Annotated in this window: 37 protein-coding genes, 3 rRNA genes, 11 pseudogenes and 3 riboswitches (2 of these 54 only partly in view); of the genes and pseudogenes, 10 read left to right on the top strand and 41 right to left on the bottom strand. The window is 38.9% G+C overall.

From position 1 onward, the window contains the following. The 16 genes and pseudogenes from K6959_RS19495 to K6959_RS01070 form a co-directional block, all read right to left on the bottom strand. A protein-coding gene (locus K6959_RS19495) for a DUF1694 domain-containing protein (RefSeq protein ID WP_316252511.1) crosses the window boundary here: on the bottom strand, positions 1 to 155 show its 5' portion. 124 nt of this gene lie to the left of the window's left edge; 155 of the gene's 279 nt are visible here — the first part of the coding sequence; it begins with the start codon at positions 153 to 155; its stop codon lies beyond the left edge, outside the window. 1 nt (position 156) lies between these two features. Further along, positions 157 to 321 carry a DUF1694 domain-containing protein gene (locus K6959_RS19490; RefSeq protein WP_316252510.1) on the bottom strand — a complete coding sequence of 55 codons (165 nt, stop codon included), beginning with the start codon at positions 319 to 321 and terminating at the stop codon, positions 157 to 159. Between the two features lie 348 nt (positions 322 to 669). Beyond that, a complete protein-coding gene (aceA, locus tag K6959_RS01135; protein ID WP_223087401.1) occupies positions 670 to 1,953 on the bottom strand; it encodes an isocitrate lyase in 1,284 nt (427 codons plus the stop codon). A 77-nt stretch (positions 1,954 to 2,030) separates the two neighbouring features. Beyond that, positions 2,031 to 3,623 carry a malate synthase A gene (aceB, locus tag K6959_RS01130; protein ID WP_223087400.1) on the bottom strand — a complete coding sequence of 531 codons (1,593 nt, stop codon included), beginning with the start codon at positions 3,621 to 3,623 and terminating at the stop codon, positions 2,031 to 2,033. Between the two features lie 203 nt (positions 3,624 to 3,826). Then, positions 3,827 to 5,320: a sodium/proline symporter PutP gene (gene putP, locus K6959_RS01125; protein WP_223087398.1), complete on the bottom strand. Its 1,494-nt coding sequence runs from the start codon at positions 5,318 to 5,320 to the stop codon at positions 3,827 to 3,829. Positions 5,321 to 5,733: 413 nt separating this feature from the next. Next, a pseudogene (pruA, locus tag K6959_RS01120) lies at positions 5,734 to 7,289 on the bottom strand (L-glutamate gamma-semialdehyde dehydrogenase). A 193-nt stretch (positions 7,290 to 7,482) separates the two neighbouring features. Next, a complete protein-coding gene (locus K6959_RS01115; RefSeq protein ID WP_163242972.1) occupies positions 7,483 to 8,652 on the bottom strand; it encodes a CamS family sex pheromone protein in 1,170 nt (389 codons plus the stop codon). Positions 8,653 to 8,666: 14 nt separating this feature from the next. Then, positions 8,667 to 10,670, bottom strand: a complete 2,004-nt coding sequence (gene ligA / locus K6959_RS01110) for an NAD-dependent DNA ligase LigA (RefSeq protein ID WP_223087396.1) — start codon at positions 10,668 to 10,670, stop codon at positions 8,667 to 8,669. Between the two features lie 25 nt (positions 10,671 to 10,695). After that, positions 10,696 to 11,100: pseudogene (locus K6959_RS01105) on the bottom strand (ATP-dependent DNA helicase PcrA); the annotation flags it as partial. 751 nt (positions 11,101 to 11,851) lie between these two features. Continuing rightward, positions 11,852 to 12,922: pseudogene (locus K6959_RS01100) on the bottom strand (3'-5' exonuclease); the annotation flags it as partial. 813 nt (positions 12,923 to 13,735) lie between these two features. After that, positions 13,736 to 13,825, bottom strand: a pseudogene (locus K6959_RS18610) (UvrD-helicase domain-containing protein); the annotation flags it as partial. 705 nt (positions 13,826 to 14,530) lie between these two features. Continuing rightward, positions 14,531 to 15,214: pseudogene (locus tag K6959_RS01090) on the bottom strand (UvrD-helicase domain-containing protein); the annotation flags it as partial. A 73-nt stretch (positions 15,215 to 15,287) separates the two neighbouring features. After that, positions 15,288 to 15,977: a heptaprenylglyceryl phosphate synthase gene (locus K6959_RS01085; protein ID WP_163242968.1), complete on the bottom strand. Its 690-nt coding sequence runs from the start codon at positions 15,975 to 15,977 to the stop codon at positions 15,288 to 15,290. Between the two features lie 128 nt (positions 15,978 to 16,105). Then, positions 16,106 to 16,420, bottom strand: coding sequence for a YerC/YecD family TrpR-related protein (locus K6959_RS01080; RefSeq protein WP_163242967.1), 315 nt, complete (start codon positions 16,418 to 16,420; stop codon positions 16,106 to 16,108). A gap of 28 nt (positions 16,421 to 16,448) precedes the next feature. Beyond that, complete coding sequence (locus tag K6959_RS01075) at positions 16,449 to 17,474, bottom strand: DUF3048 domain-containing protein (protein ID WP_223087393.1); 1,026 nt, start codon at positions 17,472 to 17,474, stop codon at positions 16,449 to 16,451. A gap of 53 nt (positions 17,475 to 17,527) precedes the next feature. Continuing rightward, on the bottom strand, positions 17,528 to 19,270 hold the full coding sequence (locus tag K6959_RS01070; protein ID WP_223087391.1) for an adenine deaminase C-terminal domain-containing protein: 1,743 nt from the start codon (positions 19,268 to 19,270) through the stop codon (positions 17,528 to 17,530). Between the two features lie 167 nt (positions 19,271 to 19,437). Between K6959_RS01070 and K6959_RS01065 the strand changes: the two genes are divergently transcribed. Continuing rightward, a complete protein-coding gene (locus K6959_RS01065; protein WP_163242964.1) occupies positions 19,438 to 19,713 on the top strand; it encodes a YgaP family membrane protein in 276 nt (91 codons plus the stop codon). 102 nt (positions 19,714 to 19,815) lie between these two features. Then, complete coding sequence (locus K6959_RS19745) at positions 19,816 to 19,929, top strand: EYxxD motif small membrane protein (protein WP_374058372.1); 114 nt, start codon at positions 19,816 to 19,818, stop codon at positions 19,927 to 19,929. Here the strand turns inward: K6959_RS19745 and purD are convergent. From purD to K6959_RS19965, 17 genes and pseudogenes are all read right to left on the bottom strand, one after another. Next, positions 19,898 to 21,175, bottom strand: a complete 1,278-nt coding sequence (purD, locus tag K6959_RS01060; protein ID WP_163242963.1) for a phosphoribosylamine--glycine ligase — start codon at positions 21,173 to 21,175, stop codon at positions 19,898 to 19,900. The genes K6959_RS19745 and purD overlap by 32 nt on opposite strands. A 31-nt stretch (positions 21,176 to 21,206) precedes the next feature. Then, positions 21,207 to 22,745: a bifunctional phosphoribosylaminoimidazolecarboxamide formyltransferase/IMP cyclohydrolase gene (gene purH, locus K6959_RS01055; protein ID WP_262421947.1), complete on the bottom strand. Its 1,539-nt coding sequence runs from the start codon at positions 22,743 to 22,745 to the stop codon at positions 21,207 to 21,209. A 63-nt stretch (positions 22,746 to 22,808) separates the two neighbouring features. Further along, positions 22,809 to 23,315, bottom strand: a pseudogene (purN, locus tag K6959_RS18605) (phosphoribosylglycinamide formyltransferase); the annotation flags it as partial. Between the two features lie 30 nt (positions 23,316 to 23,345). Further along, on the bottom strand, positions 23,346 to 24,380 hold the full coding sequence (gene purM, locus K6959_RS01050; RefSeq protein ID WP_223087387.1) for a phosphoribosylformylglycinamidine cyclo-ligase: 1,035 nt from the start codon (positions 24,378 to 24,380) through the stop codon (positions 23,346 to 23,348). 133 nt (positions 24,381 to 24,513) lie between these two features. After that, positions 24,514 to 25,908 (bottom strand): amidophosphoribosyltransferase, encoded by a 1,395-nt coding sequence (purF, locus tag K6959_RS01045; protein WP_163242960.1) that lies wholly within the window; start codon positions 25,906 to 25,908, stop codon positions 24,514 to 24,516. Then, positions 25,893 to 28,115: a phosphoribosylformylglycinamidine synthase subunit PurL gene (gene purL, locus K6959_RS01040; protein ID WP_163242959.1), complete on the bottom strand. Its 2,223-nt coding sequence runs from the start codon at positions 28,113 to 28,115 to the stop codon at positions 25,893 to 25,895. The genes purF and purL overlap by 16 nt, the downstream gene beginning before the upstream one ends. Continuing rightward, entirely contained in the window at positions 28,099 to 28,782 is a 684-nt protein-coding gene (gene purQ, locus K6959_RS01035) for a phosphoribosylformylglycinamidine synthase subunit PurQ (protein WP_163242958.1), read from the bottom strand. The genes purL and purQ overlap by 17 nt, the downstream gene beginning before the upstream one ends. Next, positions 28,779 to 29,033, bottom strand: a complete 255-nt coding sequence (purS, locus tag K6959_RS01030) for a phosphoribosylformylglycinamidine synthase subunit PurS (RefSeq protein ID WP_223087385.1) — start codon at positions 29,031 to 29,033, stop codon at positions 28,779 to 28,781. Before purS ends, purQ begins: the two co-directional genes overlap by 4 nt. A 54-nt stretch (positions 29,034 to 29,087) precedes the next feature. Next, positions 29,088 to 30,383 carry an adenylosuccinate lyase gene (purB, locus tag K6959_RS01025; RefSeq protein WP_163242956.1) on the bottom strand — a complete coding sequence of 432 codons (1,296 nt, stop codon included), beginning with the start codon at positions 30,381 to 30,383 and terminating at the stop codon, positions 29,088 to 29,090. Beyond that, positions 30,380 to 31,531: a 5-(carboxyamino)imidazole ribonucleotide synthase gene (gene purK, locus K6959_RS01020; RefSeq protein ID WP_179959046.1), complete on the bottom strand. Its 1,152-nt coding sequence runs from the start codon at positions 31,529 to 31,531 to the stop codon at positions 30,380 to 30,382. The genes purB and purK overlap by 4 nt, the downstream gene beginning before the upstream one ends. Further along, complete coding sequence (purE, locus tag K6959_RS01015; RefSeq protein WP_163242955.1) at positions 31,518 to 32,006, bottom strand: 5-(carboxyamino)imidazole ribonucleotide mutase; 489 nt, start codon at positions 32,004 to 32,006, stop codon at positions 31,518 to 31,520. Before purE ends, purK begins: the two co-directional genes overlap by 14 nt. A 143-nt stretch (positions 32,007 to 32,149) precedes the next feature. Then, positions 32,150 to 32,251, bottom strand: a riboswitch (purine riboswitch). A gap of 591 nt (positions 32,252 to 32,842) precedes the next feature. Beyond that, a 5S ribosomal RNA gene (rrf, locus tag K6959_RS01010) occupies positions 32,843 to 32,958 on the bottom strand. Between the two features lie 59 nt (positions 32,959 to 33,017). Beyond that, a 23S ribosomal RNA gene (locus K6959_RS01005) occupies positions 33,018 to 35,942 on the bottom strand. A gap of 547 nt (positions 35,943 to 36,489) precedes the next feature. Next, a 16S ribosomal RNA gene (locus K6959_RS01000) occupies positions 36,490 to 38,042 on the bottom strand. The 16S, 23S and 5S rRNA genes sit together here, the layout of an rRNA operon. Positions 38,043 to 38,371: 329 nt before the next feature. Continuing rightward, the gene (locus K6959_RS00995) at positions 38,372 to 39,706 is read right to left on the bottom strand and encodes an NCS2 family permease (protein ID WP_223087384.1); all 1,335 of its coding nucleotides are present in this window, start codon (positions 39,704 to 39,706) and stop codon (positions 38,372 to 38,374) included. Positions 39,707 to 39,881: 175 nt separating this feature from the next. Further along, positions 39,882 to 39,983: riboswitch (purine riboswitch) on the bottom strand. Between the two features lie 1,165 nt (positions 39,984 to 41,148). Next, positions 41,149 to 41,487 (bottom strand): annotated as a pseudogene (locus K6959_RS19970) (tyrosine-type recombinase/integrase); the annotation flags it as partial. A gap of 60 nt (positions 41,488 to 41,547) precedes the next feature. After that, positions 41,548 to 41,640, bottom strand: a pseudogene (locus K6959_RS19965) (hypothetical protein); the annotation flags it as partial. A gap of 1,003 nt (positions 41,641 to 42,643) precedes the next feature. Between K6959_RS19965 and K6959_RS00985 the strand changes: the two are divergent. The 3 genes from K6959_RS00985 to K6959_RS18590 all read left to right on the top strand — a co-directional run bounded on the left by K6959_RS00985 (position 42,644) and on the right by K6959_RS18590 (position 44,413). Then, positions 42,644 to 43,051: an RrF2 family transcriptional regulator gene (locus tag K6959_RS00985; RefSeq protein ID WP_163243238.1), complete on the top strand. Its 408-nt coding sequence runs from the start codon at positions 42,644 to 42,646 to the stop codon at positions 43,049 to 43,051. Between the two features lie 75 nt (positions 43,052 to 43,126). Beyond that, positions 43,127 to 44,032, top strand: a complete 906-nt coding sequence (locus K6959_RS00980; protein ID WP_223087380.1) for an NAD(P)/FAD-dependent oxidoreductase — start codon at positions 43,127 to 43,129, stop codon at positions 44,030 to 44,032. A 210-nt stretch (positions 44,033 to 44,242) separates the two neighbouring features. Continuing rightward, a complete protein-coding gene (locus K6959_RS18590; RefSeq protein WP_262421846.1) occupies positions 44,243 to 44,413 on the top strand; it encodes a hypothetical protein in 171 nt (56 codons plus the stop codon). Between the two features lie 339 nt (positions 44,414 to 44,752). Here the strand turns inward: K6959_RS18590 and K6959_RS00970 are convergent, their stop codons facing one another. Beyond that, positions 44,753 to 46,078 carry a sensor histidine kinase gene (locus K6959_RS00970; RefSeq protein ID WP_163243240.1) on the bottom strand — a complete coding sequence of 442 codons (1,326 nt, stop codon included), beginning with the start codon at positions 46,076 to 46,078 and terminating at the stop codon, positions 44,753 to 44,755. 1 nt (position 46,079) lies between these two features. Further along, positions 46,080 to 46,766 carry a response regulator transcription factor gene (locus K6959_RS00965; protein WP_223087378.1) on the bottom strand — a complete coding sequence of 229 codons (687 nt, stop codon included), beginning with the start codon at positions 46,764 to 46,766 and terminating at the stop codon, positions 46,080 to 46,082. Positions 46,767 to 47,026: 260 nt separating this feature from the next. Here K6959_RS00965 and K6959_RS00960 point away from each other — a divergent pair, with 260 nt between their 5' ends. From K6959_RS00960 to K6959_RS00940, 5 genes and pseudogenes are all read left to right on the top strand, one after another. Beyond that, entirely contained in the window at positions 47,027 to 47,248 is a 222-nt protein-coding gene (locus tag K6959_RS00960; protein WP_163243242.1) for an SHOCT domain-containing protein, read from the top strand. Between the two features lie 79 nt (positions 47,249 to 47,327). Then, positions 47,328 to 48,332, top strand: a pseudogene (locus tag K6959_RS00955) (DJ-1/PfpI family protein). 16 nt (positions 48,333 to 48,348) lie between these two features. Next, positions 48,349 to 48,783, top strand: a complete 435-nt coding sequence (locus K6959_RS00950; protein WP_163243244.1) for a DUF2269 family protein — start codon at positions 48,349 to 48,351, stop codon at positions 48,781 to 48,783. Between the two features lie 23 nt (positions 48,784 to 48,806). Next, positions 48,807 to 49,421, top strand: coding sequence for a DUF2306 domain-containing protein (locus tag K6959_RS00945; protein ID WP_223087377.1), 615 nt, complete (start codon positions 48,807 to 48,809; stop codon positions 49,419 to 49,421). 312 nt (positions 49,422 to 49,733) lie between these two features. Then, positions 49,734 to 50,702: pseudogene (locus K6959_RS00940) on the top strand (tyrosine-type recombinase/integrase); the annotation flags it as partial. 206 nt (positions 50,703 to 50,908) lie between these two features. Here K6959_RS00940 and K6959_RS18585 read toward each other — a convergent pair. From K6959_RS18585 to K6959_RS00915, 6 genes and pseudogenes are all read right to left on the bottom strand, one after another. Further along, positions 50,909 to 51,499 carry a DUF4352 domain-containing protein gene (locus K6959_RS18585; RefSeq protein WP_246234896.1) on the bottom strand — a complete coding sequence of 197 codons (591 nt, stop codon included), beginning with the start codon at positions 51,497 to 51,499 and terminating at the stop codon, positions 50,909 to 50,911. Between the two features lie 201 nt (positions 51,500 to 51,700). Beyond that, positions 51,701 to 51,835, bottom strand: a pseudogene (locus K6959_RS19735) (tyrosine-type recombinase/integrase); the annotation flags it as partial. A gap of 112 nt (positions 51,836 to 51,947) precedes the next feature. Next, positions 51,948 to 52,487, bottom strand: coding sequence for a tyrosine-type recombinase/integrase (locus tag K6959_RS00930; protein WP_163243247.1), 540 nt, complete (start codon positions 52,485 to 52,487; stop codon positions 51,948 to 51,950). A gap of 149 nt (positions 52,488 to 52,636) precedes the next feature. After that, positions 52,637 to 54,253, bottom strand: coding sequence for a glutamine-hydrolyzing GMP synthase (gene guaA / locus K6959_RS00925; RefSeq protein ID WP_394373017.1), 1,617 nt, complete (start codon positions 54,251 to 54,253; stop codon positions 52,637 to 52,639). A gap of 81 nt (positions 54,254 to 54,334) precedes the next feature. Next, positions 54,335 to 54,436: riboswitch (purine riboswitch) on the bottom strand. Positions 54,437 to 54,471: 35 nt separating this feature from the next. Beyond that, entirely contained in the window at positions 54,472 to 56,685 is a 2,214-nt protein-coding gene (locus K6959_RS00920) for a transglutaminaseTgpA domain-containing protein (RefSeq protein ID WP_223087374.1), read from the bottom strand. Next, a protein-coding gene (locus K6959_RS00915; RefSeq protein WP_246234894.1) for a DUF58 domain-containing protein crosses the window boundary here: on the bottom strand, positions 56,682 to 57,671 show its 3' portion. Its footprint extends 144 nt past the window's final position; only the last 990 of its 1,134 coding nucleotides appear in the window; its start codon lies beyond the right edge, outside the window — the gene reads right to left on this strand; it ends in the stop codon at positions 56,682 to 56,684. Before K6959_RS00915 ends, K6959_RS00920 begins: the two co-directional genes overlap by 4 nt.

The raw sequence follows: 57,671 nt of genomic DNA, 5'->3' as shown, positions 1-57,671 counted from the left end.
AGAACTAGTCCAATCTCAGAATTGTATTCTTTATTTGTCACCATCGTATACCTAATACCATACCGATTTGCCACATGAATGTACTTTGATAAATCAGCATAGTTCATATGTCCATTTAAATAAAGGTGTGCTTTTGGATGCTGCTTCATTAACATTTCAACCTCGGGATAAACCTTTTTTTTCTCTCACTTGGCTTTGTTTTAAAGCAACGATGACTCTTTCTCGAAGTGTCCCTAAAAACTTCCGCCTTTCATCGGGCTTTATTTCCTTTTGACCATAAATGCCTTTTTGCAAATAATCATCCACAGTTGGTTTTACCAACGTAAACACCTCCCATGCCTACTATTATATTTACTATGTTAAATTGATGGAAAAAGTGCTTATTCATTTAAAATAGGGTCGGCTATCGCTGCAACTAATAAACAATAATATTATTTTTGTAGAATACTGCTTCAATATCCTATTATAACAACTTTTGACTCGACAAAACTTTACAAATAATATTTTAGTAGTAAAATAAAATAAAGTTACACCAAATGGGCATTTTATAAAGACAAATTTTTTGGTGGGAGCAAGCAAAAAAACCCTTCTCTTCATAGAAGAGAAGGACATAGGAGAAATATAGGTGAATTTTGGTGAAAAAATCATGTGGCTAAAAAGACAACGACATTAAGATATTGGAGTAAATTGTTCCTCTTCTGTTGAACCTTTTAAAGCAGTTGTAGAAGAAGTTCCTCCAGTAATTACCATAGATACTTCATCAAAGTAGCCTGTTCCCACCTCCCTTTGGTGTCTAGTAGCTGAGTAACCATGTTTTTCACTTGCAAATTCTGCTTTTTGTAATTCAGAATATGCAGCCATACCTCTATCTTTGTAACCACGAGCAAGCTCAAACATACTATGATTTAATGCATGGAAGCCCGCAAGTGTAACAAACTGGAATTTATAACCCATTTTGCCAAGCTCAACTTGGAATTTTTCGATCGTTTCGTCATCAAGCTTTTGTTTCCAGTTAAAGGATGGCGAACAGTTGTACGCTAATAACTTTCCTGGGTACTTTTCATGGATTGCTTCTGCAAAGCGTCTTGCTTCTTCTAAGTTCGGCTCAGCTGTTTCACACCATACGAGATCAGCATACGGCGCATACGCTAATCCACGGGCAATTGCTTGATCTAAGCCTGCCTTTGTCCGGAAAAATCCTTCCGCAGTACGTTCACCTGTAATAAATGGTGCATCATTTGAATCAATGTCACTTGTAATTAAGTCAGCAGCATTCGCATCAGTTCGAGCTACTAAAATTGCTGGAACGCCCATAACATCTGCTGCTAATCGCGCTGCAATTAAGTTACGAACAGCCGTTTGAGTTGGCAGCAATACTTTACCGCCTAAGTGTCCACATTTTTTTTCAGATGAAAGCTGATCTTCAAAGTGAACGCCTGAAGCACCTGCTTCAATCATTCCTTTCATTAACTCAAACACATTTAATTGACCGCCAAAGCCAGCTTCAGCATCTGCTACTATTGGTGCAAACCAATCAATCGAGTTATCACCTTCAACGTACATTACTTGGTCAGCACGTTGCAGCGCTTGATTAATCCGCTTTACAACGTGTGGAACACTGTTAGCAGGATATAAGCTTTGGTCTGGATACATATGACCAGAAAGGTTTGCATCCGCAGCAACTTGCCAGCCGCTTAAATAAATCGCTTTCAAACCAGCCTTTACTTGTTGAACAGCTTGGTTACCTGTTAATGCACCTAGCGCATTAATGTAATCTTCCTCATGTAAAAGTTTCCATAGTTTCTCTGAACCACGGCGTGCAAGTGTATATTCAATATCGATAGAGCCCCGCAGTTTAATGACTTCTTCTGCAGTATAAGGACGTTTTACACCCTTCCAGCGCTCATCATTTTCCCAACTTTCTGTTAATTTCTGAATTCTTTCATCTGCCATTTGTTATATCCTCCTTTAGTAGTAGCTTCTAAATTATCAATCTATGATAAACCGCTAATAAGACGGTGTAGATTGCATTACAAAATTTCATAGCCAGGTAACGTTAGAAATTCTGCAAATTCTGCATTTAAAATCAGCTTGTCAAATAATTGAATGGCTTCTTCAAAACGCCCCTTTGCAAAAGCTTCTTCGCCAAACTCCTGCTTCATTTTCTCAATTTCTTCTTCCTTAAATTGCTCATACATTTCTACATTGATTTTTCGTCCATCGTTAAGTACTCCCTTTGGATGACGAATCCATTGCCAAAGCTGAGCCCGGGAAATTTCCGCTGTTGCTGCATCTTCCATTAAATTATTAATCGGTGCAGCACCTCGGCCATTTAACCATGAAGCAACATACTGAATGCCGACATTAATGTTCATTCGAACACCTTCTTCAGTAATATCCCCCTCCGGCACTTCTAAAAGGTCTTCAGCTGTTACATTTACGTCAAGAAGCTTCTTTGTTTTAATTTGGTTAGCTTCTGGCATTTCTTTATTAAATACTTCCATCGCTACAGGCACTAAAGCCGGATGAGCAACCCAAGTACCATCATGACCATCCCGTGCTTCACGCTCTTTATCCGCACGCACTTTTGCAAATGCTTCTTCATTTGCTTTCGGATTGTTTTTCACCGGAATTTGCGCCGCCATTCCTCCGATCGCTGGTGCATTGCGACGGTGACATGTTTTGATCGTTAATAGAGAATATGATCTCATGAATGGAACAGTCATTGTTACCACTGAGCGGTCTGGCAAAATAACGTTTTCATGATTACGGAATTTTTTCAAATAACTAAAAATATAATCCCAACGTCCACAGTTTAGCCCTGCAGAGTGTGCTTTCAGTTCATATAAAATTTCATCCATTTCAAAAGCAGCCAAAATTGTTTCAATTAAAACAGTTGCTTTGATCGTACCGAGCGGAATACCGAGCTTCTCTTGTGCAAAGACGAAGACTTCATTCCACAATCTTGCTTCAAGATGACTTTCAATCTTTGGTAAATAGAAATACGGTCCACTGCCTCTTGCAATTAAATTTTTCGCATTATGGAAAAAGTACACACCAAAGTCAAATAAACTAGCTGAAATCGGCTTCCCATTTAAAAGGACATGCTTTTCTTCTAAATGCCAACCGCGCGGACGTACAAGCAAGACAGCAGTCTTTTCATTTAGTTCGTATTTTTTCCCATTTGGATTTTCAAAAGAAATTGTTCGATTGACAGCATCTTTTAAATTAATTTGCCCTTCGACAATATTTCCCCACGTACAAGAAGTTGCATCCTCACAGTCGGCCATGAACACTTTTGCACCAGAGTTTAATGCGTTTATAATCATTTTTCGATCAGTTGGTCCGGTAATTTCGACACGGCGATCACGGAGCTCATATGGGAGCGGCCAAATCGTCCAGTCGCTTTTGCGAATATGCTCTGTTTCAGGCAAAAAATCAGGCAATTTTCCTTGATTTATTTCCTCTTGTCTTTCTTGCCTTTTTTGCAGCAATTCGATTCTTCTTTGTCCAAACTTTTTCTCCAACTCTTCTACAAATGCGAGAACTTCAGATGTTAAAATTTCTGAGTATCCCTGTTTCATATCCCCGATAATATTAAGACGTGTTGTTTGTGTGGACATAAGCCTGGAATCACCTTCCTTGTTATATTACAGAACATTTTCTGTTCATTTGTATTATATAACAGAACGAATCAAATTGGAACCTACTTTTTAAGATTTTTCAGAAATTTTGTTTATCACTCTCTTTTCTGAACAATTTAAATAGAGGGAAAAAAATAAAAAAAAAACCCCTTGTAATTACACAAAAGGGATCAAACTTATGATTATCTTTCCTTTTTTAATATCCGTAAACTTTCATTAAATTCTTGTTCAATTTCTTTATTAGGTCGGTAAGTGATCAAACTAACAACAATCGCTAAGATTAAGTTTACAACAAATCCTGGTACGATTTCGTAAAGTTCAAATGGAATAATGCCTTTATCCGTAAGATTTGCCCATAAAATAACTGTTACAGCACCGCCAATCATTCCTGTAATAGCACCCCAATTTGTCATTCGCTTCCAATATAAACTTAATAAAACAACCGGACCGAATGAACCACCAAATCCTGCCCAAGCATATGCCACTAACTCCAAGATCGTATTATTTTGTTCAAATGCTAATAGAGCAGCTACGACTGCGACAACTAAAACAGCCATTCGACCAAAGAATACATATTCTTTGTCTGTTGCGTTTCGGCGAAACAGCACTTTATATAAATCTTCCGTTAAAGCGCTTGAAGTAACGATTAACTGTGAAGAGATTGTACTCATAATTGCAGCAAGAACAGCCGCTAATACTAAACCGGCAAAAAGCGGATGAAAAACAATTTGTCCAAGGACTATAAACACCGCCTCAGGGTTGCCTAATTCATATTGTGGATTGTTATGAAAAAAAACAATCCCGGTTAAGGCAATGGAAACGGTTCCAAGTAAGGATAAAATCATCCATGTCATCCCAATCCGGCGGGCACTCTTTGTTTCTTTTACAGACGTAATCGCCATAAAGCGCACAATAATATGCGGCTGACCAAAATAACCTAGCCCCCAAGCAACCGCCGAGATGATCCCTAATACTGTTGTTCCTTTAAAGAAATCTAGTAACGTTGGATCAATCATTCGAATCGTTTCAAACGTTTCTGCAGGTCCTCCAGTTTGGAAAATAGCTAAAGCTGGAACCATTAAGAGTGCAATTAACATCATTAAGCCTTGAACGAAATCTGTATAACTTACAGCTAAAAAACCGCCAAATAACGTATAAGCAACAACTACTCCTGAAACAATGAACAGTCCTGTATGATAATTTAACCCAAAAGAATTCTCAAAAAATACAGCACCTGAAACCATTCCGGAAGAAACGTAAAAAGTAAAAAAGATTAAAATAACAAAACCTGAAACAATCCGAAGCAGTTTCGTGCTATCTTTAAAACGATTTTCAAGATATCCTGGTATCGTAATTGAATCGTTTGCAACTTGTGTATAAACACGGAGACGAGGTGCAACCAATACCCAGTTTGCATAAGCACCTAAGGTTAAGCCAATTGCAATCCAAGCATCAGCTAAACCGCTTACATATATTCCTCCTGGCAAGCCCATTAACAGCCAACCGCTCATATCAGCAGCGCCTGCACTTAAAGCAGTAACCGCAGGACCAAGTGCCCGCCCTCCTAGCATGTAGTCTGTAAGGTTACTCGTTTTTTTGTAAGAATACCAGCCAATAAAGAGCATAGCCGCCATGTAAATGACAATCGCAATTAACTGATAAGCTTCATTAGACATTTTTATTTCCCCCTTTATTATATTGTAAAACTAAATTGAAATAATATTATTTATTTAAGCAATATTCTATCATCTTTATTTGATTAAGACGATATTATTTTTTGTTAAATACCTTAAAATCATAAAACTTTATCAAAATAATTATGTAACAACAGACTCCCCTCTTATTATGGACAATATGAAAAATTTCTTGCATAGATTAAAAAGCTTCAAATATTATACAGTTAGCTTTTGAGACAAACAAGTTATGTATGAATATTTTTAAAATGAAGAACTTTTTTACTATATTAACAAAAATAAATTTTCATTTCATTACTTTTTTTATTTTAGAAAGAAATTTCTTAAATCTATAACAAAGAGAGGCTATCAAGAAAGTCGATTTTACTGACTTTTAGATAGCCTCTCTACATATATTAATACATTTCAGATGTAGTTTTAGCTTGCATATGAAGAAGCAAGTAATCTGGCCCGCCTGCCTTTGAATCTGTTCCAGACATGTTAAAGCCGCCAAATGGCTGATAGCCTACAATCGCTCCTGTACAGCCTCGGTTGAAATATAGATTTCCTACATGGAAGTCTTCACGTGCTTTTTCAAGATGAGCGCGATTGTTTGTAATAACGGCGCCTGTTAAACCATATTCAGTGTTATTTGCAATTTCAATTGCTTCGTTGAAGTCCTTAGCTTTTGCAAAGGCAACTACTGGACCAAAAATTTCTTCCTGCATAATTTTAGCTTTCGGATCGAGATCAGCGAATACGGTCGGTTTAATGAAGAACCCTTTCGATGCATCGCCTTCTCCACCGATCATTAATTTCCCTTCCTGCTTGCCAATTTCAATATAGCCCATAATTTTATCGAAAGCGCTTTGATCAATAACTGGCCCCATAAACATTTCTTGTTTTTCCGGGTTGCCGATCGATAGCTCGCTCGTTAACTCGTTACTCTACAACACGATTTAACACTTGGTCATACACGTCTTCAACGACGACTGCACGAGAACAAGCTGAGCATTTTTGGCCCGAAAAACCAAATGCGCTTGCGACAATAGATTGTGCGGCTAATTCAAGATTTGCTTCTTTATCAACAACAATCGTATCTTTTCCGCCCATTTCTGCAATTACGCGCTTTAGCCAAATTTGTCCTTCATTTAACTTAGATGCCCGCTCATAAATACGTAAACCAACATCACGCGAGCCTGTAAAGCTGACAAAACGTGTTTTCGGGTGATCAACTAAATAATCGCCTACTTCCGAGCCGCTTCCTGGAATAAAGTTAAGTACCCCTTTTCGGAAGTCCAGCTTCTTCTAGTACTTCTACGAATTTTGCTGCAACAACTGGAGTTGCAGAAGCCGGTTTTAATAAAACAGTATTTCCAGATACAAGTGCAGCCACAGTAGTTCCTGCCATAATCGCAAGTGGAAAATTCCATGGCGAGATAATAACACCGACTCCAAGTGGAATGTAATGGAAACGATTGTATTCGTCCGGACGGCTCTGTACTTTGACACCCTCTTTTAATGTGAGTATTTGCCTTCCGTAATATTCTAAAAAGTCAATGGCTTCTGCGGTATCTGCATCTGCTTCACGCCATGGCTTGCCTGCTTCTTTAACGAGCAACGCAGAAAACTCATGCTTACGCCTGCGAATAAGTGCAGCTGCATTAAATAATATATCAGCCCGCATTTCCGGCTTTGATTTACGCCATGTTTCAAACGCTTTTACCGCTGCTTGCATTGCTTTTTCTGCAAGCTCCTTATTTGCTTTTGATACACGCCCAATTACTTCTTCCTTATTAGCGGGGTTCGTTGAGACGATCTTTTCATCAGTAGAAATCCGTTCCCCGTCAATGAGTAAATCGTAATCTTGTCCTAAATAGCTCTTTACTGTTTCTAGGCTTTTTAAAAATGCATTGCGATTTTCTTCTCTAGTAAAATCTGTGAACGGTTCATGCTTGTATGGTTGTACCAATTATATCGCCTCCAATTTATTTAAAACGCTTTCAACCACTGCTTATTTTATCATGATTTGCTTAAGCTATTCAAACAAGGCAAATTCCTTAAAATAACACGACCTCTTTATAGGAGGCGATGTTAGTTTACTGTCTATTTATTCCGCTCATTCGTGCAAAACTGCGGTCATACACGAATGAGCCTTCTAATCATCAATTGTAAATATGAACGAACGGTTCATCTTGTTCGGCTTTACGAACAATTAGCGCCTCTGGTCCATTAACAGAAGTGATACTGACTTCAACTGAAATATATGAAGGAAAATGTTCCATTACTAACCCTGTTACATATTGTGTAAATCCAACCGCTTCTGCTTTTCCATAAAATTGAATTGGAATTGAAATACTTAGCTCTTGCAGCTGATCTCCAAGATAAAATGCTTTCCCAATCACACCGTTAAAATTTGGGAAGTAACTTTCAACATCTTGTTTAAAGTTTAAGAAAAATGTTAAATCATCTTGATGATCCTTTTCAGCTTGCGCCGATGGAAATAGATAATATTTTTCATTGACACTTTCCCATTTATCTATCGTTGATTTATTATTTGCAACATTTGTGTATGCAAAAAAGTTCCCTGGTACGACAGACGACTTATTTTCTTGCTTAAATAAAGCAATCGTAATTGGCACATTTTCTAAGCCTTCCATTTTCCGTAGACGTTGAACAACTTCCTCCGCAATTTTCTTTCCTTCTTGCTCGATATCTTTAAATGGAATTTCTTGTTCGTGTGTGGCACCAAAGGCTTCCTTCTGGTAATAATATACTGAATTTAGCGCAAGTCCGATAACAACGCCATCAAGTTTAACCTTACCATCTTCATCCTTCGTTAAATAATTGTGCTCTAAAATATGTGATAAATAAATCGGATTTTTTTTGTAGCGTTCAGCAATATCACCCACTTCATCATCAAGCGGATTTAATCCGATATTGTCTTCTTCCTTCATACCATTTCGTTCAAGCTGTTCAGGTGTATATTTTCGATTTAGCCATAATCGGACTGTTTTTCGATCTAAATATTGACCTTCTTGGAATAAGTATTTTTCCGGATCAAACGTATTTTGTGCAACTCTCATCAATCCTATTTCAAACTCTTGAATATCATATCTTGTATTCAAATTATTAATGACTAACCCTCTTGCTTCACTTGGCTTAAAAGGTAATATCGTCCGATAATACTTTTCACCAAGTTTAAATCTTGGAACAATCGCTTTCTCTTTCGTATCATCCTTTTCCTGGATTACTTCTTCCTGCTTTTTAAAATTAGGTGCACATCCAGTAAATAGGAGAAGAACAGATATGGCGACCATTAACAACTTCTTCATGGCGTCCCCACCTCTTATTTATTTAATTTTTCAAGCAGTCTCTCCTCGTTCCATACTTCAATCCCTAAGCTTTGTGCTTTCTTTAATTTTGACCCTGCATCCGTACCAGCAACGACTAAATCAGTCTTTTTACTCACACTCCCCGATACTTTTCCGCCTAATGCTTCAAGCCTTTCTTTCGCTTCATTTCGAGTTAGCTGCTGAAGCTTACCAGTTAACACAATCGTTTTTCCTATAAAGAACGAATCGGACTCTTCCGCCGAAATAGGCAGCGGTCCATTATACTCCATATTGACATTTGCGGCTTTTAATTCTTTCATGAGCTCAATTACTTCTTCTTTTTCAAAAAATGTTACAATCGAGTCGGCCATTTTTTCACCAATTTCATTTATCGCTAGCAAATCTTCAACTGTCGCCTTCATTAAAGAGTCAATTGTTAAGAAATGCTGTGCTAACGTTTTTGCTGCTTTTTCACCGACGTGGGGTATCCCTAACCCAAAAAGTAATCTTTCTAAAGAGTTTCCTTTAGAAGCTTCGATTGCATTTAAAAGATTTTGAACCGATTTTTCTCCCATTCGTTCTAGATGAAGCAATTGTTCGGCTGTTAATTTGTAAAGATCTGCGACATCTTTAACTAATCTTTCATGAAAAAGCTGACTAATGACCTTTTCTCCGAGACCTTCTATATTCATCGCATTCCGAGAAACGAAATGAATCAGACCTTCTTGAATTTGAGCAGGACATTTTGGATTAATACAACGTAAAGCGACTTCCCCGTCTAACCTTACTACGTCACTTTCACATGCTGGACATTGTTTCGGCATATGAAAATCTTTTTCATCACCTGTGCGCCGATCAATTAAGACGTTGACAACCTCAGGAATAATGTCTCCTGCTTTCTTAACAACAACATAGTCACCAATTTTAATATCTTTTTTACGAATTAAATCTTCGTTATGTAACGATGCACGCTGTACGGTTGTTCCAGCAATTCTGACAGGGGCAAGAGTCGCCGTTGGTGTAATCACTCCTGTACGGCCAACATTTAATTCAATATCTTCTAGTACTGTTACAACTTCCTCCGCCGGAAATTTGTATGCAATCGCCCAACGTGGACTTTTTGCCGTTGCCCCTAGTTCTTCTTGTTGAGCAAGAGAATCTACTATAATTACGATTCCATCAATCTCATACGGGAGATTTCCACGCTTTTCTGTCCATTCCTCAATATATTGCAGCACATCATCGATATCTTTAAACTTTTTCCGCTCTTTGTTCGTTTTAAATCCAAGTGTATCGAGAAAATCAAGTCCTTCACTATGAGTTAATACACCGATATTTGCATCATCAGCAATTGCATAAACAAAAATATCTAAGTTTCTTGATGCCGCAATACGTGGATCAAGCTGGCGGAGAGAGCCCGCCGCAGCATTTCTTGGGTTAGCAAACGGCTCCTCGCCTTTTTGTTCACGAGTTTTATTTAACAATTCAAATGACCGTTTTGGCATATACGCCTCGCCTCTCACTTCAATTGAAACAGCTTTGTTTAATCGAAGTGGGATTGAGCCAATCGTTTTTAAATTCGCAGTAATATTTTCCCCGACCATCCCATCGCCGCGAGTTGAACCTTGGATAAATACCCCATTTTCATAACGAAGGGATACAGCTAAGCCATCGATTTTTAATTCACAAACATAAGAAAAATCCTCTTCTACTGCTTGGTGGACACGGCGATCAAAGTCACGCAGATCATTTTCAGTAAAAGCATTCGTCAAACTCAACATTTGCGTTCGATGTTCGACTTTTTCAAACATCTCTAACACTGCTCCGCCAACTCGTTCTGTTGGGGAGTCAGGAGTTTTTTGCTGGGGATATTGTTCCTCTAGTTTGATTAATTCGGCTAAAAGTTGATCATATTCTGCATCTGGTACAGTAGGCTGATCGAGCACATGATATTCATAGTTGTATTGGTTTAAAAGGCTGTGTAATTCCTTTACACGTTTTGCAGCTTGCAGGTCCATAAGTTCAATCCTTTCTAATAAACTTTTACACTTTTTTAATCGGGGCAAATTTAGCTAACAAACGTTTCACGCCAGTCGGACTTGGAAAAGCAATATCAAGTTCCATTCCTTCTCCCTCACCTTTGACACTGACAACCGTACCGATCCCCCATTTACCATGTTCTGCTTTATCGCCGACTTTCCAGTGAATTGCATTTCCGCCAGTAGCCGTTGCCACCGGTCGAACGACAGCACGCCTTTCTGTCGCTTCAAGCTTTCTTTTCATAAAAGAAGGTGTTCTTTGTTCGCTTTGAGTGACGTTCTCCACCAATTCCTCTGGTATTTCATTCATAAATCTTGATGGTGAATTCATATTCGTACGGCCGAACAAAGTCCGCATTTGCGCATTCGTCATGTAAAGCTCTTCTTCTGCTCGGGTAATTCCTAATAGTGATAGGTAAAGCTTTGAAATCATCTCTGCTTTTTCCCCCACTCCACACCGTGCATGCGACTTTCACCGCACACGGCGTTCCATCTAATGAACCGGTTTTAAGTCGCCCCTTTTACATATGTAGAGCGATTACCTATTTATTAGACTCGGGGCCTTCTCTCCTCTTCCTTATTATCAGAGATTCATTGATACTACACCCCTGCTGCCATCCCTATTCATAACTCTTTTGCGGACTTCATTTCCGCTCCCCGAGTTATTACTTTGTCGTTAGGGACTTCTGACGTTCCGAAACTGCTAGGTAGATAACTATACTTAGGTCTTGCCTTTATCCCGACTACCACTCTAAAAAGAGTTAAAGCAACCCATCAGCTTTATTCATCATAGACCATACGATATCTATTTTGAAGGTAAAATAATCTGCTCTCATTTCTAAGATCATTTCCAGGACGTACATTCAGCAATTCGTCATTGACATATCAAATCCTAACCATATATAGCTCCCTATCCGCATCACTTTCGCAGTTTTTATTAAACCTTTCCTCAGCATGACCTGTTAGGGCTACTCGACGCGACTTCACCCCGCTTCATACGCGCTCGTTACCAAACACGCATGGGGGAGTATTAATAGCCATCTCGTCATGGGATTTATTTGGGTATCCCACCGTGGTCTCACAGTTTCAGTTATAACTAAACAATGTTAGTCCAGACAATCCCTCGAATAAAATTCGATTTCTGTCTAACGTCACGCACCGTATGCTAACCGACGCTCTTCTTCCATTTCAGCTTCTTCTATTAATGAGCGGCTATGAGGAAATACCCCTTCCTCCATTCCAACTAAAAAGACAACTGGAAATTCTAATCCTTTTGCTGAGTGAAGTGTCATTAAAACAACGGCTTCGTTTGCTTCCTCTTCTTCATCTAATTGGTCTATATCAGCAATTAATGCTAGGTCTGTTAAAAATGCAATTAAACTTTTATCTTCATTTTGAGCTTCAAAATTTTTTGTTACTGATAAAAATTCATCCAAGTTTTCCAGCCGACTTTGCGCTTCAATCGTCTTTTCTCTTTCGAGTGCTTCGCGATAGCCTGATTTCTCTAGTACTTCTTCGACAAGCTCAGTAACTGATAAATATTGCTGCATTTCAATATAACCTTTAATTAAATCACGAAATTGCGCTGCTCCATTACAAACTCTTGGACTAATTCCAATAAAATCGATTTCAGCTAACGCATTAAACATTGAAATATCATGAGTTGCCGCATAATTTGCAATTTTATCAACCGAAGTTGCACCGATCCCTCGTTTTGGAACGTTTATAATACGCTGCAAACTAATATCATCATTTGGATTTGCTATTAAGCGTAAATAAGCAAGAATATCTTTTATTTCTCGACGATCATAGAACTTTGTTCCGCCGACAATTGTGTAATCAATATTAGATTTAAGCAAAGCTTCTTCAACAACACGAGACTGTGCATTTGTCCGATAAAGAATCGCAATTTCCGAAGCTTTTCTTTGTCCGCTTTCAACTAGTTCTTTAATTTTTCCAACAACATATTGAGCTTCTCCCTGTTCATTTGTTGCGCGAAAATAGAAAATTTTATGTCCTTCATCATTTTCTGTCCATAATTTTTTCGGTTTACGATTCATATTATTTCTAATTACTTCATTTGCTGCTTGTAAAATTCGCTTAGTCGAACGATAATTTTGTTCGAGCAAGATAACTGTTGCATTCGGATAATCTTTTTCAAAAGAAAGGATGTTAGCAATATCGGCACCGCGCCAACGATAGTAAGGTAAGAACCTAGTGCCTTTTTCGCATCGCTGCGATAGGTTTCTAGAGAACTCCCTTCCGAACCGTACGTACTTCTCTCAAAGTATACGGCTCTCCACTTACATTGTTCTATCTTTCTTATTGAGATAGAGGTATAATACACTTTCGGAATTTAAATAGAGCATCCCGCTCTTTTCTTCGATGTTTATCCAATGTAAGCTACTTCCCTTCGCCGTGTACTAAGCTTTCCTTAGCTCAGACTACTACGGAAGTTCCGTTACCTTATTAGATATTCAGCATCATCTTCCTTGCCTTTCAACTCGGAGTTTTTCACCTTACGGCATTATGCATAGCTGACCCTAAATTGCAGACAAAACCCTTTCCGTTTGGAACAATTTGGATCCCTTTTGTCTACAATCTAAGCTCACTTTCCGTCAGCATTCTAACTTAGGTAATCCCCATTTAGTATATTGTAGTTTGGCACGATAAGTTGCCGGAAGGAACGTTCGACCTTTCCTTATTGTTAATAAGTGCGTTAATCCTATCATTTAGAGAACAGAAGAAACAGTATCGATTTAGTACTGTTCTTTATGAGGATTAAGATTAGGTTTCAGATAGCTTTCCTAATAGGCGACCATCTTCCCGCTCGGTCTGTTCTTCAAGCAGTATAGCCTTCTTCCTTATACTTATCTTTTATATCTTGCCATTTAGTTGCAACCATTGCTATCTTGGCTGACTTATGACTTTAACAGACATGCTGCACTCCCTCTTTAGTTTCCTGCCGAGATTAGTCTGTTGATATATTAGTCGTTCTCTACTAATTCACCGCCAATTGGTGAAAAACTACAATACCCTTATGGGCGCACAATCGACTGGTCTGAATCGCCAACAACACATAAATTTTTAAAACGAGAAGCTAACTTTTTAACAAGTATATATTGTGCTTTATTCGGTAGCGATAGGTAAGAGTTTGAAGTGATCGCTCTCTTTTCCCCCGCTTAGTACCGTACGTGAGACTTTCACCTCATACGGCACCCCATCAACTGCCATCGAGTTGACTAGTGGCTATCCCTCCACTGTGTATTATTACAGCTTCAACGGTACTGTGCCACCACCTTCACCGATATAAAGATAAGTTATCAATAACTGTTTCCTTATCACCGCTTCATTAGCTGCAAAGCCCTCCGCGTTATCGGCTTACCACGTTCCAAAAATCCTATCTGTTCATCCATACCGATAGGTGATTCCTCTAGCCCTGTTAGCTTGATGACGCCTGTAACGCCATAAGGTATTTCATAAAGACAATTTTTACTCTACCTCACTAACTTTACAAATAGGAACTATCCTTTTCGAATAGCCGTACCTAAAGAGCCGTACATTCGGAATTTCGTCTTCCCTCTCACCATAGGTATCTTATAGAGCCCCGGTCTATCAGCTATACCCCCTGCCTCCAGAGAGCTTTCCTCGACTTGACGTTAGGATAGCCTTCAACCGACTTCACCGAGCTTATAACATTCAACAGCTTTGCACTGGTGAATGCTATTCGGAGGATTAGGCGAGCCTTTCAGGGCGTTACCCCTTCATTCGACTCATCGGATTTTCAGTTCTCCTAGCAATTCGCTAGTGGCTAACCTTTTCAGTTAGCAACGTGTCGCACTGTCCTGGTACTCATCAACATGAATGTACTGAAACTTTCGCTGATAATATTCAAGCACTTCTGGAACTCTGTTAAAAAGTTGGATTGTTAACATAATTAAATCATCAAAATCAAGCGCTTGGTTTTTTTGCAGGCGTTTTTGATATTCACTGTACACTTCACTTACAATTTTCTGATAATAATCACCTGCTGTTTTTGCATATTCTTCTGGATCAATTAGTTCGTTTTTAGCGCCGCTAATTGAACTTAACAAACCTCTAGGATCATACTTTTTTGGATCAATATTTTTATCCTTTAAAATTCCTTTGATAACCGATTGCTGATCACTAGAATCTAAAATAGTAAAATTACTGTTATAACCTATTCGATCAATATCCCTTCGCAAAATCCGGACACACATTGAGTGAAATGTTGAAATCCAAATTGATTCCGCAGCATCACCCATCAACGCTTTAATACGGTCCTTCATTTCTCTTGCGGCCTTATTTGTAAAGGTAATCGCTAAAATATTATATGGGCTTACTCTTTTTTCTACCATTAAATATGCAATGCGATGAGTTAATACTCTAGTCTTGCCGCTTCCAGCCCCCGCCATAATAAGTAAAGGACCGTCAGTTGCTTTAACCGCTATTTTCTGCTCATGGTTTAAGCCTTTTAATAACCTTTCTGTTAAAAACTCCACTTTATTCACACACCACCATTTTTAGAACATTTGTTCCAATTTTAAACTATTATCCAATTCAGAGCAAATGTATCTATTTTCTTTTTACGGCTTGCACCGTTTGTAATGCTGCTTCTAAATTGCTGTACACAACATTTCCGACGACAATTGTATCAGCCGCTTCAGCCATTTGTTGTGCTTGTTCTTTCGTTTCAATCCCTCCTCCATAAAACAAAACCGTATTCTCTAACGTGCTTTTCACTTTGGCAACTAATTCTACATCACCAAACGTTCCGCTGTATTCAAGATAGAAAATAGGAAGCTTGAACATTTTTTCTGCCATCATTGCATATGCCAATACATCTTCACTATGTAGGTCGGTATTCGCTTCAGTTAACTTTGCTGCTTTACAAGCTTGATTTAAAATGCAATAACCTTCAACAAATATTTCATCCCAATTCATTATGCCACCATATTGTTTTACTGCTTCGTGGTGAAGATCGAGGACCCACTTTGTATCTTGACTATTTAAGACAGTAGGAATAAAATACAAATCAAATCCAGGTGTCACTGATTCAATCGTTGATACTTCAAGGATACAAGGTACGGTATAGCGCCTAATTCTTGATAATAAATCAAGGACATTCTCTAATGTAACGCCATCAGATCCGCCGACTATTACCGCGTCTGTCCCAGACTCGCAAATTTTCGCTAAATCGAGATCCGAAATAGATTTATTAGGATCGAGTTTAAAGATATGGCGCCATTCTCGAACATCGTACATATGTCCATCCCCCATTCTATATTCCATTACAACATTATAGCATTTGTTAAATCGTTAGAAAAAGAAAAGCATGTACGATTCAAATCAAAAAAGGCCGATGGAAGCATTCCCGTCGGCCAGCGTGTAAATTATTCATTTATCGAAGTTTGTTCTTTTTCCTGCAATCGATTTAATACCATTTCATATGCATCGTTCCCATAGTTTAAGCAGCGTTTTACACGAGAAATAGTTGCTGTACTTGCGCCTGTCTCTGTTTCAATCTTATGATAGGTTTTTCCTTTTTGAAGCATTCTAGCCACTTCCAAACGTTGTGCTAATGACTGAATTTCATTAGCAGTACATAAGTCATCAAAAAAGAGATAGCACTCCTCTAAATCTTTTAACGATAAAATGGCATTAAACAGTTGGTCAAGTTCTCTTCCTCTTAATTTATCAATTTGCATAATTATTCAAATCTCCTTTTTCTTTCTTCTAATCGAAAGAGACTAGTTGCTCTAATCCTTGATCATCCGGGATAACATTAATCCATGTTTTTCCTGGTACAAGTGCTGCCTCTTTCCCATTAGTAAACGGCAAGATTTTACCATCTATGTTTTTCCATTCAACTTCGTTCCACTTTCCTTTTTGAAGCAAGTAGCCTTTACCGCCTGATTTAAAATTAATCGCACGGCGGCCTGCATCATCAATCACTTTATGTTCAGCTTCAATAATGAAAATGTTATCGAGAAGAATCGGCTCTTCCGAATCTAAGTCGATTGTTTGTTCACCGTTTGAAAATCGTGTGAACTTTCCTAAATCTTCATCATACTCATAGCGAGCAGAAAATAAATCAGAAAAATAGTTCACAGTAACAGATACCGCATCCTCTCCACTTATAGCGTCCACCTCATCCTCTGTTAAAAATGACAGCTTCTCTGGAGCCTGATCCATTTTATATTTATTTTCTTTTGCACCTTTGACAATATTTTTGTACGTAATGTACGAATTATGGGGCGACTGACGAAAATCAGCACGTTTAAATAAGGTGCCGTCATAAACCATTCCATCTATATGATCAACATAACCGCTATCGAGCATTTTTTTTGCATCTGGACTGTAACCGTGTGAAACAAATAAGCTGTCATAGCCTTTCGCCAAGTCAATATAATAATCCCTTGCACTGCGAACTGGACCTATTTGCGAAGGCTGTTCACTTTGAAAAATCGCAAGAAAACGGGTTACTTTTCCTTCTGCTAGCACTTCATAAACAATATCTGCTTCATGCAATCCCGACTGGGGGCGTGCTTCTGGATGGTTATTAATCATCACTGCCACAGCTCGATTATTCGTAACATCCTTTGTACTGATTCCTGTTAAAGGATAGCTGGATGAGTTAGTTGGATCATTTTCTTTAACTGGTGTTTCATTTTTGTTTTGATCTGTTTCTTGTTGGCTTTTACTGCAGCCAGAAACGATCATGAATATAGCGATTCCAATCACAAACCATTTTTTTATCATGAAAACACTCCTATAAATACCAAAATCGTAATTTTATTTGATCCTTTTATATTTTAACGCATTATTGATGGAAAGAGTATTATTTTATTCATCACATCAAATAACCCTTGTTGCGTAGCACGAATATATGGTAAATGAGTAGATGAAAAAAAAAGCAGCGTATAAATAGGATCCGCAAACATATATCCTCTCGCTTTTAAAATGCTCATTAGCTGTTTCTCTTGTTTAATTAGTGTCTCAACTCGTGAATCAGACATCATTCCTTTTAACGCTAAAGGAATTTCATGAATGATTTTATCACTTTCAGCAATAACGATTCCACCGCCAATTTCCTTCATTCTATTGAAGGCATTTACCATTGCACTTTTATTTTTGCCAATTAAAATAAAGTCGCCTGTATTAGAAAATGAGCTTGCTAAACCATCAAGCTTTGTCGCAAAACCTTTTAACAATGTGTTTATGCGCCACTTTCCTTCACGATTAATCAGCATAAAGAAGCATTCATCGTGTGAGTAGTCTAAACTCTCTACCGCAACATCAGTCGAAACAGAATACGGCTTAATAATAACTGAATTTTCCATTTTCAGTCCAAACGGCATGGAAAATTGCATATCTTCAGAAGTTAAGCTCCAATTAATTTCAAGCGGATTAAAGCCATATCTCCCCCAATCTATTTTTGGAAATTCACCAACTTCCTTTCCGTCTTTTGTTAACCATTTCCCGCTTGCCATTACCGAAACAGGTGTAGGATTTTCTTTGCTTTCGAGAAAATTAATATTAGCAATTCTGCCTGTTGCAATATTTCCAAGTAAATGATCAATCTGATGATAACGGGCTGTGTTAATTGTCCCCATATTATAAGCGTCAATAAGCGGGACACCTTTTTCAATTGCAATGCGAATCATTTTGTCAATGACACCGTCCTCATAAAAAGATGAGGAAGATCCATCAGTTGTCATAATAAATTTATCATAAGCAGCAATGCCTAATGAATGGATATCATCAAGCAACTGAGGCAAGTCTGGACGAATCGAAGAATGGCGGAGCGATACAGTATAACCTTGCATTAAGCGATTATACACTTCTACTCCGGTCATCGCTTCATGGTCACAATCCGTTCCAAGAAGCATCATTTTAGTTAATGTCTTTTCAGATGCCCCTGGAAAATGCCCTTCAATTTTTTTCCTCATTCTTTTTGCCTCTTGAATCCAATGGAGCATCATATCATCGCCTTGCAACAGCCTTGGCCAGCCAGTCAACTCTCCACCTTGTAAAACTGCATCATGCTCTAACCACTTTTTAACGTTGCTATTTGAAAAAATAATTTCTTCTTTATGAAGCTCTGTCTGTGAATCAAACCTGCTCCACCAATACATTGCTGGGGGGATTTCCTTCATTTTTCTTAAAAAAGAAAACGCTTTCTTTTTATCTAATAATAAAGCGAGCATTAAATTATCGTTAATAAGAGTCGTCGTTCCGAACTTAGATGCATATCGGGCAAATGAATGGGGATTATATAATTGAAACGGATGACTATGAGGTTCGATATAGCCTGGAACTAATACTGTATCTTTGCAATCGATCACCTCACATTGCCCAATTTTGTCGGGAACCTTTTCACCGACATAAATGATCCGGTCTTCGTAAATCCAAATATGAGCCGTCATCCATTGGTGAAAAGTTTGGTTTAAGTATGTAGCATTTTTTAATAAAATCGTTGGCGCCAGCTTGCCATCAATAACAGCAACATGGTTTCGCAGCTCTTTATTTTTCCAACGATATCGCTGTTCTAACAATGCAACCCCTCCTTTATCGATAAGCTGTATCTCTACACATTACGTTATAAACAAAAAGTAATGAATATAAAAATTATATCTGCTTAATACTAACATATTTCATTATTTTACGCATTAAAGTTCATCAAAAATTAATGAGGAATATTTACAAAGGAGTGATATATACGATGAAAGTGAGACGAAACATTGGAATTATTAACGCTTTAATCCGCATCACATTTGGGTTTACTATTTTATCTTGGTGTACTGCAAAGCTTGTAAAAAAACCTTGGCGTGATTCTTATATTGTAATGGCTATCATCGGGGGAATGAAGATTGGCGAAGGAATTTTACAATATTGTCCGCTTACAGCGTTATTTGAAAGAAGTCAAATGATGCAAAAAGAAAATGATGGCGATGATCCACAATTAGACTTAGAAGATGTACCTTATAACCCGACTTAAAAATCCATAATTTATCCGTTACCAATTAGACTTGGAAATGTACCTTATATCGGTTAATCAAAAATCCCCCCTTAAAAGGGGGGAATATAGGAGTGATTATTTATGCTTTATGAATATATTAGCGACATGTCATTTGTCCTTATCACATTAATTGGGAGTATTATTGCCCTTTTATATGTTTTCATTAGGAAAGTTTATAAGAAACGGGCGCGATAGCTTTATAGCCAATATCGCTTCTGTAAAAAACTTCATCACATTCAATTTTTTTAAGCTCTGCGTATACGATATCGCGGGCTTCTTTTAATGTTTTCGCTTTGGCACATACGAGTAGAACACGTCCACCGTTCGTAATAAAGTCGCCTTCAATATTTTTTGCCGTTCCTGCATGATATAAATCAACAGATTGTAATTTATTTAGTCCTTTTAGAACAGCGCCTTTTTTATATGATTCTGGATATCCCTTCGAAGCTGCGACCACACCAAGACAAGCTTCTTCGTTCCAAATAACTTCAGGCTCTTCTCCCTTTAATAAAGTCATCATTATATCAACTAAATCTGATTTTAATCTTGGCAGCACTACTTGAGTTTCTGGATCGCCAAAACGCGCATTAAATTCAATGACTTTCGGACCCGTTTCAGTTAAAATAAGTCCTGCGTAAAGTATTCCGCAAAAACTGCGTCCTTCCTGAATTAATGCTTGTGCTGTCGGTTTTAAAATCGTTTCAATTGCGGTTTGAACGACATCTTCTTCAATATGAGGAACTGGTGAATAAGCACCCATTCCCCCTGTATTTGGTCCTTTATCTCCATCAAACGCACGTTTATGATCTTGGGCAATTTCCATCGGAACAACGATATCGCCATTTACAAATGCCATTAACGAAAACTCTTCTCCGCTTAAAAACTCCTCAATCACAACAGTAGATGAAGCGGCGCCGAATTTTTCATCTAGCATCATTTCCGCTAAACTTTGCAGCGCTTCTTCTTTTGTAAAAGCAACTGTTACACCCTTTCCAGCAGCAAGGCCGTCAGCTTTAATAACAATTGGTGCACCATGTTCCTCTACATATACTTTCGCTTCTTCATAGTTTGTAAATGTCTTATAATGCGCTGTCGGAATGTTGTATTTCACCATTAACTGTTTAGCAAATGATTTACTGCCTTCAATTAACGCCGCTTTCTTGTTCGGTCCAAATACTGGAATCCCCGCTTCATGAAAACGATCGGCAAGGCCATCAAGCAGTGGGTTTTCAGGTCCAATAATGACAAGTCCGATACTTTTATCTTTCGCAAACTTTACGAGTTGATCTTGAGATTGCTCATCTATTGATACAAGCTCTGCAACATCACCCATTCCAGGGTTTCCCGGAGCAACATAAACTTTCTCAACATGTTTACTTTCGTTTACTTTCCGGCAAATTGCATGTTCTCTGCCGCCGCGGCCAATAACTAATACTTTCATTCATCACACCTCCTATGATCTTCAGTTCATTTTAATGTTTGAAATGGCGTATACCGGTAAATACCATGGCAATGCCATATTCGTCAGCTTTTTTAATTGAGTCTTGATCACGAATCGAGCCACCCGGCTGAATAATGACTGCAATCCCTGATTTTGCAGCCGCCTCTACAGTATCATCCATTGGGAAAAATGCATCAGAGGCTAATGCTGCACCAGTTGCTCTGTCACCAGCTTGTTCAAGTGCAATTTTCGCTGCACCAACACGATTCATTTGACCTGCACCAATTCCGATTGTGACGTCGTCTTTTGCGACAACAATCGCATTAGATTTTACATGCTTCACAACTTTCCAGCCGAGCTTAAGTGATTTCCATTCTTCTTCCGTCGGTTTCCGCTTAGTTGGGATGACAATTTCTGCATTGTCTAAGTTAAACACATCAGCTTCTTGAACGAGCAAACCTCCTTCAACAGATGTTAATAATGTTTCTTTCTTCTCAGCCTGTTCAAATGGAACTGTTAATAGGCGTATATTCTTTTTTCCTGTTAAAATCGCAATCGCTTCCTCACTAAATGAAGGAGCAATAATAATTTCTAAAAATATTTCATGAAGCTTTTCTGCTGTCTTTTGATCTACTTCACGATTTAAAGCAATAATTCCGCCAAAAATAGAGATAGGGTCAGCTTCATATGCTTTTGAATATGCGTCATAAATAGTTGTCCCGATTCCGACTCCACAAGGATTCATATGTTTTACAGCAACAGCGGCAGGTTCAGTAAATTCCTTTACAATTTGCAAAGCAGCATTCGCATCATTAATGTTGTTGTATGACAGCTCTTTTCCATGTAACTGGGTTGCGTTTGCAATTGAAAACTGAGATCCTAAAGGTTTTTGATAAAATGCTGCTTTTTGATGCGGATTTTCACCGTAGCGGAGCGACTGCTTTAACTCGTATGTAACGGTCATCTTTTCAGGAGTTTCATCGCCTGCTAAATGGGTCATATATTCCGCAATTAATGCATCATAGGCCGCTGTATGACGAAATACTTTTGCAGCTAATTTTCTGCGTGTTTCTTTCGTTGTTTCACCGTTTGCCGTTAATTCATCGATCACTGTTTGATAATCGCTGGGATCAACAACAACTGTAACATATTCGTTGTTTTTTTCTGCTGCACGGAGCATTGTTGGACCGCCAATATCTATATTTTCAATCGCTTCTTCAGTTGTAACGCCTTCTTTAGCAATCGTTTGCTGAAACGGATACAGGTTGACACAAACGAGATCAATTTTTTCAATTTGATGTTTTTCTAGCTGTTCCTTATGTGTTTGTTCAGCAAATTTTGCAAGCAATCCACCGTGAATCATCGGATGGAGTGTTTTTACACGTCCTTCTAAAATTTCTGGAAATCCAGTTACTTCACTAATCCCTATAACCGGTACACCGCTTTCTATCAGCGCTTTGCTTGTACCGCCTGTTGAAATGATTTCAAACCCAAGTTCACTAAGTTGTTTTGCAAATTCAGCAACGCCTGTTTTATCAGAAACGCTAATGAGTGCACGCTTTTTTCCCATTGCTTTTCCCCCTAAAATTTTTTTCAATACTACTGGATATAATTGATGCTCAATTTGGTGAATTTTCGTTTGTAAACTTTCCTTCGTTTCATCATCATCAATTTTTACTGTTTCTTGTGATATAATTGGACCGGTGTCCATTCCCTCATCCACATAATGAATCGTCACTCCGCTCACTTTAACACCAGCTGCTAATGCTTGACCAATTGCATCTTTTCCTGGAAAAGCAGGGAGCAGTGATGGATGAATATTAACGATTTTTCCCTCAAATTCCTGTAACAATGTTGACCCGATCAACCGCATATATCCTGCCAACACAATGAATTCTACATGATGAGCTTTTAATTGCTGTAAAATGGCCATTTCATATTCTGCTTTATTGTTAAAATCTTTAGCCCGAAAGGAGAAATAAGGTATTCCAGCAAGCTTTGCTCGTTCAATGACAAAAGCATTAGGCTTATCACATACGAGCAGTTTCACATTTACATTTAGCTTTTTAACCTTGACAGCATCAATAATCGCTTGAAAGTTACTGCCGCTCCCAGAAGCAAATAGTGCGATATTTTTCATTTTGCTCCTCCGTTTATCATCATCTATGTCTTACTGTTTTTCGTAAATTTCAATTCCTTCTTTTTCGGTAACATGACCAATGATATATGCTTGTTCTCCAAGCTCTTCAAAATGCTCTACTAACTGAGACGCTTCGCTTTTATCAACGGCAAGGACCATTCCAATTCCCATATTAAAAACGTTATACATTTCTTGTCGTTTGAGATTTCCAATTGATTCTATTAATGAAAAAATTGCAGGAATTTCCCAAGTCGCTTCATCTATGTTCGCCCCAAGCCCTTTCGGAAGCATACGCGGAATATTTTCAATAAATCCTCCGCCTGTAATATGAGACATCCCTTTTATATTGAACTTTTTCAATGCAGATAAAATAGGTTTTACATAAATTTTTGTTGGACGAAGAAGCTCAGTTCCTAACGTACAACCTAATTCTTCTATATCGTCTGATAAATCAAGCTGTCCGTCTTGAAGCAACACTTTTCGAACGAGGGAATAACCGTTACTATGGATTCCGCTAGAGGCTAATCCAATTAATACATCATCTGCCTGTATTGTATCTCCTGAAATAATTTGTGATTTTTCACACGCACCAACTGCAAATCCGGCGATATCATATTCATCGTCCGCATACATCCCAGGCATTTCTGCTGTTTCCCCGCCAATTAACGCACAGCCAGCTTGCTCGCACCCAGTGGCAACTCCTTTTACGATTTCCTCTAGTTTTTGCGGCTCTGCTTTCCCACATGCAATATAATCTAAAAAATAAAACGGTTCTGCACCTTGAACAATAATGTCATTAACACACATTGCAACTGCGTCAATTCCAATTGTGTCGTGGCGATCCATCATAAAAGCGAGCATCAATTTTGTTCCGACACCATCAGTGCCTGATACTAATACAGGCTCCTTTAAGTTAAGCTGTGATAGATCAAACATTCCGCCAAATCCGCCTAGACCACCGATCACTCCCAAACGTCGGGTTTTTTCTACATGCTTTTTCATCCGTGATACTGCTTCATAACCGGCCTCTATATCGACACCCGCCTGCTTATATGCATTACCCACAAAAGTTCCTCCTTTAAAAGAAAAGCGACATTATTTAATGCCGCTTTTAGATTGTTGACAAACGCTCGAAAGCTTATGAACGACAAGTTCTATTCGCTTTTTCTCATTCATTTTTCTATATCATTAAAATTTATTACTTCGTATCTGGATAAATTTCAGTCGGATATTTCCCTGTAAAACATGCTAAACAGTGCCCGCGATTTTCAAACTCATCTTGTTTTCCAATTGCTTCCAACATCCCTTTAACACTTAAAAATGTAAGTGAATCAGCACCAATGATTTGCCGAATTTCTTCGACTGAATGGTTAGCAGCAATTAGCTCATCTTTTGATGAAGTATCTATGCCGTAAAAGCATGAATGCTTAATAGGCGGTGAACTAATGACAACGTGGACTTCTGTAGCCCCCGCTTCTTTTAGCAATCTAACAATCCGTTTACTTGTCGTGCCTCGCACGATTGAATCATCGACCATAATCACACGTTTTCCTTCTACAACACCGCGGACAGGAGATAGCTTCATTTTTACCCCTTGTTCCCGCAAAGATTGCGATGGCTTAATAAACGTTCTGCCAACGTAGCGATTTTTAATTAGTCCCATTTCATACGGAATACCAGAAGCTTCTGCATACCCAATCGCAGCGGAAATACTGGAATCTGGAACGCCTGTTACAACGTCCGCATCGATCTTCACTTCTTCTGCTAATTTTTTTCCGAGCTTTTTTCTTGCTGTATGAACATTAATTCCGTGAATATTGCTATCTGGCCGGGAAAAATAAATATACTCCATCGTACAGATTGCTCTAGATGTATTCATTGAAAACAATTCTGAATGAAGACCTTCATCATTTATGATCACTAATTCTCCTGGAAGTACATCACGAACAAATTCCGCTCCAATAATGTCAAATGCACATGTTTCTGAAGCAACAACGTAAGCATCGCCGATTTTCCCAATTGATAAAGGACGTAGCCCATGAGGATCTAGGGCTACCAACATTTCCGATTCTGTCATAATTAAAAATGCATATGCTCCTTTTAACATTGTCAGTGCATTTTTCACTTGATCCTTTATTTGCTGAAATCCGCTTCTTTTCATAAGGTGAGCTAAAATTTCTGTACTTGAGCTCGTTTGAAAAATACTCCCTTGTCCCTCAAGCTGGTGCCTTAGAGCCTGTGCATTTACTAAATTGCCATTAAGGGCAAGAGCAAGACTGCCACTTTGAAAGTGAAATAGGAGAGGTTGGATGTTTTCATAACCTTCCTGTCCTGCGATTGCGTATCGAACATGGCCAATTGCGGCTTTTCCTGACAAACCTTTTACGGCTTCAGATGTAAATATGTCTGTTACTAATCCTTCTCCTTTAAAACCAGTGAGCTTCTCACCGTTAGTAACAACCATACCTGCAGATTCTTGTCCGCGATGCTGTAAGCTATGCAAACCGTAATAAGTGATTTGAACAGCGTCTGGATGACCCCATATCCCAAATACTCCGCACTCTTCGTTCAGTCCTCTTATTTCAGCAAGCATGGGATAGCTCCTTTCCAAGCTGTTTCTAACTCAGTTACTGCTGCTGTTAATAATGGTGTTCCTGATTTAGAATTGATGACTAGCTCACCGGAATTTGTCACCTCGCCAATCAGGGCGGCATCGACGATTTTTTCAAATGCTTTTTGCTGTTCTTTTTTCACCGAAACAATAAAACGAGATTGCGTTTCACTAAACAATGCAGAAACTATGTCTCCAGAAAGGTTAACTGCTACTCCAAGACCATTTGTTCCAAATAAAGATTCTGCAAGAGCTACAGCAACACCACCTTCAGAAACATCATGTGCAGATGCCACTAAACCAGCGCGAATGGCAGCTAATATTTGTTGTTGATACTTTTGCTCTTTATTTAAATCAAGTTCTGGCGCCTTTCCAAATATCTTTCCATAAGTAAGCTTTTGTAATTCACTACCGCCAAATTCAGCTTTTGTTTCGCCAACTAAATAAATAGCGTCTCCAGCATCTTTAAATTTCTGAGTAGTAATATCATCAATATCCTTTACTAATCCGACCATCCCTATAACAGGTGTTGGATAAATCGCCACTCCGTTTGCCTCGTTAAAAAGTGAAACGTTTCCGCTAATTACCGGTGCATTTAACGCACGACATGCATCACTAATTCCATCTGCTGCTTTTTCAAGTTGCCAAAAAATCTCTGGATTTTCAGGGCTTCCGAAATTTAATCCATCTGAGATCGCAATTGGTTCTGCACCCGAACATACGACGTTTCTTGCTGCTTCTGCGACCGCTATTTTTCCGCCTGTTTCAGGGTCTAAATATAAATAACGAGAGTTACAGTCTGTTGTCATCGCTAATGCTTTGCGTGTACCGCGAATACGAACAACTGCTGCATCTGAACCTGGAGAAACAACGGTATTTGTACCTGACATATAATCATATTGATTATAAACCCATTCTTTACTTGCAATTGTCGGCTGTTTTAATAAGTTCATTAATGTTTCTTTATAATCCTCTACTTGTGGAATATCGTTTTCCATTGCTTGAAATTCGCGATAGTATTCCGGCTCAATTGATATTTTATGATAAACCGGAGCATCCTCTGCTAATGCATCAACTGGAACTTCTGCAACGACTTTTCCTTTATGAATAAGGCGTAACAATTTATCGTCTGTTACTTTTCCGATTGATTTTGCCTCTAAATCATATTTTGAAAATAAATCAATGATTTCTTGTTCACGACCCTTTTTCACCACAATTAACATTCGCTCTTGAGACTCTGATAACATCATTTCATAAGGAGTCATATTCGCTTCCCGCTGTGGAACAAGATCTAAATCCATCTCGATCCCAGAGCCTGCTTTACTAGCCATTTCTGCTGATGAGCTTGTTAATCCTGCTGCACCCATATCTTGAATCCCGACTAAAGCATCTAATTGTACAAGCTCAAGACATGCCTCAAGTAAAAGCTTTTCTGTGAAAGGATCTCCAACTTGAACAGCAGGGCGTTCTGTTTCAGCCGTTTCCTCGGTAAACTCCTCTGACGCAAAAGTAGCGCCGTGAATCCCATCTCGACCGGTTGTAGCACCGACGTACATAACTGTATTTCCGATCCCATGTGCTTGACCTTTTTTAATATCTTCATGATTTAACAAGCCGACACACATTGCATTGACTAACGGATTTCCTTCATATGAAGGATCAAATTGAATTTCTCCCCCGACAGTCGGTATTCCAATACTATTTCCATATCCTGCTATACCGGCTACTGCCTCTGTGAATAAATATTTGACACGAGGATTTGTTAATTCCCCAAAACGTAATGAATTTAACAGGGCAATTGGTCTTGCTCCCATTGAAAACACATCGCGGATAATCCCGCCGGCACCAGTTGCTGCTCCTTGATACGGCTCAATCGCAGAAGGGTGATTATGGCTTTCTACTTTAAAAACAACCGCTTGCCCATCACCAATATCAACGATTCCAGCACCTTCCCCCGGACCTTGTAAAACTTTATCGCCCTTTGTAGGAAACTTTTTTAAAACGGGTTTTGAATTTTTATAACTGCAGTGCTCAGACCACATGACAGAGAAAAGACCTGTTTCTGTGTAGTTAGGTAATCTGCCAAGGATTTTTTCTGCATTTGCAAATTCTTCGTCTGTTAATCCCATTTCGCGATAAATTTTTTTTTCTTTAATTTGTTCTGGATTTGGTTCAAGCATTAGTGACATGTGCTTCCCTCCAATATTTCACGATCGATTGAAAAATTTTTAATCCATCTGCACTCCCTAGAAGGTCATCGACCGCTCGTTCGGGATGAGGCATCATTCCCAGTACATTTCCTCTTTCATTTACAATCCCAGCAATATTCTCAAGACTTCCATTTGTATTTTCACCATGATAAGTAAATACAATTTGTTTGTTCTGCTTTAGTTTTTGCAATGTTTCAGGATCACAGTAATAGTTCCCATCCATATGAGCAATCGGCAACGTAATAACTTCTTCAGCTTTATAAAGAGAAGTAAACATTGTTTCATGATGATCGACTCGCAATTGAACATGTTTACAAATAAACTTTAAGCTTTCATTACGTAAGATTGCCCCTGGAAGTATATGTGCTTCTAACAATATGTGAAAACCATTTGCAACACCTAAAACAGGCTTTCCTTCGTCGGCTGCTTTGATAACCGCCTCCATAATCTTGCTATGACTAGCGATTGCTCCTGGTCGGAGATAGTCTCCATACGAGCTGCCACCTGGAAGGATAATTCCATCTACATCGGGTAAATGATCAGCATCATGTCTAACAAAAACTGCTTCTTCCCCTAACTCATCGTTAATCGCGTGAAACATATCAACTTCATTAGATCCGGGAAATACGATAATGGCAAACTTCACTGGGCTGCAACCTCCTCGATTTCGAGGCGATAATCCTCCATGACTGTATTAACAAGCAAACGTTCACACATTTCACGAACAACTTCTTCAATATCACGTTCTGATTTTTCTAGTGTTAACTCAATATATTTGCCAATTTTTACATCTTTCAATTCTTTATATTCCATCGATTGCAATGATTTTTTTTCCGCATTTCCTTCTAAATCCAGTACACTTTCTCGTAATGTTACGTAAATTTTCACTTTATACATGAACTTCGCCTCCAAGGTCTTAAATAGGATTGATTTTTATATATTCCCTTAAATTTATATAAGCCCTAAACGTTTGAAAATTGTATTGACATGTTTCAGATGATAGTTATAGTTGAAACAAGCAGCAATTTCACTCTCATTTAGATATGAAGTAATTTTACCGTCACTTTCAATTAAACTGCGGAATGAAACTTGTTTTTCCCATGCCTCCATCGCTATCGGCTGAACAGTGTCATATGCCTCTTCGCGAGTAAGACCTTTATCAATTAAAGCAAGTAAAACACGTTGTGAATAGATTAATCCGAGAGTCCGATCCATATTGTTCTTCATATTTTCTGGAAACACAGTTAAGTTTTTTACAATGTTAGCAAATCGATTTAACATGTAATTTAATGCAATCGTTGCATCTGGCAAAATAATTCGTTCTGCTGATGAATGCGAAATATCTCTTTCATGCCAAAGAGCAACATTATCATAAGCTGTCATCATATAGCCACGGACAACTCGAGCCATACCTGCCATATTTTCCGATCCGATTGGATTGCGTTTATGAGGCATAGCTGATGATCCTTTTTGACCCTTAGCAAAAAACTCCTCAACTTCGCGCGTTTCACTTTTCTGTAATCCGCGAATTTCCACTGCAAATTTTTCAATTGATGTAGAAATAAGTGCAAGAATTGCCAAATAATGCGCATGGCGGTCACGTTGTAATGTTTGTGTTGAAATTGGTGCTGGTTGTAATCCGAGATGTTTACATACGTACTTTTCTACAAAAGGATCAATATTTGCGTACGTACCAACCGCGCCGGAAATTTTTCCAAATTCAATTCCCGCAGCTGCTTCCTTAAATCGTGCAAGATTCCGCTCCATTTCCTCATACCAAAGTGCCAACTTTAACCCGAAAGTTGTCGGTTCTGCATGAACTCCATGTGTACGGCCCATCATAACGGTATCTTTATGCTCAAGCGCTTTTGCTTTTAGGATCTTAATAAACATTTCAAGATCTTTTAAGAGAATTGCATTTGCTTGCTTAATTAAATAAGATAAAGCAGTATCAACAACATCAGTCGATGTTAAACCATAATGAACCCATTTGCTTTCTTCTCCTAATGTTTCGGAAACTGCCCGCGTAAAGGCAACTACGTCATGTCTCGTCTCTTTTTCTATTTCTTTAATCCGTTCAACATTAAAAGACGCCTTTTCACGTATCTTCTTTACATCATCTTCTGGAATTTCCCCTACTTCTGCCCAAGCCTCACATGCTAATATTTCTACCTCAAGCCAAGCTTTATAGCGATTTTCCTCTGACCAAATTGCACCCATTTCAGGTCGGGTATAACGATCAATCATGATTTTACCTCCGATCCCTTTTCCCAAATAAAACTTTGATCAATTTCAGATAATGCCATCTCTACATTGTCACGCAACAATGTAGCATGACCCATCTTCCGTTTCTGTTTTGCTTCTTTTTTACCGTACAAATGAATTTTCCAATCGATTAATTCAGGAATTTTATCGATTAGCTTTGATTGATGCTCCCCAAGGACGTTAACCATTACAGCTGGCTTTAATAATTCAGTGCATCCGAGAGGCCAATTACAAACCGCACGTATATGCTGTTCAAATTGAGATGTTTCACAAGCCTCAATCGTATAGTGACCTGAGTTATGAGGTCGTGGTGCTAACTCGTTAATGTAAATCGTTTCATCCTTTGTTAAAAACATTTCAACGGCTAATGTACCGATAAACTGTAATGATTCAGCAAGTTGTAATGCCATACCAATCGCTTTTTCAGTGGCTGTTTCACTTATTCTTGCTGGTACAATCGTTTCATGAAGAATATTATCGCGGTGAATATTTTCAGCTACTGGAAAAACAGCTGTTTCACCGTTTGGATTCCTTGCAATAATAACTGAAATCTCCTTTTCAAACGGTATCCACTTTTCAAGGACACAAACGCCGTTCTTTAATAGATTTCCCGCACTAGCAATATCTTCTTTACTCTTTATGACAAATTGCCCTTTACCATCATAGCCTCCCCTTGTTGTTTTTAGGACAGCAGGATAGCTAAGCTTTTCGATATTTTCATGTATATTATCAACTTTTTCAATTCGGGCATAAGGTGCCACTGTTAGACCGGCTTTTTCAATTGCTTCTTTTTCTCTTAGACGATCTTGGGTCATCTCGAGCAGTGCTGTTCCTTGAGGAACATAAGCATGTTCATAAAGCTTTCGCAAAGCATACGAATCAATATTTTCAAATTCATATGTAATAACATCGCAAATTTCACTTAATTTTTGAATTGCTTCTAAATCGTCATAAGCACTAATGATTTCAACATCAGCAACTTGTCCGCACGGAGAGTTTGCTGTCGGTTCAAGAACAGCAATTTTAAACCCTTGTGCTTTAGCTGCTAAAGCCATCATTCTCCCTAACTGACCGCCACCGATAATCCCAATCGTACTTCCCGGTAAAATTACTTTGTTAGACAAGCTCATCATTGCTTTCTAAAACCGCCTTTTTTGTTTCGTTCCTTAATTCTGTTAATTTTTCCGCTGTTTTATCATCAAAAGTTGCAATAATTTGACTAGCTAATAAGGCTGCATTCGTTGCTCCCGCCTTACCAATCGCAACCGTTGCAACTGGAACGCCTCCTGGCATTTGTACAATAGATAACAGAGAATCTAAACCATTCAATTGCCTAGATTGAATCGGAACACCAATAACCGGCAATGTCGTTTTCGCTGCAACCATTCCCGGTAGATGAGCCGCTCCGCCAGCACCGGCAATAATCACTTTAAAACCTTGATCTCTTGCTTGTTCTGCAAATTCAAACATTAAATCTGGCGTACGGTGTGCAGAAACAACTCTTTTTTCATATGATACTTCTAACTCATCAAGCATGTTACAAGCATGCTTCATTGTTTCCCAATCGGATTTACTTCCCATAATAACAGCTACTAACGGATTCATTTCATAACCTCCAAATCCGAAATTTTTTATTAATTTGCCCGTTAAATAATATTTTAAGCTTAAACAGTAAAACCGAACGGACACTTCTCTAAAAAATATAGAGAAAGTAGTCCGTCCGGTTTGAAAAAGCCCATAAGACTACCGGATTGCTCCTACTTCCTCATAGTCCAATAATTTACGGTTATCGGGTAGAAACTTATGGGCCATATTCCCAAGATTATATGAGGTTACAATCGTTTAATTTTTAAATAAAATGACTACCTACATATTAACAAGTTACTTTCTATCATGTCAATAAAAACATCGAACATTGAACGACCATTAAATAAGATTGTTCGTTTTTTACAACAGATTCATCATCATTTGAAAATAATAGAGCGCTGATGAATGAAATAAACTTGATAATCCGATAAGAACGTTTATTTTAAAAGTGGATCGTTTGGCAAAATTTTATATACACTTGAAAAAAAATAAATATTAATAACAATGAATGAAAATAAGTGATGAATGCGACAAATAATTGCCTTGGGCATAAACAAAAAACCACCATCGTAAAGTTTCCCTTTTTGTTTTCTACTAGTGAAGATGTTGAAAATCGCGATATGATCCCTTTTTACACTTTATGTTGGTGGTGGAAAAGCAAAAATGTAAATGTATAGAATGAAGGAGTTTTTTTAGGAAAGTGCTTGTTCTAAATGCAGGTTTGGAGCTGGTAACAGATTCGTTTAGAGGAGAATGTAAATCGATAAAATGCTTTGATTTTCTTGAAAATTAAAAAGACTGTAGGCAAAATACGATTTTTCGTATTTACCTACAGTATGAGTTGTTCTATTGGTGCCCGGCAACGTCCTACTCTCGCAGAGGGATGCCCTCTACTACCATTAGCGCTGAGAAGCTTAACTTCCGTGTTCGGAATGGGAACGGGTGTGACCTTCTCGCCATCGTCACCAGACAATTGTTCTCTCAAAACTAGATAATGTGAAGAAGTAAGAAAGAAAGTATCATGTTTATTTGGTTAAGTGCTCGCTCGATTAGTATCTGTCAGCTTCGCGTGTCGCCACGCTTCCACCTCAGACCTATCAACCTGATCATCTTTCAGGGAGCTCAAATGGGAAATCTCATCTTGAGGGGGGCTTCATGCTTAGATGCTTTCAGCACTTATCCCTTCCGCACGTAGCTACCCAGCTATGCCTTTGGCAAGACAACTGGTACACCAGCGGTGCGTCCATCCCGGTCCTCTCGTACTAAGGACAGCTCTCTCAAATTTCCTACGCCCACGACGGATAGGGACCGAACTGTCTCACGACGTTCTGAACCCAGCTCGCGTACCGCTTTAATGGGCGAACAGCCCAACCCTTGGGACCGACTACAGCCCCAGGATGCGATGAGCCGACATCGAGGTGCCAAACCTCCCCGTCGATGTGGACTCTTGGGGGAGATAAGCCTGTTATCCCCGGGGTAGCTTTTATCCGTTGAGCGATGGCCCTTCCATGCGGAACCACCGGATCACTAAGCCCGACTTTCGTCCCTGCTCGACTTGTAAGTCTCGCAGTCAAGCTCCCTTGTGCCTTTACACTCTGCGAATGATTTCCAACCATTCTGAGGGAACCTTTGGGCGCCTCCGTTACCTTTTAGGAGGCGACCGCCCCAGTCAAACTGCCTGCCTGACACTGTCTCCCGCCCCGATAAGGGGCGTAGGTTAGAATTTCAGTACAACAAGGGTAGTATCCCACCGACGCCTCCACGTAAGCTAAGCTAGCGCTCACGTTTCCACGGCTCCTACCTATTCTGTACAAGCTGCACCAAAATTCAATATCAGGCTACAGTAAAGCTCCACGGGGTCTTTCCGTCCTGTCGCGGGTAACCTGCATCTTCACAGGTACTATAATTTCACCGAGTCTCTCGTTGAGACAGTGCCCAGATCGTTGCGCCTTTCGTGCGGGTCGGAACTTACCCGACAAGGAATTTCGCTACCTTAGGACCGTTATAGTTACGGCCGCCGTTTACTGGGGCTTCGGTTCACACCTTCAGCGATTGCTTAAGCGCTCCCCTTAACCTTCCAGCACCGGGCAGGCGTCAGCCCCTATACTTCGCCTTGCGGCTTCGCAGAGACCTGTGTTTTTGCTAAACAGTCGCCTGGGCCTATTCACTGCGGCTCTCTCGGGCTTGCACCCTATCAGAGCACCCCTTCTCCCGAAGTTACGGGGTCATTTTGCCGAGTTCCTTAACGAGAGTTCTCTCGATCACCTTAGGATTCTCTCCTCGCCTACCTGTGTCGGTTTGCGGTACGGGCACCTTATTCCTCGCTAGAGGATTTTCTTGGCAGTGTGGAATCAGGAACTCCGGAAAATAATTTTCCTCGCTGTCACAGCTCAGCCTTACGGTAATGGGATTTGCCTCATTACCAGCCTAACTGCTTAGACGTACATCCAATTGTACGCTTACCCTATCCTCCTGCGTCCCCCCATTGCTCAAACGGCGATAAGGTGGTACAGGAATATCAACCTGTTGTCCATCGCCTACGCCTTTCGGCCTCGGCTTAGGTCCCGACTAACCCTGAGCGGACGAGCCTTCCTCAGGAAACCTTAGGCATTCGGTGGAAGGGATTCTCACCCTTCTTTCGCTACTCATACCGGCATTCTCACTTCTAAGCGCTCCACCAGTCCTCACGATCTAGCTTCAACGCACTTAGAACGCTCTCCTACCACTGACACCTACGGTGTCAATCCACAGCTTCGGTGATACGTTTAGCCCCGGTACATTTTCGGCGCAGAGTCACTCGACCAGTGAGCTATTACGCACTCTTTGAATGGTGGCTGCTTCTAAGCCAACATCCTGGTTGTCTAAGCAACTCCACATCCTTTTCCACTTAACGTATACTTTGGGACCTTAGCTGGTGGTCTGGGCTGTTTCCCTCTCGACTACGGATCTTATCACTCGCAGTCTGACTCCCAAGGATAAGTCTTTGGCATTCGGAGTTTGTCTGAATTCGGTAACCCGATGAGGGCCCCTAGTCCAAACAGTGCTCTACCTCCAAGACTCTTACACTTGAGGCTAGCCCTAAAGCTATTTCGGAGAGAACCAGCTATCTCCAAGTTCGATTGGCATTTCACCCCTACCCACACCTCATCCCCGCACTTTTCAACGTACGTGGGTTCGGGCCTCCATCCAGTGTTACCTGGACTTCACCCTGGACATGGGTAGATCACCTGGTTTCGGGTCTACGACCTCATACTCTTTCGCCCTATTCAGACTCGCTTTCGCTGCGGCTCCGTCTTTAAACTTAACCTTGCATGAAATCGTAACTCGCCGGTTCATTCTACAAAAGGCACGCCATCACCCATGAATGGGCTCTGACTACTTGTAAGCACACGGTTTCAGGTTCTCTTTCACTCCCCTCCCGGGGTGCTTTTCACCTTTCCCTCACGGTACTGGTTCACTATCGGTCACTAGGGAGTATTTAGCCTTGGGAGATGGTCCTCCCAGATTCCGACGAGATTTCACGTGTCCCGCCGTACTCAGGATCCACTCAGGAGGGAACGAAGTTTCAACTACAGGGTTGTTACCTTCTCTGACGGGCCTTTCCAGACCGCTTCATCTACCTCGTTCCTTTGTAACTCCATGTTGAGTGTCCTACAACCCCAAGAGGCAAGCCTCTTGGTTTGGGCTGTTCCCGTTTCGCTCGCCGCTACTTAGGGAATCGCTTTTGCTTTCTCTTCCTCCGGGTACTAAGATGTTTCAGTTCCCCGGGTCTGCCTTTCATAACCCTATGGATTCAGGTTATGATCCTATCCCATGACGGATAGGGGGTTTCCCCATTCGGAAATCTCCGGATCAAAGCTTACTTACAGCTCCCCGAAGCATATCGGTGTTAGTACCGTCCTTCATCGGCTCCTAGTGCCAAGGCATTCACCGTGCGCCCTTTCTAACTTAACCTTTTCGGTAAAAGATAAGCTGCGTATTTCGTTGTCAGCTGCACTCACTCCAATCCTCACGTACTTTTGTACGCTCCGGTTGTCGTTCATTTACTTCCTAGAACTACTTGCTTCTCTTTTCCCTTTTTTAAAAAAGCGTCGAATCTCTGCGTCAGTTTCCCTCACTCAGATCCTCACGTATGTTTATACGCTCCTGTCTTCGTTCGTTCACTTCCTTGAGCTTCTCGCTTCTTCTTTTCCTTACTTTAGACAATAAGCTTCGCTTCTAAATTGTCTTTTTTTTCGGTAAAAGATAAGCTGCGTATTTCGTTGTCAGTTGCATTCATTCACCCAATCCTCACGTACTTGTGTACGCTCCGGTTGTCGTTCATTTGCTTCCTAGAACTACTTGCTTCTCTTTTCCCTTTTTTTAAGAGATATCTTTGGTGATACTCGGTTTCTTTCTTTTGCCTTCTTCATTTATTATCTAGTTTTCAAAGAACAATATTTGAGAGATTGCTCTCTCAAAAACTAAACAAACAAACGATCAACCTTTAATGATTCCTTAGAAAGGAGGTGATCCAGCCGCACCTTCCGATACGGCTACCTTGTTACGACTTCACCCCAATCATCTGTCCCACCTTCGGCGGCTGGCTCCAAAAGGTTACCTCACCGACTTCGGGTGTTACAAACTCTCGTGGTGTGACGGGCGGTGTGTACAAGGCCCGGGAACGTATTCACCGCGGCATGCTGATCCGCGATTACTAGCGATTCCGGCTTCATGCAGGCGAGTTGCAGCCTGCAATCCGAACTGAGAATGGTTTTATGGGATTGGCTCGACCTCGCGGTTTCGCTGCCCTTTGTACCATCCATTGTAGCACGTGTGTAGCCCAGGTCATAAGGGGCATGATGATTTGACGTCATCCCCACCTTCCTCCGGTTTGTCACCGGCAGTCACCTTAGAGTGCCCAACTTAAGGCTGGCAACTAAGATCAAGGGTTGCGCTCGTTGCGGGACTTAACCCAACATCTCACGACACGAGCTGACGACAACCATGCACCACCTGTCACTCTGTCCCCCGAAGGGGAACGTCCTATCTCTAGGAGTGGCAGAGGATGTCAAGACCTGGTAAGGTTCTTCGCGTTGCTTCGAATTAAACCACATGCTCCACCGCTTGTGCGGGCCCCCGTCAATTCCTTTGAGTTTCAGCCTTGCGGCCGTACTCCCCAGGCGGAGTGCTTAATGCGTTTGCTGCAGCACTAAAGGGCGGAAACCCTCTAACACTTAGCACTCATCGTTTACGGCGTGGACTACCAGGGTATCTAATCCTGTTCGCTACCCACGCTTTCGCGCCTCAGCGTCAGTTACAGACCAGAGAGCCGCCTTCGCCACTGGTGTTCCTCCACATCTCTACGCATTTCACCGCTACACGTGGAATTCCACTCTCCTCTTCTGTACTCAAGTCCCCCAGTTTCCAATGACCCTCCACGGTTGAGCCGTGGGCTTTCACATCAGACTTAAAGGACCGCCTGCGCGCGCTTTACGCCCAATAATTCCGGACAACGCTTGCCACCTACGTATTACCGCGGCTGCTGGCACGTAGTTAGCCGTGGCTTTCTCGTTAGGTACCGTCAAGGTACCGCCTTATTCAAACGGTACTTGTTCTTCCCTAATAACAGAGCTTTACGATCCGAAGACCTTCTTCGCTCACGCGGCGTTGCTCCGTCAGACTTGCGTCCATTGCGGAAGATTCCCTACTGCTGCCTCCCGTAGGAGTCTGGGCCGTGTCTCAGTCCCAGTGTGGCCGATCACCCTCTCAGGTCGGCTACGCATCGTCGCCTTGGTGAGCCTTTACCTCACCAACTAGCTAATGCGCCGCGGGCCCATCTGTAAGTGATAGCCGAAGCCATCTTTTAACTCCTCTCCATGCGAAGAGAAGGGTTATCAGGTATTAGCCCCGGTTTCCCGAAGTTATCCCTGTCTTACAGGCAGGTTGCCCACGTGTTACTCACCCGTCCGCCGCTAACCGTTCAAAAGCAAGCTTTTGATCAGTTCGCTCGACTTGCATGTATTAGGCACGCCGCCAGCGTTCGTCCTGAGCCAGGATCAAACTCTCCAATAAATTTGGAGCGTTGATTCGCTCATAATAAAAAAATTAACGTTGGCAAGTGTCAGCTTCTAACAAATGGTTAGTTGCCTCCACTTTAAATTGTTGTTGACGTTTGTTTGTTTAGTTTTCAAAGAGCAGTCATATCTTGTCGCTCCGAAAGCGACTTCTCAATAATATCACCTATTTAAGATGATGTCAATAGTTTTTTAATATTTTTTAAAAAACATCATGACCTGCAACAACGTTGCTTTCCTATAATATCACCGTCTACAAACTTAGTCAACATAAATTTAAGAAAAAAAACAGACCATCGTCTTTGATGATCTGTTTTTTTCTTTACATTATTTAAGGAAGATAAAATATGATACGAAGACAATGAAAAGGAAGTACATAATAGGATGAATCTCTTTTACGCGTCCTTTTATCATCATTGTAATCGGATAAAATATAAATCCGATCGCAATCCCTGTTGCAATACTATATGTTAACGGCATAGCAATAATCGTTAAAAATGCTGGCACTGCAATTTCAAAGCGGGTCCAGTCAATTTGACCTAAAGAGGCAACCATTAACACTCCGACAATAATTAAAGCAGGTGCTGTTACAGGCGGTGTAATGACTTCAAGCAAAGGAAAGAATAAGAGCGACAAAAGAAAGAAACCAGCTGTTACAACTGATGCAAAGCCCGTTCTTGCCCCTGCAGCTACACCAGCAGATGATTCAACATATGAAGTAGTTGTTGATGTACCAAGAACTGAACCAACTACTGTTGCACATGAATCTGCGAAAAGCGCTTTACCGGCGCGCGGAAGTTTATTTTCCTTCATTAAACCTGCTTGATTGGCAACTCCGACAAGTGTGCCAGCTGTATCAAAGAAATCAACAAAAAGAAATGTTAAAATGACAGCGACCATTTTTCCTGTAAATAATTCACTGTCTAAATTCCCAAATGCTTCAAAAGCTGCTCCAAATGTTGGTTCCAAACTTGGAACTGCACCAATAATTTTTTTTGGCAAGTCGATTAATCCAAAAATCATACCTACAATCGCAGTAATCATCATTCCAAAGAAAATCCCGCCGCGCACTCCGCGAGTCATTAAAATAACTGTGACGAAAATACCAAAAATAGCCAATAGGGTGTTTCCATTTGTTAAATCGCCTAAACCGACTAAAACAACATCAGCATCAACAATAATTCCTGCATTTTGAAAACCAATAAACGTAATAAATAAACCAATTCCCGCACTTACTGCAAATTTAAGCTCTGCTGGAATAGAATTAATAATTTTCTCACGAATTCCTGATAAAGTTAACAAAATAAAAATGAGTCCTGATATTAATACTCCAGATAAAGCCGTCTGCCAAGGAATCCCCATTCCAAGGACAACAGAAAATGCAAAAAACGAATTTAAGCCCATTCCAGGCGCCAACGCAATTGGGTATTTTGCTAGCAGCCCCATTAAAAGCGAACCGATGGCTGCCGCTAATGCAGTAGCAACAAATACAGCACCGTAATCCATTCTCATTGAATCAGGCAGATCAGGAACTGAGCTAAGCGAAAGCGTAACTGGGTTCACTATTAAAATATAAGCCATCGATAAGAAAGTCGTTAATCCTCCGACAAATTCACGGCGATAATTTGTCCCCAATTCCTCGAATTGAAAATATTTTTTCATCGATTTTTCCTCCTATAAAGTTTACCAGACCAAACAAGATTGCCTTTATATTTACCCATCACTGATTCATCTTTATCTTATCGTTCCCATACAAAAAAAGAAAAAGCTCCGATACTCTCGGAGCGTTGACAAAAAGGGTAGTGACGATAAGTGAAGGATAAAAAAACAGCCTTCGTGTTATGATCAGTTACCTCGTAGTCAAGCTATTTACGGTAGCTCGGTAGAAACTCTTGGGCCTTATTCCCAACATTATACGATGTAATATTATTCATTCAATTCATTTTCATTCTACCAACGATATAAACAGTAGTCAACAAAAAACGAACATTATTGTTCTTTGCATTAAATTCATTCGTGTTTTCGTTTGTTAAACCCGCTCTTTAACAGTTTAGCGTTAATTTTACTGAATTTTAAATTAATAAAAATTAAAGCGTTACTACGAATTTTTTTTTACAAAGCAATATAAATCCCAATTTCCTTTAGTGCTTGATTGACTTCTGTGTGTAGTTTCCAACCTAATTGGTTCATTTCGATACTCATTTACTTCAAAATCAATGTTCTTTCTGAAAAAGAAAATAAGCTTCTTGAAGAACTATACGAAGTTAAGAGGATACAATTTGCGATAGTATAATCACATGAAGCAAGTTTGTCTAATTTCCAATATATGTAAATATGGTTATTAGAACAACGAGAAAGGTATCTTGAAAGTTCCTCTCTAAATTTTTTTGACGACTTTCAGAGTCGCTTGAAGCTGAACAACAAAAAGTTACACATTATCTAGAAAAAGGACACGATGAAATGCTGAAACAATATTGGAATTTAAACAACGGATTAACGAAATTGCCTTTGAAAAAGGAAAAGTAGAAATTTGAAGAGAGTGATCTTGCTTACTCAATTCGCCTTCTCCTAAAATAGTTTTCGTAATACTTTATTAAGTGCTTCAAAATCTTGGGCAACACTCTGCAAATTCTTTCAACCGTTCCTAATTACTGAACTAAATTCCAGCACTTTGATTATTTTTAATAATTGTATGCGCTGATCTGTTGCCAGATATAATAAAAGATGAATTTCGGACAAAATTTGGTTTTTAACGAACGCACAGTCCTTAGCAGGAGTTTTCTAAGCTGATTGGCTTTTTGTGCAGTTGGTTTAGTCTTTAATGTGAGTGATGAAAAGGACGTACTGTTGAACTTGTTCAATAGAATTATAGGCAAACATTCAATTAATGATAAATGACAGAACATAAATTATATGAAGTGTATTGTGCCTCATGAAATTGGAACTTTCATGTGCAAATAAAATTACTTATTCAACAAATGGGCCATATTTTTAGGGAACCTATGAATCTTCCAGAATCGGAAGAGTAAGAGGGGTGGGAATATTGTTTATTAGAAGAGCTTCAAAGAATTCAGGAGAGAACGCCATTTCTGAATTAATTGAAGTTATGATCGGTAATGTGAATCAATGGATTTATATTCGGCTCGATTGTCATTAAATGAAATGCCTGTTTTGGCCGCGGTCTGTATGTTAATATTACCTGTCATTTCTTCGGCAATCAGTTCATCTACGCCTAACCACACATATGTGAATAGTTTTAACGTGATTTTAGGACTAGAATGACCCATACGCTTGAATAGAATCAAAACAGAAACATTAAATTCATTAATGAAATAAGATGCATGCGAATGTCTAAGCCCTTTGGCTTGAATACGATGAACCTTCGCAAGCTTTATATAACGTTGAGTGATTCTTGCAAGCGTCAATTTAATCATTGGTGTTCCGTGTTTTCTCGATAATGCCAAATTACCTGGATGACCATTATAAGGAGAATTGGAATCTAGTCTAAACCGTTCAGTATGCTTATCAATCTGATCCGCTACGTGAGAAAGGCTTACTTTTTTATTCAATATTTTTTTTTTGAAAAAATCAATCATCACTGCCATGCAGTTAGTTTGACTATCATCGACAAGTTGCACCAATCCAAAAATATCGATTTATTTCCAGCCATATAGAATGGTGGATCAAACCCGTTAATTGGCTCGTCTAGAATTAATATTTTCGAATTGTGAATCATGGCTTTCGCCAGTCCCAACCTCTATTTGTTTTTTATGGGCAGATGTTTAGCTTTCTTGTCTTTATGAGCACTAGCTCCAGCTTGTTAATTACACGTTCAATGGATTGAGGATCAGATATTAGTTGCATTCCGCATAATATATATATATACCTCAAAAATAGTTAGTCCTGGATAGAAAGTAGTAGCTTCCTACCTTTTCCATAACTTATAGTTGCCAGAGTCAACCTTGCTCCCTAGTATGTAAATGCTCCCAGATGTGAGTTTGAGCAACGACAGAAGCATTTTAATTGTTGTTGTTTAGCCTGCCCCATTCAAACTGAGAAATCAAAATATTTCCCCACTATTTACATCTAGTGAAAAGTTGTTAACGGCATAGAATTCCCCAAATTTTTTACTAATCTCTTTAATTTATATTGCGGGTGATCCACCCTTTTTTTCTATTGCCAATATAATCTCTCCTTTTTAATAAAAAAATCTTTACTGTTGATTTCAAGTGAAGCAAATTTTCATTTTAATACTTGAACATAAACTGAATATCAATTCTTGAACTAGACGTTTGTTGATGTACAGTTTAGTTATGAACACTAAAATGATAGATAGAGGTTGTCACTTTGGATGTTCTTTTGCGCTTGCTTTAAGTGTTATTTTACACTTCCGACTTTAAAAACCCAGTTACCTTCACATAAGAAGATTAGCTGGATTTCTAAATTATTTACATCGCCATCTATTATGATCTGTTCAATAAAAAGGTGACTGCTCATTGTTCCGCAATCGCGACCGTTAGTTGAATAAACTGAGTATTTGACATTAAAAACTTAAGTGGATATTATAGATATATTAAATCTATAATAGGAATGATAATTATGAAGTTAACAAAAGCAACGAACTATGCTCTCCACACCATGCTGTTTTTAGCTGTTAATCCTCCCGAGGAGCATATTAGTTTGGCAAAATTAGCTGAACCCCAAGAAGTTTCAACGACATATTTATCTAAAATACTAACAAAGTTAGTAAAGTCGGGTATGATTGAATCTGTCTCAGGTGCAAATGGGGGCTATAAATTAAAACCGGGTTGGGAAGAACTTTCATTACTCGATGTTATAAAAGCTATTGAAGGTTTGACGCCTATTTTTGATTATTGTCTCAACCATAATCCTGATTGTTTAATTCAGAAGGCGATTGAATCAGCCGAGGAAAAGCTTTTGGATGAATTGAATCAAACACGTATAATTGACCTGGCTAACAAAATGAATAAGGCATCATCTAAATAAATTATGATGTCTCTTAGCTAAAATATAGATATTAAAACTCTATGATATATATTATGAATACGGAGGAAAATAATAATGAATAAATATGATTGTATTGTCATTGGTGGAGGACCTGCTGGATTAAGTGGAGCTTTAACTTTAGGAAGAGCGCGTAGAAAGATTGTCATATTTGATAACGGAACAAATAGAAATCGTGTAACTCAGGAGTCACATGGGTTTTTAACAAGAGATGGAATTAAACCGCAAGAATTCAAAAATTTTGCCCTTAAAGGATTAGAAACTTATCCTTCTATTTCAATTTTTAATGAGACGGTTATTGAAATAAATAGAGATGATCAAAATGATTTATTTTTAGTCCATACATCGAATAATAAATCTTATATAACAGAAAAAATCCTGTTGTCTACTGGTATACAAGAGGAATTTTCCTTATCACAAATTAGACAATATTACGGTAAAAGTTTATTCAGCTGTCCATATTGTGATGGTTGGGAGCTGAGAGACAAGCCGTTAGCTATAATAGCTGAAAATGATGAACATATTAACCATATGACTAAATTGGTTTTTAATTGGTCAAAGGATTTAATCGTTTTTACTAATGGTTATCAGCTATCCAATAAATTGCGAAATGATTTTGAAAATAAAAAGATTAAGGTTTATACAGCTGTTATAAAAAACTTATATGGAAAACATGGGAACTTGGAAAGTATTGAATTAGAAACAGGTGAAAATATTCTAAGAAGTGCTGGATTCGTAGTTCCAAATTTTTATCGCCCTAATAAATTCGCTAAACAATTAAAATGTCAAGTTGATGAAAAAGGAGGAATTATCACAGACGGTGCTGGACGAACAACAGCGAATGGGATATATATCGCAGGTGAAACTAAAAAGGCAGGACCTTCTTCTTTGATGATTGCTGCCGCCGACGGCAATAAGGCTGCTTTTAGCATAAACATGGATATAACATTAGATAGATTTTAATTCAAATCCACATGTTAAACTTATCTTTCATTTTACACATTTAGCTTACTTAATTGTCTTCTACTATTTTCGCAAACTCGTCATAAATTTAGAACAACTTATGGACATCTATGATCGAAACGATTTAGCGATGAAATTATGGGAAGAGTTAAGACTTTCTATAGAACGACTTTTCTGATTACGAAGCAATTACCAGTATCATTATGATTATTGAAGAAAACTTTAGGCTTTATCCAAAGACTTATCACTCAGATTGAAAAAACACTTGAAATTAATAAGCTTGAAACGATAACAACAGAGCTGAACGTGATGTTTAATATTTTAGTAGTTGAGGATGTTGTCAATACACAAATGCTGATGTATGCAGTTTTGAACCAATGACGATACCATGCTTAGGTAAACTATTTTTGTATTCGAGAGAAATGATTAGTGGTGCCTTTGATAAATATACAATTAGTACAGCAGAAGTAAAAGCTTTATATAGGATATTCGGATTTTAGTGTGGAAAACTCATTTTACCTAATAAATGTTCACATAGCATTAATTCGGATTATCGTGTAGAAGAACATAACAGCCTAAAGGATGATTCTATTAATAATAATTTGATAACAGTCTTGAGGGCCTATTTGACTAATCTTTTTTCAAGATTAGGCTCTAACTCAAACTGAAACTGGCTTGTTAAGGTTTATTTTAGTTAACTTTCTTATAAGTTAAGGGATATCAAACTTTAGAACAGTGAGCTGGTATCCAACCTTTTATCAGTGCACCACCTTCAGAATGATTATCCACGACAAGGTCACCCCCATGTCGTCTAACGATCCTTCTTGAAATAGTCAAACCTAACCCGCCCCCTCCGGTTGAACGATTTCGTGATGCTTCACCACGATATAGTGGATCAAAAACACGATGAATCTCTTCTGAAGAGAAACCTTTTCCCGTATCTTGAACAATAAAGACCACTCTGTTACCGTCCTTATAGCATTGTATAAAAATTTTACCAGAGTGTGGTGTATGTCTGACAGCATTATCCAATAAGTTATTTATGGCACGCTCTAATAAATACGAATCGCCCATGATCATACAATCATCCCCAAAATAGTTTGCGATAATAGAGATGTTGTTTTGCTTAGCTAGTGGATTCAGGCTATCAATCGACTTCTTTAATAAAATAGGAAGATTAACCATGTTTTTTTTGAGATCCATCTCCAAATATTCCGTCTTTGTAAATGTAAAAAGATCCTCTACAAGACGGGCCAATTGTGCTGACTTTTCCTTACAAACTGACAGATACCTTGCTTGTTTATCTGGAGAATCAGCAATTCCTTCCTCTAGACCATCCAAATAACCTCGTAAGGCGAATAATGGTGTCCGTAAATCGTGGGCGACTGCAGCAATGATAAATCGGCGTTCTTCCTCCAATTCCACTTGTTTTTGTATGGATTCTTGAAGACTATCTGTCATTATTTGAATTCCGCCATGAACTTCCGTAATTTCTTTGATCGGGGACTCAGGTAATTGGACATCCAAATCCCCTTCTGCGACTTGTCGGACTGCCAGGCTCATTTTCTCAAGCGGTTTGAGAATGAACCTTCTCATGACATAACCGATGATAAAAAAAGCTAACAATAATCCTGTAAATGCCACAATCATCTGAACCACTCTTGAATTTGGCTGAAAAATCATTACTCTTCCTAATAAGCGACCATCTTGCATAATTGAAAACTGTTCCGCTCGTGTAAATGAGTAATTCTTCTCAGGGGAAAATTGGAAAATTTTTTGATTTGATTCGGTTAAAATTTCTACACCCATGTCCAATGCTTGTAACTTTCCTCTTAAATCATCTTGCCATTTGGGATCAGACCAGTTTTCTGTATTTGTTTCAATGAAGCGGCTCATTTTATTTAAATCTTCTTTCTGAGCTTCATTCGTATCGAAACTGAGTGATTTTGTTGTTAGTAAGTGGGCCGTTACGTAAAATACCCATGGCAACATCAAGATTAAAAGCAAACTAAGTATAGAAAATGTACGAATGCGAATTGATCTCATTTTATTCTCCTTTAAAACGGTAGCCTATACCCCAGACATTGAATATATATTTTGGTTCGTTTGGATCGGCCTCAACTTTCTCACGTAGGCGGCTAATATGGACGCGGACAGTATGTTTATCGCCAATTCCATCCCAAAATTTTTCAAGTAATTGATCATATGTAAAAAAAATTTGCGGATGCTCGGCAAACAGTCGCAATAATTCATATTCTTTTGGTGTAAGTGAGATGCATTTTCCCTCTACAAATACTTCTCTTGTGGATAAATCCAAAGTGAGACCACCGTAATCCAAGATCCTCCTGCTAAATCCCTTCTGGAAACCAGAGCGTCGCAATACAGCTTTCACTCGGGCAATCACCTCACCCGGAGATGCGGTTTTAACTATATAATCATCCCCTCCAAGTGCCAGCCCGCGAATTTTATCTACATCATCACTGAGGGCGCTCAAAAAGAGGATAGGAATGTTACTTTCCTTCCGTACCTGCCGACAGAACTCGAAACCATTTTGTCCCGGCATCATGATGTCAAGAATGATGCAATCAATTGTAACCTGCTTAAGTGCAGACAGTGCTTGATCGGCGTCATAAGCAGTTTTTACATAGAAACCGTCATTCTCCAAGAAGTCTCTTAATAGTTCGACAATGCTTTTGTCATCATCCACAACCAGAATCGTCTGTATTTCCTTCACAAAATCCTACCTTCCCTTCGATGCTAGTTAAAGAAAAGAACCTTCCATCGAAACCAACTTTTAGTATATCACTGTTTCAACAATGAGTTAAATCACTTTTTTGTGATGGATTGTGATTGTTTTGTGACCTTTTTGTACCATCATTTGAGACACTTAAAGGTTATTCTTAAATTGTGAAACGATCGGCGAATATTCACTATAAATAAAGTGTTTCGCCTCACTTTTACTACTACTTTTACTACTCGAAGGGGGGTACACAAATGGGTTTCGAAACTCACAGTTTCTCATTCTTTCCATTCGGTGCTTTGTTTTGCCTTACACTTTTCTGCTTTATGGCGGTTCGAATCTTTGAAATTCGCTGTCGTTATAAGGTTTCCAATCAGAAAGATAGGGACATAACCATGATTCTTAAAAATCGGTTAGTCAAGGGAGAACTTGATGAAGCTGAGTATCAAAGGTTGAAAGAGCTTCTTACAAAATAAAAGAACGCTTCTTGTGGCACGGGGGCAAATTAATTGCCAGAAGGCTTGATTAAAATTTTAAAAAATGGAGGCAATATGTATGAATGTTCAAATTGTGTTGTTTGATGGATTTGATTTATTGGATGTAATTGCTCCTTATGAAGTGTTTAATGCAGCTGGAATGTACTCAAAAGAGGACATAATCGTTAAACTAGTTTCCGCAGAAGGTGAACGAATGGTGACAAGTGGAGTAAATCAATTACAGCTCCAAGCAAGCGGCAAAATTGATTTATCCTCTAAAGGAATCATTCTTGTTCCAGGGGCATCTGGTTCTGTTGATGATAATGAACCAGATTCAATACCAATAAGAATAAAAGAAGCAACTGAAACAGAATTAAGTAATGTATTAAAAGAAGCAATTCGGAAACCTGATATCTTGCTTTCCACAGTTTGTGGAGGTTCTCTCCTATTAGCCATGGATGGTCTGCTAGAAGGCCGTCATGCCGTTACACACCATTTGGGAATGGGGCTTTTGCAAGCTACAAATACGTTTCCGGTTCATGCCCGGGTTGTAGACGACGGTGATCTTATCACTGGTGGTGGCGTTACTTCGGGACTTGATGTTGCGCTTTATTTAGTTGAGCGGGAGTTAGGCCCCCGTATAGCACATGCTGTGGAACAACTATTTGAGTACGAGCGCAGGGGCACAGTTTGGAAAGCTGAAGGAAATGCACCTAAAGAAAGCAAACATGATAATCCAATGGAAGCGACAAGTTCCCACTCCTCTAATCAAACTTATAAGAGCTTTAATTTCCAAGGAAAATGGGATACTACAATTTCCACTCCTATTGGGAGTCTTTCCGTTTTATTAGATTTATCTTCTAAAGATGGTCGTATAGCCGGAATTGCAAAGCAAGGAGAAGATATAGTCACTTTGAACAATATTGTACAGGAAGGGAATCAATTAAAATGGTCTATGAAAGTGAAGAAACCTATATGACTTTCTTTAAAATTTACCGTTTCTGTAGATGGAAACAGTATGTATGGTGAAGCAAAGGCTAGTATGCTTCCCTCATCAAAATTAATTGGACATCGTGTTTCTTAAGAATGGAGTTGTAGTTATGTATTCATTTATTGTATTTGCTCATGTAATAGGTGCTTTATTGCTCGGTAGTTTTCTAGCTTTTCCAGTTGCTTTTAAATCTCTTTTGTCACGATCAGGTAATGAATTGAAAATAGCTGTTAAAACATTAGTAGGCTTTACTCGCTTTGCCCATTATGCATTAATTTTGTTAATCATTACCGGAGGATGGATGGTAATGGGATATGCCACTTATCCTTCTTTGTTATGGGTGGTGCTATCATTAGTCCTGTTTATGCTAATTGGTGCCTTGATAGGTATGATACAAAATAACTTGAAACGAGTCATTCTTACAGAGGATCCTGACAATGCGTTACAACGAAATAAGGCCAAACTTAATATACTCGGTTGGTTTACATTTGTGCTTATTTTTATTGTTGTTTTTGTTATGACAAATCATGGTTTATTTGCCTAAATACAGGGGAAGGATAACGATAAATGAAAAAGAACATTTGGATCATTTTTTTAATCGTGTCGTTCATGTGGGTCATGCATACATTTTCAAAAAACTTCATGCTCGATCCCACTTTTCAGAACTTTCTTGCTAGAAAAGATGAAGTTCTAACTAACGAATCATTGTGGATACTTATGATTAGATTACATATCATTTTTGCTATTATCTCCCTAATCACTGGACCCTTGGGTGTGATCAAGAAATTACGAATTAAATCTATCCAATTTCATCGTTGGAATGGTCGAGTCTATGTACTGTCTATTTTGTTAAACTTTCTCCCTGGTATTTACGTTTCTTTTTTTGCAACAGGAGGATGGCTGAGCACCATTGGATTTCTCGTTTTAAATACACTATGGTTTGGTACAACCATTCTAGGCTATATCAATATTAGAAGAAAAAAAGTGATAAAACATAGTGCATGGATATTAAGAAGCTTCGTTCTTACCTTTGCAAATATGTTCATCTACATCATTGTGGCCATTTCACACAATGCCTTGCAATTTTCGTATGGTACTTCATACACAATTGCTGTATGGTTATGCTGGGTGATTAGTTTATCCATTGCAGAAATCATGATAAGAAAAAAAGTATTTATATAATTGGATATTAATATTAATGTGGTGTACGAAGAAATCTATGGTGCTGATTTTTCCACAATGACTAAGGCAATAGAGGAGGATTTTTTTAGCCCTATTTCCATACTATTTTCCGAATACCCATTATATATACCACTAAAATATTTTAGGTCCATGATAACTTTTTCAACAGAAATTCAAAATAAAATTACGAAGTGCTTCTTCCATTCAAGTTTTCTTCATTAATCATATGTTTGTTCTTTGACAAAGAAAGCACGGAAGATAACGCCGTGCAGTATAACAGTAGTATGACTTTTGAGAAGTTTACGAAGGAGATTTTTACCTTGGTATAAGAACTAAGTTAAAGAAAGCACTTTTGAGAATAGGAAACACACAATAAATAAACACTTTGCTTATTTTTATAACGTAAGTCTTTCAGACATCACACCATTAATTTTGCAAAGATGGCAATTAACCGCTACTGAAAAATACTCTAGTCAAAACGTTCGAGGCATACAAGATTGATTATCCTTAGCTCTTGATAGAGCGATTATTTTAGGATTAATGAAAGAAAATCCATCAAAAAAAATTGGAAATGTTAAAAAAGTTAAAGCTGAAATTGACTTTTGGACGAAGGAAGAATTTGAGGCTGTTATATCCAAGATTTATCTAGGCGATTATTTTCAGCATTTTCAATTTATTATCTGGTTCTTATTCATGACAGGTATGCGTGTTGGTGAAGCTCCTGCTTTACAATGGGATGATGTAGACTTTGAGAAAGGAACGCTAAACATTTCCAAAACTCTTTATTCCAAGAATGCTTCCAATTATCGTTTTACAGAGCCTAAAACGAAAGCAAACATTTGAGTTATTGCTTTAGATTCAGATACACTAAGCTTATTATGAGATTGGAAGGAGACACAACAGAAACAATGTAAAACCAATTTCATTTTATCATATAATGGAATTCCAACTCAAAAATACACTGTTTCCCATTCTATTAAACGCTTTGCCAAGGCTGCAAATATCCACAAAATCAAAATCCATGGATTAAGACACTCTCATGCCTCTTTATTAATTAGTATGGGAAAAAATCCTTTAGTGATTAAAGACAAACTTGGACATGAGGATATACAAACGACTTTAGGTACCTATGGGCATCTCTATCAAAATAGCCATTTTTAAGTTGCTGACAAATTAAGTAATTTTATTAAACTAAAAACAAGTGAATACACAATTTGTACATTAAAGCAGCAATCAGTTTATGCAGACAACATTTCAAAGTGTGTCACAACTGTGCCATGAAGAATAAAAAAGCCCTAAAAACCCTGTGTTACCAAGGCTTTTAGGGTACTGTTACTATTCCCACTCAATTATAGAAGGGTAGACCATGCGCTAAATTTGGACCATATTTTTAAAAATAATTTACGTAAATTTTTCGCTTCTACTGTATGTACCGTTTTCCGCGCAAAAAAAATTAGACCTTCGCTAATTTGCGAAAGTCTTACGTTTTATTGTAATTTAATTATAACGCTGTCGTCGGTAAAAGGATTCGGCGAATAAATTAATTCGAGGTCTTGGTCGCCGGCCGGCACTTCGAACGACACCGTACCCTCAACCGTTCCGCCTGCTGCTAATTCGCCCGAGCTTAGCGCTGTGTTAGAGTCTACTATCGTTATCGCCTGATCAACTATATTACCACTGCTCGTTTTTATTTTAAAACTCATCGGATTGTACGAGATGTTCTTTTCGCCACCGTTCTCAATCTTGACGTTTACAACTATGAACTCGTGCCCGTCTTTTGCTTTATCGTAATTGCCCGACGTTTTCCGCTCGACGTTGACCGCCGACACATTATGATTTTTAATTTCGGCAGTATCGCCTATTTTATAATCTTTCGGCGCTTCTTCTTCCGCAACTTTCGACTTTTCCTCTGCTCCGCCGCTCTTAACTTCACCCGCCGTTGTGGTAGCGACTTTTTCTGCACCGCCTTTAGCACTTTCTTTGTCCTCGCCCATGCCCGCGCCTACCGCGCCCAGTACGATAATAAGTGCAACCCAAAAGTACCAACGCTTGAAAATCGGTTTCTTCGTTTTTTCCAACCGTAACCCTCCCGTAATGTAATTGTTAGTTTGACTATATTGTACCATATTCCGTAATTTTATCCAAATTAGTTTTATCGGTATATCTCGTAATGGGCTTGTCCTGCGTCCAATTTCGAGGACATCGTCCATCTGTAGACCTCGTAGGTACTGCGTAGTGATGTCAATATTACTGTGACCAAGCAATCGAGACAGTGAGTAAACGTCTATACCTTGCTTAATCTGCCTTTGCGCAAAGTAGTGCCGGCAATCGTGCGGGCTGCAACGAATTTCCTCGCGTACCTTCGCTTTTTTCCCCGCTTTTCTCAGTATCTTGTTTACGTTTGAGCGGGACATGCCGTCCGCCTCTTGATTTAAAAAGTAATAATCCCCGACCATGCTCGCCGGCAAATGCTCAAAACGGAGCTTTCTCGCTCGTTCAAAGCGTTTCATTTGGCGGTGCATCTTTTTAATACCGCTCGTGACTGCCTTTTCCTCGGATAAATATACGGTCAATAAATACATCACTATTCTTTAGTCCGACTAATTCACTAACCCTTATGCCTGTCTCGAATAAAAATATAAGTACCGTCTTATCTCGGATATTGCTATATGTCTGCGTGCCGGTAGAGTCGATTATCTGCTTAACTTCATCGTCCGTAAATGTCGTTATAACTGTGCGGCCTTCTTTCAGATTTTTAATATCGGTCATCGGATTGTTTTCTTTTTTGATAACCCCCATATCTACTAAAAACTTGAAAAATACCTTTAACGTAGCCAATCGGTTATTAATCGTGATATTCTTTTCACGTCCCAAATTCTGCCTGTGACGTATAAATAGCTTGATATGCTTTTCGGTTACCAGCGTTACATTGTCGATAAATAGCTCGTCGATCATGTACGTTTTCCAACTATTTAGGCGATGCTGGCATAGCGCGACATACTTTTTCGATAATCCATTTATGTGCTGCTCGAACTCAAATTCCTTGATCGCATCAACTATTTTCAACGTAAAAAAGCACCTCCTTTACCCGATTAAAAGTAAAAGAGGCGCTTTTTATAGTTGCGCATTGAAACGTATTTAGTTGTACCGTTTTTTAGCGAATAGCTTAGCGTCAATATCTACGGTGTTTATACGATATGCGAACAAATGTTCCTTCATTCCCACTCAATTGTAGCAGCCGGCTTACTCGTAATATCATACACAACCCTGTTGACGTGGTCTACTTCATTTACAATTCTTGTTGAGATTTTTTCTAACACATCCCACGGAATTCGTGCCCAGTCTGAAGTCATTCCATCGATAGATGTGACAGCACGAATGCCAATCGTATAATCATACGTACGGGCATCACCCATCACACCGACACTGCGAATGTTAGGCAAAACGGTGAAATATTGCCAAATATCACGTTCTAGACCTGCCTTGGCAATCTCTTCGCGTAAAATCGCATCAGAATCGCGGACAATTTTAAGCTTGTCCTCGGTAATTTCCCCAAGTACACGAATACCAAGACCAGGGCCTGGGAACGGCTGACGCCAAACGATCTCATCTGGAATGCCAAGTTCTGTTCCAAGCGCACGAACTTCATCTTTAAATAACATTTTTAACGGCTCAATTAAAGTGAATGCCATGTCTTCAGGCAGACCGCCGACATTATGATGTGATTTTATCGTTTGTGCAGTTGCCGTTCCACTTTCAATAATGTCAGTATATAACGTTCCTTGGGCTAAAAACTCTATTCCTTCTAACTTAGCCGCTTCATCATCAAACACATAAATGAATTCATTGCCGATGATTTTGCGCTTTTTCTCAGGATCAGTTACTCCTACAAGTTTATTTAAGAAACGATCTTTAGCATCAATCTTAATGACGTTCATATGAAAGCCGTCGGCAAACGTCTTCATTACACTTTCAGCTTCACCTTTGCGAAGTAAACCGTGGTCAACAAAAATACAAGTAAGCTGGTCACCAATCGCTTTATGAAGCAGAACTGCGACAACAGAAGAGTCAACTCCTCCGCTCAACGCACAAAGAACCTTTTTATCTCCAACCGTTTCACGTATTTTTTCAACTTCCAATTCTATAAAATTTTCCATCGTCCAATCGCCTTTACATCCGCAAATGTGAAAGACGAAGTTTTTGATGATTTCATTGCCAAATACAGAATGATGGACTTCAGGATGGAACTGAACTGCATACATATTTCGTGTTGGATCACTCATAGCAGCAATCGGACCAGATGGATTCGTTCCATTTACAATAAAACCTTCAGGTGCTTCAACAACAAGATCGCCATGGCTCATCCAAACGGCTTGTTCATTAGGCAAACCTTCGAAAAGCGGTGACTGTTGTTCAATAGTTAACACAGCTTTCCCATACTCTCTCTGTTTCGCACGCTCTACCTTTCCACCGTAATGTACCGCCATTAATTGCATACCGTAGCAAACCCCTAAAATTGGGAGCCCCAGTTCAAAAATTTGTTTATCGCACTGAAAAGCATTATCACCATATACACTATTTGGACCGCCAGAAAGAATAATCCCTTTCGGATTCATTGCTTTAATTTCTTCTGCTGTTATTGTATGTGGATGAAGCTCACTATAAACTCCAAGCTCACGAATACGGCGAGTAATTAATTGATTATATTGACTGCCAAAATCAAGTACAATAACTTTTTCTTCTTTTTGTAAAAATTCGTTCCCCGACACGTAGGTCACCTCATTTAGTTTAAGTAAATTAACTGATTCTTCTCCTATTGTAAACATCTTCATAGGAAAGCTTGCACATAAAATAAAGAAAACTAGAACTCCCCTTTTTCATGAATATAAAAAACAGATTTCTAGTCTAAAGCACATTTTAAAATCTGCCTTCATAGTCAAATCATTTACGGTGATTTGGTAGAAACTTTCGAACCATATTATCGAGGATATATGAATGGCATCTACTATATTCAGCTAATGATTATTTTATCAAGATGTTAAAAATGTGGTCAAGTTCTCATTGTTTTAATTAAATTTTCCCATAATTCGTTCACCTCTGCAATTTCTTCGACTGCTAATTCTCCACTATATACGTATTGTTCATACTTTAAAGTTAAACAAGTCATCTCATTTATCGAAAAGAAACGATCCACATGTTTTGCAAATTCACGAAGAGTATCGCCGTTTTTTCTCTCTAAACCAATACGTTCCAATTCTTTTAATAAAACAAAATAAGCTTTTTCAAATTGCTCTGGATCGTGAAAATTCTTATATTTAACAAGATAATAATATGGAAGCCATTTACCGCGAATGAAATATAGGACAAATGCGACGGCAAGCATGAAACATAATAAAAGAACCATCCATTTCCAACCGTTTTTCAAAAAGTCGGCGGCACTTTTCCACCATTTCTCAAGCATTGTAGGAGCAACAGTCGAATCCTTTTCAGTCTTTTCAACCTTTTCTTGCTTAGGCTGCTCAATTTCTTGCTCTGGCTGTTCTTTTTCAACTTCTTCCTGTTTATGTTGATTTAATTGGTAGTTAAATTGAGCATTATTGGAAAATCCTTTTGTCGGTTCAAAAGGGACCCAGCCAACATTTGGGAAATAAACTTCAACCCAAGAATGGGCATTATTGTTCGTAATCTCGTATAACTTTTTTCCACTTTGGGAAACTCCTTTATATTCCCCCTCGGTAAATCCTTTCACCCAGCGGCTCGGAATTCCTACAGACCGCATCATGACAACCATCGAAGACGAAAAGTTATCACAGTACCCTTTTTTCGTTTCAAATAAAAACTGATCAACGTAATCATCACGATCTGAAGGAATGGCAACATCGCGCTGATCATAAAAAAATTCTCCACTTTGAAAAAAGCGTTCGACCGCCTTAGCTTTATCAAACCAATTACTTTCCGCGCTAGTAATTTCTTCAGCTAAATGAGTCGTTCGTTGCGGCAATCCCTCTGGAAGTTGGGTATATTGTTCAATAAAAGACTGAGGCAAATCAGCCGCATTCACATCAGTTACTTCTTTTAAATGTTCTACATGATAAGATGGGTTATGATACGTAATGTCATAATTGCTTAACGCAATAGCCTTTCCATTATAAATTGGCTCAATTTTTCCTGTCGACTTATTCACATTGTAGGATAGATCACCATTAGATGAAGTGTCGGTATGAATATATTTAATTCCATTAGGATAAAAAATATGAACGTAATCACGGTTCATAATGACAGATGAACGCTGCTCTGTCGTTTCCACCCCGTCGAGAATATCAACAATCGGAATACGTTCGTCTTGATGAATGAAAACTACTTTATCATCATGAGACCTTTCCCATCCTTTACCTGTATACACATCTTTTGTTTCTGCCTTCCAATAATGCTTTGAATCGATCTCTGTAGTAAAGACAACCTCATCATCTCCAACAAATGGCCCGCCTAAGTTCGAATCATCCATACTATAACCAACTTTTGAAGCTTGTTCTCTTTCATTTCCTTGTCCAACGGATTTAAAAAAAGGAACTGGATCAGGCCACATAGGCCCCGCCTTTGGACCAACGAACCCTGTAATGATACATAGTAAAACAATACTTAAGCATACGCTAAACCATTTCTTCATCATTGAGCGATTTTGTACATTTATTTCCTGTTCATTTAATCTAATAAAGGCAAGCATGCCTAATAAAATAAATCCGGTGCTAACGGTCCGTACAATCGCCCATTTTGCATCATACGGAGTAAAAATATCTAAAACGGTAATATAAGTAATCGTCATCAAAAGAAAAAGGAACATACTTCTCAACTTAATCAGCCAATAATGAATTAAATAAGTAATTAACCATAATAAAATATAGAAAAGTAAACTTCTAAAAGGATTGCTTAACTGATCCCACTCACGGCTAAAAAGGAACTGAATATTCTTCTTAACATCAGCTAAAAATAGCGGAAACCACTTAAATTTGAAAAAAGAGGCGTTCAAATATAAATGATTTAACGAGTAAATAATATAAACAACTTTAACAAAGACAGTCAATGAAGTATTCACATTAAAAAAAGCGAGCCCAAAAGAGATGACAATAAAAAGGATAAATAGATGAATATATCCTGTATCTGTTAATTGCTCAATCGGACGGAACCACTCTAGCAATAAAATAAAACTAAAAATATACAATAGAAGAGAGATGACTTTTTTAGAAGCTGCCTCTTGATTCATCATCGGCTCACCTCCGAAAAAGCATCGACAATTTTAACATGAATTCCTCGAGAAAGTGCAAACGTTAATAAAGGATGCTCTTCATTACTTTCTTTATCCTTCTTACCTTGGATTAAAAAAATCGTAGCTGCCCCCTGAGAAGTGTACTGTCCCACTTTTTCAATAATTGCTTTATTCAATTGTCCAGTTATAATGACTGGTGCTGCACTTTGTCGTAATGAAATTCGTTCCATATCTAGCACTCTATCTAAAGGAACTGCACTATTATCAGCTACTCTTATGAAGTGATGAAAAAGCTGCCGCTCCTGCTCTATCCCTCCCCCGCAAGGGAAAAATACTCGGTCTGGACCGAAAGAAAGGAGACTGATTTGAATCCCTTTTCTCGTCATTGCCTTCATGAGTGAAGCAGTAAACGAAACAATATCTTCAAAATAAACGTTCGGGCTCCGATCCATTACAAGTAGCATATAATGCGAATGAGGCTGTTCAAATTCCTTCGTCATCATTTCATTTCGTTTTGCACTAGCTTTCCAATTAATCCAAGAATAACGATCACCTGGCTGATACTTCCTCACTCCGGTTGCTACAGTCGTTTCTCTTTGGATTCTTTCCATAGAAGCAGCTATTCCATGATCATGGCGATTTATTAGTGGGGAATAAACAATATCAACAACTTTTGGATAGACAATTATTTTATTCTCACAAGTTAACACTGTTTCCTTTTTCATTAAGCCAAACGGATCGCCTGTTTTTAAGTGAACGGATTGTAAAAAATGTTCGCCACGCGGCAAATGTTCAATGATATATTCACAGCTCATTTCTTTACGAAAACCGGGAATAAGAAGCACTTTCGTCGTTCTCTCCATAGATGAGAACTGTTCCTTCACAACTAAATAAAGTAACGGAAATGGGAAACGGCGTCGAAGCTTTAAAGTGACTTTTAACTTTTCACCAACGGTCAACTCGGCTTTAACCAATTCTCTCTTCAC

This window comes from Bacillus aquiflavi (genome assembly GCF_019915265.1).
GTDB classification, from domain to species: Bacteria; Bacillota; Bacilli; order Bacillales; family Cytobacillaceae; genus Bacillus_BT; species Bacillus_BT aquiflavi.
The sequence above is the reverse complement of the archived record's forward strand: the minus strand, read 5'-3'. Positions and strand labels throughout refer to the sequence as shown.

Coding starts and splice junctions, on each gene's coding strand:
- putP (WP_223087398.1), bottom strand. CDS start 5,320: ATGTCTAATGAAGCTTATCAGTTAATTGCGATTGTCATTTACATGGCG.
- K6959_RS00985 (WP_163243238.1), top strand. CDS start 42,644: ATGAAGTTAACAAAAGCAACGAACTATGCTCTCCACACCATGCTGTTT.
- purK (WP_179959046.1), bottom strand. CDS start 31,531: ATGAGCTTGTCTAACAAAGTAATTTTACCGGGAAGTACGATTGGGATT.
- purS (WP_223087385.1), bottom strand. CDS start 29,033: ATGTATAAAGTGAAAATTTACGTAACATTACGAGAAAGTGTACTGGAT.
- purE (WP_163242955.1), bottom strand. CDS start 32,006: ATGAATCCGTTAGTAGCTGTTATTATGGGAAGTAAATCCGATTGGGAA.
- K6959_RS01075 (WP_223087393.1), bottom strand. CDS start 17,474: ATGATAAAAAAATGGTTTGTGATTGGAATCGCTATATTCATGATCGTT.
- guaA (WP_394373017.1), bottom strand. CDS start 54,253: ATGAAGATGTTTACAATAGGAGAAGAATCAGTTAATTTACTTAAACTA.
- purD (WP_163242963.1), bottom strand. CDS start 21,175: ATGAAAGTATTAGTTATTGGCCGCGGCGGCAGAGAACATGCAATTTGC.
- K6959_RS00970 (WP_163243240.1), bottom strand. CDS start 46,078: ATGAGATCAATTCGCATTCGTACATTTTCTATACTTAGTTTGCTTTTA.
- ligA (WP_223087396.1), bottom strand. CDS start 10,670: ATGGACCTGCAAGCTGCAAAACGTGTAAAGGAATTACACAGCCTTTTA.
- K6959_RS00980 (WP_223087380.1), top strand. CDS start 43,127: ATGAATAAATATGATTGTATTGTCATTGGTGGAGGACCTGCTGGATTA.
- K6959_RS01080 (WP_163242967.1), bottom strand. CDS start 16,420: ATGCAAATTGATAAATTAAGAGGAAGAGAACTTGACCAACTGTTTAAT.
- K6959_RS00960 (WP_163243242.1), top strand. CDS start 47,027: ATGGGTTTCGAAACTCACAGTTTCTCATTCTTTCCATTCGGTGCTTTG.
- K6959_RS00950 (WP_163243244.1), top strand. CDS start 48,349: ATGTATTCATTTATTGTATTTGCTCATGTAATAGGTGCTTTATTGCTC.
- K6959_RS00995 (WP_223087384.1), bottom strand. CDS start 39,706: ATGAAAAAATATTTTCAATTCGAGGAATTGGGGACAAATTATCGCCGT.
- K6959_RS01085 (WP_163242968.1), bottom strand. CDS start 15,977: ATGTACGATGTTCGAGAATGGCGCCATATCTTTAAACTCGATCCTAAT.
- K6959_RS01115 (WP_163242972.1), bottom strand. CDS start 8,652: ATGAAGAAGTTGTTAATGGTCGCCATATCTGTTCTTCTCCTATTTACT.
- K6959_RS01065 (WP_163242964.1), top strand. CDS start 19,438: ATGAAAGTGAGACGAAACATTGGAATTATTAACGCTTTAATCCGCATC.
- purL (WP_163242959.1), bottom strand. CDS start 28,115: ATGTCACTAATGCTTGAACCAAATCCAGAACAAATTAAAGAAAAAAAA.
- purF (WP_163242960.1), bottom strand. CDS start 25,908: ATGCTTGCTGAAATAAGAGGACTGAACGAAGAGTGCGGAGTATTTGGG.
- purB (WP_163242956.1), bottom strand. CDS start 30,383: ATGATTGATCGTTATACCCGACCTGAAATGGGTGCAATTTGGTCAGAG.
- K6959_RS19745 (WP_374058372.1), top strand. CDS start 19,816: ATGCTTTATGAATATATTAGCGACATGTCATTTGTCCTTATCACATTA.
- aceA (WP_223087401.1), bottom strand. CDS start 1,953: ATGGCAGATGAAAGAATTCAGAAATTAACAGAAAGTTGGGAAAATGAT.
- aceB (WP_223087400.1), bottom strand. CDS start 3,623: ATGTCCACACAAACAACACGTCTTAATATTATCGGGGATATGAAACAG.
- purH (WP_262421947.1), bottom strand. CDS start 22,745: ATGGGAAAAAAGCGTGCACTCATTAGCGTTTCTGATAAAACAGGCGTT.
- K6959_RS00945 (WP_223087377.1), top strand. CDS start 48,807: ATGAAAAAGAACATTTGGATCATTTTTTTAATCGTGTCGTTCATGTGG.
- K6959_RS00920 (WP_223087374.1), bottom strand. CDS start 56,685: ATGATGAATCAAGAGGCAGCTTCTAAAAAAGTCATCTCTCTTCTATTG.